The 57671-nt window shown below is 59.9% G+C and carries 50 protein-coding genes and 2 tRNA genes (1 of these 52 running past the window's edge); 14 read left to right on the forward strand and 38 right to left on the reverse strand.

All coding sequences use genetic code 11. From position 1 onward, the window contains the following. The 3 genes from NRB16_RS14235 to argF form a co-directional block, all read right to left on the reverse strand. Nucleotides 1-782 (reverse strand): transposase (locus NRB16_RS14235; protein ID WP_257106374.1); only part of this gene is annotated, 782 nt, incomplete at its 3' end. A gap of 247 nt (nt 783-1029) precedes the next feature. Next, nucleotides 1030-2106 (reverse strand): ABC transporter ATP-binding protein, encoded by a 1077-nt coding sequence (locus NRB16_RS14240; RefSeq protein WP_257106375.1) that lies wholly within the window; start codon nt 2104-2106, stop codon nt 1030-1032. Further along, nucleotides 2103-3020 carry an ornithine carbamoyltransferase gene (gene argF, locus NRB16_RS14245; RefSeq protein ID WP_045482417.1) on the reverse strand — a complete coding sequence of 306 codons (918 nt, stop codon included), beginning with the start codon at nt 3018-3020 and terminating at the stop codon, nt 2103-2105. The genes NRB16_RS14240 and argF overlap by 4 nt, the downstream gene beginning before the upstream one ends. 471 nt (nt 3021-3491) lie before the next feature. On the opposite strand from argF, the gene NRB16_RS14250 reads away from it, so the two are divergent. Beyond that, entirely contained in the window at nt 3492-3782 is a 291-nt protein-coding gene (locus NRB16_RS14250; protein ID WP_045482415.1) for a hypothetical protein, read from the forward strand. Between the two features lie 187 nt (nt 3783-3969). Then, nucleotides 3970-4296: a Grx4 family monothiol glutaredoxin gene (grxD, locus tag NRB16_RS14255; RefSeq protein ID WP_253116886.1), complete on the forward strand. Its 327-nt coding sequence runs from the start codon at nt 3970-3972 to the stop codon at nt 4294-4296. A gap of 84 nt (nt 4297-4380) precedes the next feature. On the opposite strand, the gene bfr is transcribed toward grxD, so the two are convergent. The 4 genes from bfr to pyrC form a co-directional block, all read right to left on the reverse strand. Beyond that, on the reverse strand, nt 4381-4854 hold the full coding sequence (gene bfr / locus NRB16_RS14260) for a bacterioferritin (protein WP_045482408.1): 474 nt from the start codon (nt 4852-4854) through the stop codon (nt 4381-4383). Between the two features lie 201 nt (nt 4855-5055). Then, entirely contained in the window at nt 5056-5274 is a 219-nt protein-coding gene (locus NRB16_RS14265) for a bacterioferritin-associated ferredoxin (protein WP_045482405.1), read from the reverse strand. Between the two features lie 178 nt (nt 5275-5452). Beyond that, the gene (rnt, locus tag NRB16_RS14270; protein WP_045482402.1) at nt 5453-6127 is read right to left on the reverse strand and encodes a ribonuclease T; all 675 of its coding nucleotides are present in this window, start codon (nt 6125-6127) and stop codon (nt 5453-5455) included. Next, complete coding sequence (pyrC, locus tag NRB16_RS14275; protein WP_045482399.1) at nt 6124-7170, reverse strand: dihydroorotase; 1047 nt, start codon at nt 7168-7170, stop codon at nt 6124-6126. The genes rnt and pyrC overlap by 4 nt, the downstream gene beginning before the upstream one ends. A 144-nt stretch (nt 7171-7314) precedes the next feature. Between pyrC and NRB16_RS14280 the strand changes: the two genes are divergently transcribed. Both NRB16_RS14280 and NRB16_RS14285 read left to right on the forward strand, forming a co-directional pair. Next, the gene (locus tag NRB16_RS14280; RefSeq protein WP_045482396.1) at nt 7315-8271 is read left to right on the forward strand and encodes an OmpA family protein; all 957 of its coding nucleotides are present in this window, start codon (nt 7315-7317) and stop codon (nt 8269-8271) included. Nucleotides 8272-8569: 298 nt separating this feature from the next. Continuing rightward, nucleotides 8570-9787: an argininosuccinate synthase gene (locus NRB16_RS14285; protein ID WP_045482393.1), complete on the forward strand. Its 1218-nt coding sequence runs from the start codon at nt 8570-8572 to the stop codon at nt 9785-9787. 41 nt (nt 9788-9828) lie between these two features. On the opposite strand, the gene NRB16_RS14290 is transcribed toward NRB16_RS14285, so the two are convergent. The 3 genes from NRB16_RS14290 to NRB16_RS14300 form a co-directional block, all read right to left on the reverse strand. Continuing rightward, entirely contained in the window at nt 9829-10107 is a 279-nt protein-coding gene (locus NRB16_RS14290; RefSeq protein WP_052483339.1) for a hypothetical protein, read from the reverse strand. Between the two features lie 292 nt (nt 10108-10399). Then, nucleotides 10400-10642 (reverse strand): hypothetical protein, encoded by a 243-nt coding sequence (locus NRB16_RS14295; protein ID WP_045482390.1) that lies wholly within the window; start codon nt 10640-10642, stop codon nt 10400-10402. Nucleotides 10643-10686: 44 nt separating this feature from the next. Then, nucleotides 10687-11187: a hypothetical protein gene (locus tag NRB16_RS14300; RefSeq protein ID WP_257106376.1), complete on the reverse strand. Its 501-nt coding sequence runs from the start codon at nt 11185-11187 to the stop codon at nt 10687-10689. 1070 nt (nt 11188-12257) lie between these two features. Here NRB16_RS14300 and NRB16_RS14305 point away from each other — a divergent pair. Beyond that, nucleotides 12258-12884 carry a response regulator transcription factor gene (locus NRB16_RS14305; protein ID WP_045482383.1) on the forward strand — a complete coding sequence of 209 codons (627 nt, stop codon included), beginning with the start codon at nt 12258-12260 and terminating at the stop codon, nt 12882-12884. A gap of 59 nt (nt 12885-12943) precedes the next feature. On the opposite strand, the gene NRB16_RS14310 is transcribed toward NRB16_RS14305, so the two are convergent. The 4 genes from NRB16_RS14310 to metG form a co-directional block, all read right to left on the reverse strand. Continuing rightward, the gene (locus tag NRB16_RS14310; protein ID WP_045482380.1) at nt 12944-13132 is read right to left on the reverse strand and encodes a PA3496 family putative envelope integrity protein; all 189 of its coding nucleotides are present in this window, start codon (nt 13130-13132) and stop codon (nt 12944-12946) included. A 161-nt stretch (nt 13133-13293) separates the two neighbouring features. Next, the gene (gene nth / locus NRB16_RS14315) at nt 13294-13932 is read right to left on the reverse strand and encodes an endonuclease III (RefSeq protein WP_045482377.1); all 639 of its coding nucleotides are present in this window, start codon (nt 13930-13932) and stop codon (nt 13294-13296) included. Nucleotides 13933-13964: 32 nt separating this feature from the next. Then, entirely contained in the window at nt 13965-14954 is a 990-nt protein-coding gene (gene rsxB / locus NRB16_RS14320; RefSeq protein WP_257106377.1) for an electron transport complex subunit RsxB, read from the reverse strand. 227 nt (nt 14955-15181) lie between these two features. Beyond that, the gene (gene metG, locus NRB16_RS14325) at nt 15182-17224 is read right to left on the reverse strand and encodes a methionine--tRNA ligase (protein ID WP_253116876.1); all 2043 of its coding nucleotides are present in this window, start codon (nt 17222-17224) and stop codon (nt 15182-15184) included. 155 nt (nt 17225-17379) lie between these two features. On the opposite strand from metG, the gene apbC reads away from it, so the two are divergent. Beyond that, on the forward strand, nt 17380-18474 hold the full coding sequence (apbC, locus tag NRB16_RS14330; RefSeq protein WP_045482369.1) for an iron-sulfur cluster carrier protein ApbC: 1095 nt from the start codon (nt 17380-17382) through the stop codon (nt 18472-18474). A 185-nt stretch (nt 18475-18659) separates the two neighbouring features. Here the strand turns inward: apbC and NRB16_RS14335 are convergent, their stop codons facing one another. Continuing rightward, nucleotides 18660-18869, reverse strand: coding sequence for a cold-shock protein (locus NRB16_RS14335; protein WP_045482367.1), 210 nt, complete (start codon nt 18867-18869; stop codon nt 18660-18662). 320 nt (nt 18870-19189) lie between these two features. Here NRB16_RS14335 and dcd point away from each other — a divergent pair, with 320 nt between their 5' ends. Together dcd and NRB16_RS14345 are read left to right on the forward strand one after the other, a co-directional pair. Further along, nucleotides 19190-19756: a dCTP deaminase gene (dcd, locus tag NRB16_RS14340; RefSeq protein WP_003184751.1), complete on the forward strand. Its 567-nt coding sequence runs from the start codon at nt 19190-19192 to the stop codon at nt 19754-19756. A 132-nt stretch (nt 19757-19888) separates the two neighbouring features. Next, nucleotides 19889-20101, forward strand: a complete 213-nt coding sequence (locus tag NRB16_RS14345) for a hypothetical protein (protein WP_045482365.1) — start codon at nt 19889-19891, stop codon at nt 20099-20101. A 4-nt stretch (nt 20102-20105) separates the two neighbouring features. Here the strand turns inward: NRB16_RS14345 and pdeM are convergent, their stop codons facing one another. The 3 genes from pdeM to NRB16_RS14360 form a co-directional block, all read right to left on the reverse strand. Next, nucleotides 20106-20765: a ligase-associated DNA damage response endonuclease PdeM gene (gene pdeM, locus NRB16_RS14350; protein WP_257106378.1), complete on the reverse strand. Its 660-nt coding sequence runs from the start codon at nt 20763-20765 to the stop codon at nt 20106-20108. Further along, entirely contained in the window at nt 20762-23236 is a 2475-nt protein-coding gene (locus NRB16_RS14355; RefSeq protein ID WP_257106379.1) for a ligase-associated DNA damage response DEXH box helicase, read from the reverse strand. The genes pdeM and NRB16_RS14355 overlap by 4 nt, the downstream gene beginning before the upstream one ends. A gap of 382 nt (nt 23237-23618) precedes the next feature. After that, nucleotides 23619-25685: an AsmA family protein gene (locus NRB16_RS14360; protein ID WP_045486894.1), complete on the reverse strand. Its 2067-nt coding sequence runs from the start codon at nt 25683-25685 to the stop codon at nt 23619-23621. A 160-nt stretch (nt 25686-25845) separates the two neighbouring features. On the opposite strand from NRB16_RS14360, the gene NRB16_RS14365 reads away from it, so the two are divergent. Beyond that, the gene (locus NRB16_RS14365; RefSeq protein WP_045486891.1) at nt 25846-26472 is read left to right on the forward strand and encodes a TetR family transcriptional regulator; all 627 of its coding nucleotides are present in this window, start codon (nt 25846-25848) and stop codon (nt 26470-26472) included. Between the two features lie 50 nt (nt 26473-26522). Beyond that, nucleotides 26523-27665, forward strand: coding sequence for an AGE family epimerase/isomerase (locus tag NRB16_RS14370; RefSeq protein WP_257106380.1), 1143 nt, complete (start codon nt 26523-26525; stop codon nt 27663-27665). Between the two features lie 110 nt (nt 27666-27775). Here NRB16_RS14370 and NRB16_RS14375 read toward each other — a convergent pair whose 3' ends face one another. The 7 genes from NRB16_RS14375 to NRB16_RS14405 all read right to left on the reverse strand — a co-directional run bounded on the left by NRB16_RS14375 (nt 27776) and on the right by NRB16_RS14405 (nt 35845). After that, on the reverse strand, nt 27776-28540 hold the full coding sequence (locus NRB16_RS14375; protein ID WP_257106381.1) for an SDR family oxidoreductase: 765 nt from the start codon (nt 28538-28540) through the stop codon (nt 27776-27778). 760 nt (nt 28541-29300) lie between these two features. Further along, nucleotides 29301-30017: an ABC transporter ATP-binding protein gene (locus tag NRB16_RS14380; RefSeq protein ID WP_045486883.1), complete on the reverse strand. Its 717-nt coding sequence runs from the start codon at nt 30015-30017 to the stop codon at nt 29301-29303. Continuing rightward, entirely contained in the window at nt 30014-30889 is an 876-nt protein-coding gene (locus NRB16_RS14385) for an ABC transporter ATP-binding protein (RefSeq protein WP_045486881.1), read from the reverse strand. The genes NRB16_RS14380 and NRB16_RS14385 overlap by 4 nt, the downstream gene beginning before the upstream one ends. Next, nucleotides 30886-32184 carry a high-affinity branched-chain amino acid ABC transporter permease LivM gene (gene livM, locus NRB16_RS14390; protein WP_045486879.1) on the reverse strand — a complete coding sequence of 433 codons (1299 nt, stop codon included), beginning with the start codon at nt 32182-32184 and terminating at the stop codon, nt 30886-30888. Before livM ends, NRB16_RS14385 begins: the two co-directional genes overlap by 4 nt. 2 nt (nt 32185-32186) lie before the next feature. Next, complete coding sequence (locus tag NRB16_RS14395) at nt 32187-33101, reverse strand: branched-chain amino acid ABC transporter permease (protein WP_045486877.1); 915 nt, start codon at nt 33099-33101, stop codon at nt 32187-32189. A 128-nt stretch (nt 33102-33229) separates the two neighbouring features. Further along, on the reverse strand, nt 33230-34366 hold the full coding sequence (locus tag NRB16_RS14400; protein WP_253140330.1) for an ABC transporter substrate-binding protein: 1137 nt from the start codon (nt 34364-34366) through the stop codon (nt 33230-33232). 504 nt (nt 34367-34870) lie between these two features. Beyond that, complete coding sequence (locus NRB16_RS14405; protein ID WP_257106382.1) at nt 34871-35845, reverse strand: hypothetical protein; 975 nt, start codon at nt 35843-35845, stop codon at nt 34871-34873. A 363-nt stretch (nt 35846-36208) separates the two neighbouring features. On the opposite strand from NRB16_RS14405, the gene pncB reads away from it, so the two are divergent. Together pncB and nadE are read left to right on the forward strand one after the other, a co-directional pair. Next, entirely contained in the window at nt 36209-37420 is a 1212-nt protein-coding gene (gene pncB, locus NRB16_RS14410; RefSeq protein ID WP_045486870.1) for a nicotinate phosphoribosyltransferase, read from the forward strand. Between the two features lie 29 nt (nt 37421-37449). Continuing rightward, nucleotides 37450-38277: an ammonia-dependent NAD(+) synthetase gene (nadE, locus tag NRB16_RS14415; protein WP_045486867.1), complete on the forward strand. Its 828-nt coding sequence runs from the start codon at nt 37450-37452 to the stop codon at nt 38275-38277. Between the two features lie 51 nt (nt 38278-38328). On the opposite strand, the gene azu is transcribed toward nadE, so the two are convergent. The 12 genes from azu to rnr form a co-directional block, all read right to left on the reverse strand. Beyond that, on the reverse strand, nt 38329-38775 hold the full coding sequence (azu, locus tag NRB16_RS14420; RefSeq protein WP_045486865.1) for an azurin: 447 nt from the start codon (nt 38773-38775) through the stop codon (nt 38329-38331). 433 nt (nt 38776-39208) lie between these two features. After that, entirely contained in the window at nt 39209-40120 is a 912-nt protein-coding gene (locus NRB16_RS14425; protein WP_257106383.1) for a transglutaminase family protein, read from the reverse strand. After that, entirely contained in the window at nt 40120-42615 is a 2496-nt protein-coding gene (locus NRB16_RS14430; protein ID WP_045486859.1) for a circularly permuted type 2 ATP-grasp protein, read from the reverse strand. The genes NRB16_RS14425 and NRB16_RS14430 overlap by 1 nt, the downstream gene beginning before the upstream one ends. A 103-nt stretch (nt 42616-42718) precedes the next feature. Continuing rightward, nucleotides 42719-46009: a transglutaminase family protein gene (locus tag NRB16_RS14435; protein WP_257106384.1), complete on the reverse strand. Its 3291-nt coding sequence runs from the start codon at nt 46007-46009 to the stop codon at nt 42719-42721. A gap of 202 nt (nt 46010-46211) precedes the next feature. Further along, nucleotides 46212-48530, reverse strand: a complete 2319-nt coding sequence (locus tag NRB16_RS14440) for a YgiQ family radical SAM protein (protein ID WP_045486853.1) — start codon at nt 48528-48530, stop codon at nt 46212-46214. A 204-nt stretch (nt 48531-48734) separates the two neighbouring features. Further along, nucleotides 48735-50129, reverse strand: a complete 1395-nt coding sequence (gene dnaB / locus NRB16_RS14445; RefSeq protein WP_045486851.1) for a replicative DNA helicase — start codon at nt 50127-50129, stop codon at nt 48735-48737. Between the two features lie 115 nt (nt 50130-50244). Further along, a complete protein-coding gene (gene rplI, locus NRB16_RS14450; RefSeq protein ID WP_045486850.1) occupies nt 50245-50691 on the reverse strand; it encodes a 50S ribosomal protein L9 in 447 nt (148 codons plus the stop codon). A gap of 19 nt (nt 50692-50710) precedes the next feature. After that, entirely contained in the window at nt 50711-51607 is an 897-nt protein-coding gene (locus tag NRB16_RS14455; RefSeq protein ID WP_045486849.1) for a hypothetical protein, read from the reverse strand. A gap of 38 nt (nt 51608-51645) precedes the next feature. Beyond that, nucleotides 51646-51876: a 30S ribosomal protein S18 gene (rpsR, locus tag NRB16_RS14460; RefSeq protein ID WP_003249563.1), complete on the reverse strand. Its 231-nt coding sequence runs from the start codon at nt 51874-51876 to the stop codon at nt 51646-51648. Between the two features lie 28 nt (nt 51877-51904). Further along, nucleotides 51905-52330: a 30S ribosomal protein S6 gene (rpsF, locus tag NRB16_RS14465; protein ID WP_045486846.1), complete on the reverse strand. Its 426-nt coding sequence runs from the start codon at nt 52328-52330 to the stop codon at nt 51905-51907. 292 nt (nt 52331-52622) lie between these two features. Then, complete coding sequence (rlmB, locus tag NRB16_RS14470; RefSeq protein WP_257106385.1) at nt 52623-53369, reverse strand: 23S rRNA (guanosine(2251)-2'-O)-methyltransferase RlmB; 747 nt, start codon at nt 53367-53369, stop codon at nt 52623-52625. Next, nucleotides 53366-55954 carry a ribonuclease R gene (gene rnr / locus NRB16_RS14475; protein ID WP_257106386.1) on the reverse strand — a complete coding sequence of 863 codons (2589 nt, stop codon included), beginning with the start codon at nt 55952-55954 and terminating at the stop codon, nt 53366-53368. The genes rlmB and rnr overlap by 4 nt, the downstream gene beginning before the upstream one ends. Nucleotides 55955-56182: 228 nt before the next feature. Here rnr and NRB16_RS14480 point away from each other — a divergent pair. Both NRB16_RS14480 and NRB16_RS14485 read left to right on the forward strand, forming a co-directional pair. Beyond that, a tRNA-Leu gene (locus tag NRB16_RS14480) sits at nt 56183-56269 on the forward strand. Between the two features lie 65 nt (nt 56270-56334). Further along, nucleotides 56335-56421: transfer RNA gene (locus NRB16_RS14485), tRNA-Leu, on the forward strand. A 159-nt stretch (nt 56422-56580) separates the two neighbouring features. On the opposite strand, the gene NRB16_RS14490 is transcribed toward NRB16_RS14485, so the two are convergent. Beyond that, nucleotides 56581-57671, reverse strand: the 3' portion of a protein-coding gene (locus tag NRB16_RS14490) for a methyl-accepting chemotaxis protein (protein WP_257106387.1). 844 nt of this gene lie beyond the right edge of the window; 1091 of the gene's 1935 nt are visible here — the last part of the coding sequence; its start codon lies beyond the right edge, outside the window; it ends in the stop codon at nt 56581-56583.

Consider the following 57671-nt stretch of genomic DNA (forward strand, 5'->3'; position numbering starts at 1 on the left):
GACTTGGCCATCCTGGTTTTCGCGAGTTTCAGTGAGTTCACATCGCCCACCACAATGACGCCACAACGCGCTACCAGCGCGTTGCTGAACTTATGCAGGCAATCCTTGCGGCGGTTCGCAATTTTGGCGTGAATCGCCCGCACACGGGCCTTCTTGCCGGCGCGCTGGGCCGTGCCCAGGGCGCTCTCCAGATCCCGGTAGAACCTGCCGCTTTCAAGGCGATGACCGTCGCTGCAGGTGGCCGTGGTTTTCAGTCCGAGGTCGATACCCACCGCGTCCTGGCCTGGCGATAACTGGCGATCGACCTCGACCACGACGTTGAAATACCAGCGCCCACGGGTGTCCTCGTTGAAGCTACCGGACCTGAATTTAAAGCCCGCCAGGCCGTAGCTGTCCCAGACCTTGAAGTGCTGTTTGTTGAAGACGACCTGGCCGTTTTTCCAGACAGCAGCGCCGGCCTTGAGGGGCACCCAGCCCAGGCTGCGCCGAGCGCCGCCCGAGCAGCGCCAGCGGAGCTGGTGCTTTTTGAACTGCTTGCGCCGTGTGACATATTCGTCGGCAACAGCCTGCACCGATTGGCTGTGCAGCCCCAGGTCTTTGCTGGCCCCGTTGGTGTACTTGTGAATGTCGAACGCTGACAGAAAACGACCGCGCTCACGAATCGAGCGACGGCTCAACTCGTTTACGTAGTTCCACACAAAATTCACAGCACGAGAAGCTTCACGCAGCTGCGCTGCATGCTTGTCCCGCACTCGAACCTTGAGGGTTTTGGTCGCTTTCATTTCAGTCATGAAACACAGGATAGGGCGGTTTTATGGATCTTAACCCCTATGACCGCTTCGCGGTGGCGCTTTCCCCCACCTGAAGGAAGGGGCTTTTCGCGCCAGCTTGGTAAGCGCTGCTGCTTGTGTGAGAGCGAGCTTGCTCGCGAAAGGGCCGGTAAAACCAGCACATTAGCGGTGGGTTTCACGCCGCCTTCGCGACCAGGGTCGCTCTTTCAGCCGGGATCCTTCGCGGCTGAAGCCGCTCCTACGGGGTGATGGCGTGGGTGGCGACGGAGCCAGCAGCCGGGAACGCCACCAGGTGGTCGGCGGCCACACGAATGCCCACCTCAGCGCCCGTGTTGTAGTCGATGTGGCTGGGAAACAGCGCTTCGAGCTGGGTGCCGGTGGCCAGTTGCAGGCTATAGAGGGTCGAGGCTCCCTGGAAGGTGCGGCCAGTGACCTTTGCTTTCAGCGCACCATCAGGCGCATGGACGATATCGTCGGGGCGTAGCAGAACCTCTACCGCGCTGCCCGAGACGCCGGGATAGGCACGGTTGCCGCGTAGAATGCCCAGTTCGGTACTGATCGACTCATGATCGAGCAATTGGCCGCGAATGAAGTAGCCCTGGCCAATGAAACTTGCCACATAAGGCGTGCTGGGTTCGTGGTAGAGGTTGTACGGAGTGTCCCACTGCTCCAGACGGCCTTCCTTGAAAACGCCGATATGATCGCTTACGGCGAAGGCTTCTTCCTGGTCGTGGGTGACCAGAATCGCACTGGTGCCGCGTGTCTTGAGGATATCGCGCACTTCGTGGCTCAGGCGCCGACGCAGCTCTACATCCAGGTTGGAAAACGGCTCATCGAGCAGCAGCAACTGAGGCTCGGGGGCCAGGGCGCGGGCCAGCGCCACGCGTTGTTGCTGGCCGCCGGACAGCTCGTGAGGGTAGCGCTTGCCGAGTGAGCCGAGGTTGACCAGTTCGAGCAGTTCGTCGATGACCTGATTCAGCCGCGGGTGCTTGTTGATGCCGAAGCCGATGTTTTGCGCAACGGTCAGGTGCGGAAACAGGGCGTAGTCCTGAAACACCATGCCGATCCGGCGTTTCTCTGGTGCGAGGGTAAAGCCGGGTCGGGAAATCACATCACCGCCCAGGCTGATTTCGCCGGCATGGACCGGCTCGAAGCCGGCTATCGCACGCAATGTGGTGGTCTTGCCGCAACCCGAAGAGCCCAGCAGGCAACCGATATCGCCAACGTTCAGGTGCAGGTCCAGGTCCTGCACCACACGTTGATTCTGATAGCCGCAGGCCAGATTGCGCAGGTTCAGCAGCAGTGGCTGGCTCATGGCTTGAACGACGGTGCGACCAGAAACTCCAGCAAGGCCTTCTGCGCGTGCAGGCGGTTCTCTGCCTGGTCCCAGGCCACGGCGCGGGGGTCGTCGAGCACGTCGGCGCTGATTTCCTCGCCACGGTGCGCCGGCAGGCAATGCATGAACAGCACGTCCGGGGCCGCCAGGTCGAGCAGCTCACGGGTGACCTGATAAGGTGCAAACAGTGCCAGACGGCGTGCGGTTTCCTCTTCTTGACCCATCGAGGTCCAGACATCGGTGCTTACCAGATGCGCACCGGCCACGGCTTCTTTCGGATCGCGCAGCACCTGGACGCGGTCACCGGCCAGTGCCAGGAAGTCCGGGTTTGGCTCGTATCCCGACGGGCAGGCGACGCGCAGCTGGAAGTCGAACTGGATGGCCGCTTCTATATAGCTGTTGCACATGTTGTTGCCGTCGCCGATCCAGGCCACGGTCTTGCCCTTGATCGAGCCGCGGTGTTCCAGATAGGTCTGCATGTCGGCGAGCAACTGGCACGGGTGCAGATCATCGGACAGACCATTGATCACCGGCACGCGGGAGTTGGCGGCAAACTCGGTCAGGTTGCTGTGGGCGTAAGTGCGGATCATGACCGCGTCGAGCATGCGCGACATGACCTTGGCGCTGTCAGAAATAGGCTCGCCGCGGCCCAGTTGGGTGTCGCGATGAGACAGAAAGATGGCCTGGCCACCCAGCTGGATCATGCCGGCCTCGAAGGAAAGACGGGTACGTGTCGAGGATTTCTCGAAAATCATCCCCAGCACCCGGTTCTTCAAGGGTTCGAAAAGCACGCCGCGATTTCGCAGGTCTTTGAGCTCTACGCCACGACGGATCAAGCCCAGCAGTTCGTCTGGGGTGTAATCCATCATCGAGAGAAAGTGCCTGGCGTTCATTATTGACTACCTTTTTTGCAACAGACCGTAGCTGTCCAAACCGGTTTTTTATCGGGAAAACGGACGAGATCTACAGCGAAAGCCGCATTGAGCGACGAAATAGGGAAGGCGCGATGGTATAAAAAAATGTCGCAGCATCGCAACGGCGCCGTTGATTTATAAGGGTTTGAGTGTATTTTGGCTTGATCTGTGGCCCGTCGGGGTCATGGGAAGGCGTTGACCGAGGGAGAAATCAGTTCCGTCCATTTTGTTGGGGGGCAAAGAGATCAGTTGTACACCGGGCTCTTGGTGTTTTGCAATATCCGCAACAAAAGCAGGCGCTTGCCTGTCGCAACCGGAGTCGCCAAAAACGTAGGTGGCTATATGTCATCACCGTGAATGCGATGTGCTTCACGCGGTGCTAAGATGGCTCGTATCTTTAGTGTCGGCCCTGAGTTATAAAAGCAGACAGATTACACGAGGGTTTTTCGGATGAACTCAAAGGAACGTCAACTAACGGAGCTTCTGGGCCTGACTGCCCGGACCCTGACGCATCTGACAGCCTCCATGACGTCCATGTCTTTTGAACTGCTGCGCAGTGAAGACGAGGTCACCCGGGCGGCGGGGCGGCGCATGATCGACCGCATGGCGACCATCAGTTCCGGCCTGGACGAGCACTGGCGCCTGATCGGCGACCTGACCGGTGTACCTGTCGCCCAGGAGCAGATCGAGACCGTTGCAGAAATCCAGATGCAACGCAAGGTCACGCCGATCGGCAATTGAGTCGACTCGCCAGTGAAGCACGGCAGCCGGGCAGGCAAGGATTGCGTTACACCGCACTGCACCCGCTTGTTCAAAATATTTTGCTGAACGCACAGCAGCGCCTCAAGACCGAGCGCTGTCTTCGGCTTTCCGTTACAATGTGCCACCGTGCCGACAACTGAGTCGGAAAGTTCAGCCGAGGTGCTTCATGGATATCATTGAAACGATCAAAGAGCAGATTGCCAACAACACAATCCTGCTTTACATGAAAGGCGCTCCGAACGCGCCACAATGTGGCTTTTCGGCCAAAGCGTCCCAGGCAGTCATGCAGTGTGGTGAGAAGTTCGCCTACGTCGACATCCTGCAGAATCCTGAAATCCGCGCCAACCTGCCCAAGTACGCCAACTGGCCGACCTTCCCGCAACTGTGGGTCGACGGTGAACTGGTCGGCGGCAGCGACATCGTCATCGAGATGTTCGAAAAGGGCGAGCTGCAGACCCTGATCAAGCAGGCCGCAGAGAAAGCCAAGGGCTGATCGTCCTCGCTGAATGCGCCAAAAAAAGCCCCGCTCTGTCATACAGGCGGGGCTTTTTGCTGGCAGGCAGAACAGCCTGAGGGCTTATTCTTCGCCCATCTGCGATTGCAGGTAGTTCTCGATACCGATCTTGTCGATCAGGCCCAGCTGGGTTTCCAGCCAGTCGATGTGCTCTTCTTCCGACTCCAGAATGTCTTCGAGCAGTTCACGGCTGCCGTAGTCACCGACGGTTTCGAAATGAGCGATGGCGGCTTTCAGATCGGCCAGGCCTTTTTTCTCGATCTTCAGGTCGCACTCAAGCATTTCCTTGGTGTGCTCGCCAATCAGGATTTTGCCCAGGTCTTGCAGGTTCGGGATGCCTTCGAGAAACAAAATACGCTTGATGATCTTGTCAGCGTGTTTCATCTCGTCGATCGATTCGCGGTACTCGTGTTTGCCGAGTTTATTCAGGCCCCAATCTTCGTACATACGGGCGTGCAGGAAGTATTGGTTGATGGCGACCAGCTCGTTACCGAGGATCTTGTTGAGGTGCTGAATGACTGTAATGTCGCCTTTCATGTTTGGTTTCCTGCCGCAGGCTAATGTCTATAGGCGGCGAGTTTGATCCGCACTCAGTGTGCTGTCAAACCTAAGTTATTGAATAATAAGTGAATTTAAATCTGAATAAGAATGTTTGAGTTCTGCATTTTGCCGTTAAGTAATTGAATTACAGGCATAAAAAAACCGGACGCTGGGTCCGGTTTGATAAAAAGGCGTTAATTACGCGGCAGAAAATTCTGCGGGGTAGGCCAGTGCAGCCTGGCTGCTCTGGATTTCGGTCAGCGTTTCGCGGACCACTTGCTTGGCAAGGCATGCACACTTGCCACATTGAGTTCCAACGCCGAGAGTCTCACGGACATCGCGGTAGCTGCAGCAGCCTTCGAAGATCGCATCGCGGATTTTGCCGTCGGTGACGCCAAGGCAAAGACAAACGTACATAAGCTCGAACCATCGCTGTGTGATGCTGGTTGCGAGGCAGATTAATCGTAATGAGAATGCTTGTCAAAATTGTTTTGGCTTTTAACAAGATGCCCCGATAAGTGGTTCGGGGTTGTCACAGGCGGGTCATACAATGGGGGTAATGCGCCGTCAGTGACGGCGCATTGGCTGCGACTTTTCAGTCGTCGTAGTCGTGCCAGCCGCCCATATCTTTCCAGCGGTTCACAATGCCGCAGAACAGGTCGGCGGTCTTTTCCGTGTCGTAGCGTGCCGAGTGGGCTTCACGGCCATCGAAGTCGATGCCGGCCGCCTGGCAAGCCTTGGCCAGTACCGTTTGACCGTAAGCCAGGCCAGCCAGCGTCGCGGTGTCGAAGCTGGAAAACGGATGAAACGGATTGCGCTTCATGTCCAGGCGCGCCACGGCGGCGTTCAAAAAGCCCAGGTCAAAGCTGGCGTTGTGGCCGACCAGCACCGCACGTTTGCAGCCATTGGCCTTGAGCGCTTTGCGCACCCCACGAAAGATGTCGGTCAGGGCGGTTTCTTCACTGACGGCCATGCGCAGCGGGTGGTCCAGCTTGATCCCGGTGAACTCCAAGGCCGCGGCTTCGATGTTGGCGCCCTCGAAAGGCTCGACCCGGAAGAAATAGGTGTGCTCAGGGAACACGAAGCCTTTTTCGTCCATACCGATGGTGGTCGCGGCGATTTCCAGCAGGGCATCGGTGGCGGCGTTGAAACCGCCGGTTTCGACATCGACCACTACAGGCAGATAGCCACGGAAACGAGCGGCCATGGGGTGGCGCGAACCACCCCCCGTCGGAGCATCCAGATCGTCGTCGAAATGATCGTCACTCACGCATCGTTCTCCAGCAGGCGCCAGCGCAGTTTTTCACCGGCGCGCAGCGGGATGACAGCCAGCTCACCGAATGGCAGGCTGGTCGGGGCGGTCCATTCTTCACGGACCAGGGTAATCGTGTCCTGGTTGGCCGGCAGACCGTAAAACGCCGGGCCATGCAGGCTGGCAAAGCCTTCGAGCTTGTCCAGCGCATTGCGCTGCTCGAACGCCTCGGCATACATCTCGATGGCCGCATAGGCGGTGTAGCAGCCGGCGCAGCCACAGGCATTTTCCTTGGCGTGCTGGGCATGCGGCGCCGAGTCAGTGCCGAGGAAGAACTTGCCACTGCCACTGGTCGCGGCATCCAGCAACGCCACCTGATGGGTGTTGCGTTTAAGGATCGGCAAGCAATAGAAATGTGGACGAATTCCGCCGACCAGCATGTGGTTTCGGTTATACAGCAGGTGATGGGCGGTAATGGTCGCCGCGACGTTGGCCGGGGCGTCATTGACGAACTGCACCGCGTCGCCGGTGGTGATGTGCTCGAACACCACTTTAAGGGTCGGATAGCGCTCGACGACCTTACGCAGGTGTTCATCAATGAAGGTCTTCTCGCGATCGAACACGTCGATCTCGCTGCGCGTCACTTCACCGTGTACCAGCAGCAGCAGACCCACCTCAGCCATGGCCTCCAGGGCACCAGAGATCTTGTCCAGGCTGGTGACGCCGGAGTCGGAGTTGGTGGTTGCGCCGGCCGGGTACAGCTTGGCCGCGTGGACGAAGCCACTGGCTTTGGCGGCGCGGATATCGTCAGCGGTGGTGTGGTCGGTGAGGTACAGCACCATCAGCGGTTCGAAACGGCTGCCCTCGGGGCGCGCTGCGAGAATCCGCTGGCGGTAGGCATCGGCCTGCTGCGCATTGCGTACGGGCGGCACCAGGTTAGGCATGATGATCGCGCGGGCAAACGTGCGCGCGGCGTCAGCGACGGTATGAGGCAAAACAGCTCCGTCACGGAGGTGAATGTGCCAGTCGTCGGGACGCAATAGGGTCAGGCGGTCGGACATGGGGGATTCCAGGCGGTTCGAACTCGCGGGAATGCTACCGGAAAAGACAGTCTCAGGCACTCGCTATCAAGTTTTGTAGGAAGTTACCGATAGCCCTCAAGTAGGCATTTTCTGTTTTAGCGTCATTTTTAGGTGGAGCCTCCCGTGCGCCAATATCTAGCCTTGCTCAGCCTGTTCGCCAGTCTTCCCGCGATGGCGGTCAATTTCCAGACGCGCCTGGAAAGCATTGAATGGAAGGTTGAGGGCGATCAGTTCGAGTGTCGACTGAGCCAGCCGATCACCGACTTCGGTGCGGGTGAGTTCGTGCGCAAGGCCGGTGAGCAGGCGACCTTTCGTCTGAAAGCTTCCTACAACATGATGGGCACCGGGTCAGCCACACTGCTGGCCGCCGCTGCGCCATGGCAACCCGGTCGTGGTGATATCAACCTGGGCGCAGTGCGGGTCGGTAACGGCGAATTCCCGTTCAATTCTTCGCAGGCTCAGGCTGGCAGGCTGATCAACGGCTTGCTCGAAGGCCGCAGCCCGGTGATTCGTCACTATGCCCGAGATGGCGGCGGCAATATGGAAGTGCGCCTGTTGCCCGCAAGGTTTCGTGAAGCCTTTGGCGAGTATCAGGCGTGCACGGCCAAGCTGTTGCCGATGAACTTCGAACAGATCAAACAGACCGAGGTCGGCTTTCCGGGTGGCGGGATCGAGCTCGACGCCAAGGCCAAGGCGCGCCTGGACAACATGCTGGCCTACATGAAGGCCGACCCGACCGTGAACCACGTTGAACTGGACGGGCACTCCGACAACAGTGGCAATCGCCTGACCAACCGCGACCTGTCGCGGCGCCGGGCGCTGGCGGTGATGGACTACCTGAAGGCCAATGGTGTGCCGGAAGAACAGATCACCCTGCGTTTTCATGGCGAGCGTTATCCGCTGGCGGCCAACACCAACAACGCCAATCGCGCCCGTAACCGGCGGGTCAATGTGCAGCTGGAGCGGGTTGCCCCGACCGAACGCCCGGCACCTGCCACGCCTGCGGAAGCGGCGCCGGCTGCACCAGCGGCGTCTGCCGCGCCAACCGCCAAGACCCCGGCTGCTGCCAAAACGTCCTGATCGCAGCCCTTGCCCCGCACGAGCGGGTATACAGCCGTTGGGAGCGAGCTTGCTCGCGAAGAGGCCGGTAACGTCACAGCATCTGCTGCGAATATGCCGCCGTCTTTGCCAGCAAGCTGACTCCCACCGGTATGATCGAACAGTGTTGAGCCAAAGGGGCTTTCAGGCGGGCATCAGGCCGGACAGTTCTGGGTGCTACGTCTGTCGCCAGGCAATCACAAGCTGTCGCGCCACTGTAAATCTGCGGGTTTGAACGGTAGAATCAACGGTTTTCCGTACAACCCGGTGGAGTGATGGCATGGCGGACGTAAACAAGGTCGTACTGGCGTATTCCGGTGGCCTGGACACTTCGGTGATCCTGAAGTGGCTGCAAGATACTTACAACTGCGAAGTGGTGACCTTCACCGCTGACCTGGGCCAGGGCGAAGAGGTCGAGCCGGCTCGCGCCAAAGCGCAGGCCATGGGCGTTAAAGAGATCTACATCGACGACCTGCGCGAAGAGTTCGTGCGCGATTTCGTCTACCCGATGTTCCGTGCCAACACTGTCTACGAAGGCGAGTACCTGCTGGGTACTTCCATCGCTCGTCCACTGATCGCCAAGCGCCTGATCGAGATCGCCAACGAGACTGGCGCTGACGCCATCTCCCACGGCGCGACTGGCAAAGGCAACGACCAGGTACGTTTCGAGCTGGGTGCCTACGCACTCAAGCCAGGCGTCAAGGTGATTGCTCCATGGCGCGAGTGGGACCTGCTGTCGCGCGAGAAACTGATGGACTACGCCGAAAAGCACGCGATCCCGATCGAGCGTCACGGCAAGAAGAAGTCGCCGTACTCGATGGACGCCAACCTGCTGCACATTTCCTATGAAGGCGGCGTGCTGGAAGACACCTGGACCGAGCATGAAGAAGACATGTGGCGCTGGACCAAGTCGCCAGAGTCGGCCCCGGACACCCCGACCTACATCGAGCTGACCTACCGTGGCGGTGACATCGTTGCCATCGACGGCAAGGAGCTGACGCCAGCCCAGGTTCTGGCCGAACTGAACCGCATCGGCGGCGAGAACGGCATCGGTCGTCTGGACATCGTGGAAAACCGCTACGTGGGCATGAAGTCCCGCGGCTGCTATGAAACTCCGGGCGGCACCATCATGCTGCGTGCCCACCGTGCCATCGAGTCCATCACCCTGGACCGTGAAGTGGCGCACCTCAAAGACGAGCTGATGCCGAAGTACGCCAGCCTGATCTACACCGGCTACTGGTGGAGCCCTGAGCGTCTGATGCTGCAACAGATGATCGATGCTTCCCAGGTTCACGTGAATGGCGTCGTGCGCCTGAAGCTTTACAAGGGCAACGTGATCGTGACGGGTCGCAAGTCGGACGATTCGCTGTTCGACGCCAACATCGCCACCTTCGAAGAGGATGGCGGTGCTTACAACCAGGCTGACGCGGCGGGCTTTATCAAGCTCAATGCACTGCGTATGCGCATTGCAGCCAACAAGAACCGCAAGTTCTTCTGACCGGTCGTCTGCACCCCTGTCCGGGGCTGCAGACCCTGGTTTTAAGCTGTCTGCACGGCAACAGGGGTGCCCTTGGGTGCCCTTGCTGCGTTTTTGGAGGTCCTCTTCTGGCGCAGTAGCCGTGCGGATGACGGCTCGACCGGGCGGATAAAATCCTGCAGGCCCCGGAGGTCGAGCTGGTAACGCTTGAGCAATGACATCAGTTTTTTCTCGAACTCAAGTTCTCGTCCGAGCCGCTCGTCATGCGCCAGCATGTCGAGTTTTTCCTGTTGCAACTTCAGGGCATGTTCCAGTTCACGAAATTCTTTGAGTTTAGACATGATCGTTCCATCTCTATGAGGGGGGCGAAAACAGGTTCGGTGTCTATGGGTTGTGTGCGCATGAAGCCTCTCAAATAAGGGCGCCCGCAAAAGATTTTAATAATAATAGCGGGTTTTTAATAATCAACATCAGATGGCGTTTCAGCATGAATGAGCTGTGTTGCGCTTATCCGTTATGGCCACTGGTTTTTTTAAATGGCTTACCCTCGTGTATAGGGAATCTGACTCTGTTTGTTGAACTTTCCTACCTCCGCTGTCCCGTTTTTACTGCGTGTTAAAGTCTGGCTATTTTTCAGGTTTGGGTGTCTTCCTGATAAAAGCATTTGCAGGGGGCATACAATACCCTGGCATTGAAATTCAAGGTCAGGAAAAACATCACCACCAGGGTGGTGGGGAAAACAATCAGAAACCAGATATAAACCTGGCGGCTGTCAGTGTCCAGATAGGGCAATACCGTGGCCGCCGAGGCTTCTGACAGCGCGGCGAACAGTGCGATGACACTAATAGGGTTCATGATGCGATTAAAAAGGAACATTATTTGACTCCTGAACGGCAGGGCCGATTGTTGGCGATCGCGGGTCAAACCTGATGGTTGCTGAATTCAAAGCGATAGGCTTTACCGATGTCGAGAACCTCGCGCACGCTTAGCCCGAGGATTCTGGCGATTTCGGCTGTGCTGTAGCCCAGGCTTGAATAGTGCATGGCATGTCCGGCCGTTACATCATCAATGTCGCGAAGTGGCGTGTCTGGCCCATTACGCTGCGCCTGTATGGGGCGGCTGAAGTTGATCTTGATGTCATGTTGTTGTGCTAACTGACGAATATCCTTCCTGTTCATCTTAAGCGAATACTGCAAGGATGAAACACCGGCACCTTTGGCCGCCAGCAGCCTGAGCAGTTCCAGTTTTTCCGGCGCTGTGACGGTCAGATTTTCAGGCGTAACCGTTTCAACCGGTTCGGCTGTTTCTCCTTGGGGGATGATGGCGATAACCCCCCCTTGGGCCACGAAGTCCTCAACGGCAGCGGCCAGGTCCAGGGGTGACAGGGGGAGGCACAAAGCGGGTACGGGTTTGCTGTTCATGATCTATTCCTTTTGAACATGGTTATACACATGGCCATTCAAAAAGAGTCAGCAGGTCAAACTTACTGTTGCTGCGCGGCCATGCGGCGTGCGTCATTTATTCCCTACTGACAGGCACGTTGTCGGGTGGGCACGGTTTCATAACTTTCATTGAAGACGGTTGTGTTAGTTGTTTGTCTTAATGAACGGTTTATGTGCTGTAAGCAGGGGTGCTTTGTCAAAAAAGTAACGATTGACAATAGGAATTGCAAGTAAAAAAGTTGTACTCCAGAACTGTGCGCTTGAGGCTGTGGTATTGGTCTTACGAGCGCCCAGGCAGCGTCTGTTCGTGCTGTAGGTTATTTCCCCTTTAGCTGTTTAAGGGTGGATTCCGATAAGCACATGCTGTTAGCTCATCGTCGTTGGCGGTGCCGCCGGGGCGGGCTTTGAGGCGTTTGGTCTGTATGGAGTGACAAGAAATTCATAAAGAGTCGAGCGAAATTTTGTAAGGTATTTCTGAATATTGTGTAGTCGTGCTCCTGAAATAGATATGTGTATGAAAAAGGCATTCGGTTACGTGTAGTTTTAAACGAGGCGCTGGCAAATGGCCCGGCGCTGGTGTTGCCTGGCCATGGATGGCACGGTGCAGTTAGTGGCTAATTGGTGGCTGTTGGCAACGGTCCGGATTTTACGCAGCATGGCCGAATGCCGCAGTTTTCGTACAAAACCTGAAACCAGCAAAGTAATCGCGTGAAGGTGTGTAAACACATGCGGTTTGCAAGCGTGTCTTGTTTGATTCACGTGTCTCGACAGGAAAAGTTAAGGCTCGCAAGCCGATGATGGGCGGCCCTTCAACATGGTTTTTTATGGGGCATGGAGAGGTTGGTCAGTGCATCGGATTGCGAAGGAGAAGGCTTGTGATAGAAGTTAAAATCCAGCTGCTTATGGCAAGATTTGTAGGAAAGTTCTCTTCTAAGGGTGGGAATGGTCTTTGGGTGTTGGTCTTATGGGGCGTGCGCCATGCAAACTACTAAACGACTAGGCTATTGTGCTGGCTCCGAAAATTCGAATAGCAAAAATTGGACTGCACCATGAATAAAGTGCTGATCGTGGATGATCATCCTGTCATTCGCCTGGCTGTACGGATGCTGATGGAGCGCCATGGTTACGAGGTTGTCGCCGAAACCGACAACGGAGTAGATGCCTTGCAACTGGCGCGTGAGCACCTGCCGGATATCGTGATCCTCGACATCGGCATTCCCAAGCTCGACGGTCTTGAGGTGATTGCCCGGTTGTCGGCCATGGCGCTGCCGTTCAAGGTGCTGATCCTGACCTCACAATCGCCGGGGCATTTTTCAATGCGTTGCATGCAGGCCGGTGCGGCGGGCTATGTCTGCAAACAGCAGGACCTCACTGAATTGCTTAGCGCGATCAAGGCCGTATTGTCTGGCTATAGCTACTTCCCCAACCAGGCTCTGCACACGGTGCGCTCCAGCATGGGCAATGCCAGTGAGGCGGATATGGTGGATCGCTTGTCCGGGCGGGAAATGATGGTGTTGCAGCAGTTGGCCCGGGGCAAGACCAACAAGGAAATCGCCGACAGCATGTTTCTCAGCAACAAGACAGTCAGCACCTACAAAACGCGCCTGCTGCTCAAGCTCAATGCGCATTCGCTGGTCGATCTCATCGAGCTGGCGCAGCGTAACGGGTTGGCGTGATCCGGTTGGCAACAATACTCAGCCTCTCATCAGAGAGGCTTGGGATACGGCAGTTCCGGTCAGAGATCGAAGTCGTAGTCGGCCAGTTCCCGTTTCAGGCGCCGCTCTTCGAGCAAGTTGTCGATTGTGCGGCGTTTGCTCAGATTGGTCTTTGCGGGTTCGGCAGTCCGGGTTTCGGCATCATCTGATTCGTTGGCGAATTCGTCTTCTACTACGTCTACATCCAGTTGCTCTTTGCCGGTGCTCATGCAAGTTGACTCCAGGCTTGGCGATCAGGCACCTCTAAAAACTGCCTGCGGGCTGGGCGTTTACGTTTTTAGAGCCACCCTGTTGGCGCCTCTTATATCGCCATTCCGTGCCTTGGTAAAAAAGATTTTTTCAATCGCCTGGCGGTAGTTGAAGCTATTACTCAATCGTCGGAGGTTTTTTCCTTGAAATCGCACAGGTCTTCGATCCGGCAACTGCCGCAGCGTGGCTTGCGGGCGACACAGACATACCGGCCATGCAGGATCAGCCAGTGGTGCGCATCCATCAGGTAATTTTTCGGGACGAACTTAAGTAGCTGTTTCTCAACATCGACCACGTTCTTGCCGGGCGCCAGCCCGGTACGGTTACTGACCCGGAAAATGTGCGTGTCCACCGCCATGGCGATCTGCCGAAACGCGGTATTGAGCACCACATTCGCGGTCTTGCGTCCCACTCCCGGAAGCGCTTCGAGGGCTTCGCGGGTCTGTGGCACTTCACCGTTGTGCTGCTCGACCAGCAGGCGGCAGGTCTCGATGACATTTTTCGCCTTGCTGTTATACAAGCCGATGGTCTTGATGTACTCCGACAGCCCTTCCACGCCCAGCGCGTAGATCGCCTGCGGTGTGTTGGCTACCGGGTACAGACGCGCGGTGGCTTTGTTGACGCTGACATCGGTCGCCTGCGCGGAGAGAATCACGGCAATCAGCAGCTCGAAAGGGGTGGTGTAGGCCAGTTCGGTTTTCGGGTCAGGATTGTCTTCGTGGAGCCTGCGGAAGATCTCCTGGCGTTTGGCGGCGTTCATGGTCGGTTTCCTGATCGGGCTTCTATGAGCCCTTATGGCTGTTCTGCGGCCTGGACGGCCTGTTCGGCATTGTGTAATTGAACACTGAGCCTGGCCAGCTGTGATGCCGGCTCATTGTTTGCCTGGGCCTTGCTCAAGGCTGCACGGGCCATGGCCAGCTGGATCTTGGCACGCTTGAGGTCGCCGGCGGGCTTGCTGGCCGGCTGCACGGCGGCGGGAGAGGGCGCGGGGGCTTGCTCAAGCGCTGCTACGGCCTGCTCGGCTGCCTGGACTTCATGCTGCATCTGCAGCAAGCGCATGGCCTGCTCACGGATCGGCGGATGACCAAAGGCTTTGAGAGACCTGTTCAATTGGGCCCGGCTCAAGTTCAGGGTGATCCTGGCCTGCTTCAGGGCCTGGTCGTTCTGGGGCTGATTGTTGCGCGGCGTCGGTATTTGCCTTTCGACTGCCCTGCCAGGCGCTGGCTGAGGCTTGTGGCTGCGTGCCTGACGTTGTTCTTGCTCGCGGCGCAAGCGTGCCGTGCGTTGTTCATAGCGCTGACGGGCGTGATTACGCTTGCGGTCGCGGGCCTGCAATTGTGCAGCGTCATGCGCGAGATCTCCGACGATGGGCACTACATTGGCCGATGGCAGCGGCAGCAGGTCAATGCAATCGACCGGGCAAGGCGCTACGCACAGATCGCAGCCGGTGCATTCGTCAACCAGCACGGTGTGCATCATTTTCGCTGCACCCACGATAGCGTCCACCGGGCAGGCCTGGATGCACTTGGTGCAACCGATGCATTCGGCTTCACGGATAAAGGCCACCTGGGCCGGTGCCGCACCACGTTCAGTGTCCAGAGGCAAGGCCGGGATGCGCAGCAGTTGTGCCAGGCTGGCAATGGTTTCAGTGCCGCCGGGTGGGCACTTGTTGATGGCTTCGCCGCTGGCAATACCTTGTGCATAAGGCAGGCAGCCGGGATGGCCACACTTGCCGCACTGGGTCTGGGGCAGCAAGGCATCAATGCGTTGAATCAGGCTCATGTTGCGGTTACTCGTTGAACAGGGCACCAGGCAGGCAAAAGGGCACCTCTAAAAACTACCTGCGTTGTCATCGCTGCGTTAAAAAGACAGGCACGCAATGCTCATTTACAACCCGTAAATTGCGCTTGCTTGCCTGTTTTTGCCTTGCTCTGACTGCTTTGCCTACGTTTTTAAAGGCACCCTGACGCCCGATAGCTGCATGCGCAGTTATCGGGCTTTGCCGAGTGTCACTTGATGCGCTGACCTGGCTTGGCGCCGCTGTCCGGGCTGAGCAGGTAGATCTCTTCACCGCCAGGACCGGCTGCCATCACCATGCCTTCGGAAACGCCAAAGCGCATTTTGCGCGGCTTGAGGTTGGCGATCATCATGGTCAGGCGACCTTCAAGCTTGCTCGGGTCCGGGTAGGCGCTCTTGATTCCGGAGAACACGTTACGCTGCTGATCACCGATATCCAGAGTCAGGCGCAGCAGCTTGTCGGCACCCTCGACGTGCTCGGCCTTGACGATCAGCGCCACCCGCAGGTCCACGGCAGCAAAGGCGTCGAACTCGATCTCGGGCGACAGCGGGTCCTTGGTCAGTTCGCCGTTGCCTTGCGGGGCCGCAGGCTCGGTGCTGGCCGCCAGGTCTTCTTTCGATGCGCTGACCATTGCCTCGACCCTGGCCGGGTCGATACGGGTCATCAGCGCGTTGAACGGATTGAGTTGATGGTTGGCCAGCAGGGTCTGGTGGTCGTTCCAGGTCAGCGGTGCCACATTGAGGAACTGCTCGGCATCGGCGGCCAGTTTCGGCAGCACCGGCTTGAGGAAGATGATCAACTGACGGAACAGGTTGATGCCCAGTGCGCAAATGGCCTGCACCTCGTCCTGCTTGCCTTCCTGCTTGGCCAGCGACCAAGGTGCCTTGTCAGCAATAAAGGCGTTGGCGCGGTCGGCCAGGGCCATGGTCTCGCGCATGGCGCGGGAGAAGTCGCGGGCCTCATAGGCCTCGGCGATGCTCGGCGCGGCAGCCTGGAACGCAGCGGTCAGTTCTGGCGCGATGTTGCTGTCGACCAGTACGCCAGCGTTGCCCTTGTGAATGAACCCGGCGCAGCGGCTGGCGATGTTGACCACCTTGCCGATCAGGTCAGAGTTGACCTTTTGCACGAAGTCTTCGAGGTTCAGGTCCAGGTCGTCGACCCCGCGGCCCAGTTTGGCTGCGTAGTAGTAGCGCAGGTATTCCGGCGACAGGTGGTCCAGATAGGTGCGGGCCTTGATGAAGGTGCCACGCGACTTGGACATCTTCTGGCCGTTGACGGTCAGGTAGCCGTGCACGTTGATGCCGGTTGGCTTGCGCAGGCCGGCGCCTTCGAGCATGGCCGGCCAGAACAGCGCGTGGAAGTTGACGATGTCCTTGCCGATGAAGTGATACAGCTCGGTGGTCGAGTCCTTGTTCCAGTACGCGTCGAAGTCCAGCTCCGGGCGGCGTGCGCAGAGGTTCTTGAAGCTGGCCATGTAACCGATGGGCGCATCCAGCCAGACATAGAAGTACTTGCCCGGCTCGTCAGGGATTTCGAAGCCGAAGTACGGTGCGTCACGGGAGATGTCCCATTGCTGCAGGCCGCTGTCGAGCCATTCGGCCAGTTTGTTGGCTACTGCGTCTTGCAGGGTGCCGCTGCGGGTCCAGGCCTGGAGCATGTCCTGGAAGGCCGGCAGGTCAAAGAAGAAGTGCTTGGAGTCCTTGAGCACCGGCGTGGCACCGGAAATCGCCGATTTCGGGTCTTTCAGCTCGGTCGGCTCGTAGGTCGCGCCGCATTTTTCGCAGTTGTCGCCGTATTGGTCTTCAGCGCTGCATTTCGGACAGGTGCCCTTGATGAAGCGGTCGGCGAGGAACATCTTCTTGTCGGGGTCGAAATATTGGGTCACCGAACGGGTGGCAATATGACCAGCATCGCGCAGGCGGGTGTAGATCAGGCTCGACAGCTCACGGTTCTCTTCGCAGTGCGTGGAGTGGAAATTGTCGAAGTCGACCAGAAAATCGGCGAAATCGGTGCTGTGTTCAGCCTTGACGTTGTCGATCAGCTGTTCCGGGGTGATGCCTTCCTTTTCCGCGCGCAGCATGATGGCCGAGCCGTGAGCGTCGTCCGCGCAGACGTAGGTGCAGTGGTTGCCGCGGTGCTTCTGGAAACGCACCCACATGTCGGTCTGGATGTACTCAAGCATGTGGCCAAGGTGGATGGAACCATTGGCATAGGGCAGGGCGCTGGTTACGAGAATCTTGCGGGGCTCGGACATGGGGCTCGGCTACTTAAGTCATACACGGATCGGCCACTATAAAGGCCCGCGGTTTTTTTTTCATCCTGCGATGTTGCGGCGAAAACATGGCACCGCCCGTCATAACGGGTAGGATAGCCGCCTGTTTTACTCAAGTTTCTATTCGGAGCCAGTCCATGAGCGCAGTGAGCCGCGCAGCGGTGGAGACTATTCTTCGCCAGTACACCGACCCTTATCTCAACCAGGACCCGGTCAGCGCCGGTTGCGTGCGGGCCATCGACATCGACGGCGGCCGGGTCAGCGTGCAGTTGGAGCTGGGCTATGCCGCCGGGCTGTTCAGCAAGGGCTGGGCGCAGATTCTGCAAACCGCTATCGAAGGCCTGGACGGAGTGAGTTCGGCCAGCGTCAGCGTCACCACAAACATTCAGCCACACAAGGCCCAGAGCCAAGTGCCTGGCCTGGCCAACGTGAAAAACATCATCGCTGTGGCCTCTGGCAAAGGCGGGGTCGGCAAATCGACCACCGCCGCCAATCTGGCCCTGGCACTGGCCCGTGAAGGCGCGCGGGTCGGCATTCTCGATGCGGATATCTACGGCCCCAGCCAGGGCATCATGTTTGGCATCCCTGAAGGCACCCGGCCGAAGGTCAAGGACCAGAAGTGGTTCGTGCCCATTGAGGCGCATGGCGTTGAAGTGATGTCGATGGCGTTTCTCACGGACGACAACACACCGATGGTCTGGCGCGGGCCGATGGTCTCCGGCGCTTTGCTGCAACTGGTGACCCAGACCGCCTGGAACGACCTGGATTATCTGGTCATCGACATGCCGCCGGGTACCGGTGATATCCAGCTGACCCTGGCGCAGAAGGTGCCGGTGGCCGGCTCGGTGATCGTCACCACCCCGCAGGATCTGGCGCTTCTGGATGCGAAGAAGGGCGTGGAGATGTTTCGCAAGGTCAACATCCCGGTGTTGGGCGTGGTCGAGAACATGGCTGTGCATATCTGCTCGAACTGCGGGCATGCCGAGCATCTGTTCGGTGAGGGTGGCGGCGAGAAACTGGCCAGTCATTACAACGTCGATCTGCTGGCCTCATTGCCACTGTCGATGCTGATCCGCGAACAGGCCGATGGCGGCAAACCCACTGCCATCGCTGAGCCTGAGAGCCAGATTGCGATGATTTATCAGGAGCTGGCCCGCCAGGTGGGCGCGCGGATTGTGCTGCAGGAAGCGGCCAGCCCGGCGATGCCAACGATCTCGGTCAGCGACGACTGATCACATCCTTGCAACCGATGGCGGCCGTAGGAGCTGCTTTAGCAGCGAAGGGAATTCGCGGCTGAAGCGGATCGCCGCCCGGCCGCTCCTACGGGGTTCCGCGTGGCGGCAAGCACCACGGTAAATTCCGGGCATAAAAAAACCCCGCTTTGTGGGCGGGGTTTTTTGAAGCGAGTCAGCGCAAATTAAGCGATTTGCACTTCTTCAGCCTGCATGCCTTTCTGGCCGCGGGTAGCGACGAAAGTAACTTGCTGGCCTTCTTTCAGGGTTTTGAAGCCATCGATCTGGATAGCTTTGAAGTGTACGAACAGGTCGTCACCGGATTGTGGAGTGATGAAGCCGAAGCCTTTCTCATCGTTGAACCACTTAACGGTACCGGTTTGGCGATTGGACATGATACATCTCCTTGGACAAAGTTAACTGCGACTCAGGAAACACCCTGGCCGAGACTGAGTGCAAAGAGCTGGAAATTCATGGTGATGGTGATATTCAACATCGTGTAGAGATTCTCAGTGACACAAGCAACACAGTGGCGCCACCTTAACCCTTTTTCCTGCAAACGCCAATGGGCATCTGAGGATTATTTGTATTGCCAAACAATGGCTGCCCGCCGTGGCCCTGCACAGGGTCCGGCAGCCTTTTGGCCTTTGTACGAGACGGCGTGGACCGGTAAGATGCCCGCATATTTTTCACCTTGCTATTTCAGGACACCGCCATGAGCATCAAATCGGACAAGTGGATTCGCCGCATGGCGCAAGAGCACGGCATGATCGAGCCTTTCGTCGAGCGCCAGATGCGCGGTGAGGGCGCCGACCGGCTGATCTCCTTCGGTGTGTCAAGCTATGGTTACGATGTGCGTTGCGCCGATGAATTCAAGGTGTTCACCAACATCAACTCGGCGACCGTTGATCCGAAAAACTTCGATGAGAAGAGCTTCGTCGACGTCAAGAGCGACGTCTGCATCATTCCTCCAAACTCCTTCGCCCTGGCCCGCACCGTCGAGTACTTCCGCATTCCGCGCAATGTGCTGACCATTTGCCTGGGCAAGAGCACCTACGCACGCTGCGGCATCATCGTCAACGTCACCCCGCTCGAGCCCGAGTGGGAAGGCCACGTGACCCTGGAGTTCTCCAACACCACCACGCTGCCGGCCAAGATCTACGCTAACGAAGGCGTGGCGCAGATGCTGTTTCTGGAGTCCGATGAAGAGTGCGAAGTGTCGTACAAGGACCGTGGCGGCAAGTATCAAGGCCAGCGCGGCGTGACCCTGCCACGTACCTGAGTGGCCGCTGACTGCTTGTCCAGGGCAAGGTTTCATGATTGTTTCATGGAATTTAAAGCCTGTTTGGCACTCTACTGAGCAAGCTGTTTCTGCCCGCCTTTGAGGCGGGTGACCAGACGCTCAGGAGTGCCTATGAAGATTGACTCAAAACCCATTGGACAAGACGCTGCTCCGCTTAACGAAATCGGCCTGCTGGCCTGGTCGCTGTTGGCCGACGAGCATCTGAATATGGTGGGCGGCGGGATTCCAGGCCAGCCGACCCCCGACACGCCGCAGCCCGATCAGCCCCAGGAACCCGGTGTGCCAACCGTGCCGGATGAGCCGCCACCTGCGCCTGTGGCCTGACATTCTAGCGTTCCATCGCCCAGACCCCGCCGTCGCCTGCCACAAACAGGCGTCGGCGCGGTTGTGCCTGGACCCCATACCCGCCCGTGAATTCGCCGAAGGCTGGCAGCAGGCTGACCTGCTCGCCGAGCACAAAGCACGGCAGGCGCAAGCGCTGGCGCCCCCGGCCCTGCAAGGTAAACACCGGATGCACATGCCCGGCCAGCACGTGATGAGTCGGGTGCGGATCGGGCTCGTGCTGCAAGGCAAACGGGCCGAGCAGCAGCGGGGCGTCCACCACTTTGATACGCAGATAGCCGGGCGGGTCGCCGGCCCGGTTATCGTGGTTGCCGCGAATCAGACAGATATTCAGCGCTCCATGCCGCTGGCGCCACTCAGCCAAGGCCGCCAGGGTGGCCGGCGCGTGTGATTGTGGCGCGTGCAGCAAATCACCGAGAAAAATCAATTGTTCAGTCGGATAGTCGGCCAGCAGGCGGTCGATCCGCCGCAGGTTGGCGTCAGTCGTGCCATGCGGCACCGGCTGGCCCAGACGCCGGTAGGCAGCAGCCTTGCCGAAATGCGCGTCGGCGATCAGCAGGGTCTGCTGGCTTGGGTAATACAGCGCCTTGTCGGCCAGCAGCCACAGGGTTTCCCCGGCCAGTTGTACAGGCAAGTGGGCGCTCATGCGTCAGGCTCCGGGCCGGCGGCTTTTTCCAGGTCACGCACCATGCGCGCAATGCGATCGGCGAGTTTCTCGCTGCTCAGGCTCTCGCGCAGGCGTTCGACCAGCAGCGGAAAGGCCAGCGGCGAGGCGCGCTTGAGGGCATGCAGGTCCATGGGCAGGCGCGCCATTTTCTGCAACGTGTCCTGCAGGCGCTGATAATCCAGCTCCAGGCTCAGCACTTCGTCATGGGCCTGGAGCAGCAGACGATTATCGGCGTCGTACTGCTTGAACACCTCGAAAAACAGGCCGCTGGAGGCCTGCAATTGGCGGGTGCTTTTCGGTGCGCCGGGGTAGCCGGAAAACACCAGCCCGCCAATCCGGGCGATTTCCCGGAAGCGTCGCTGCGCCAGTTCACTGGCATTGAGGCTGGCGAGGATGTGCTGGTCCAGGTCGGCATCGCTGAACAAATCGCCCTGATGCAGCAATGCGTTCCAGTCCAGCTCGCTGGCGCTGAGCAGTTCCAGGCCGTAATCATTGACCGCCATCGAGAAGCTCAGCGGCCTTTGTTGGCTTAATCGCCAGGCCAGCAAACTGGCCAGCCCCAGATGCACATGGCGGCCGGCGAACGGGTAGATGAACAGGTGCCAGCCTTCGCGGGACTTCAGGGTTTCAACCAATAGCCGGTCACTCTGCGGCAATGCCGACCACTGGCGCTGGACTTCCAGCAGCGGCCTGACCGCCTGCATCGGCGGGCTGTCGTATACGCCATGCGCTGCTGCATCAAACTGCGCGACCACTGCGGCGGCCAGTTCACTGGACAGCGGCATGCGCCCGCCATTCCAGCGCGGTACGGCGGCCTTCTTGCCGGTCGCACGCTTGACGTAGGCGGTCATGTCCTCGACCCGTACCAGCTCCAGCAAGCGGCCACCGAACAGAAAATTATCGCCAGGGCGCAGACGGGCGATAAAGCCTTCCTCCACTGTGCCCAGCGAGCCGCTGCCTTTCTTCCAGTACTTCACGTTGATGCTGGCATCGCTGACGATGGTACCAATACTCATCCGGTGCCGACGTGCCAGGCGCGCATCCGGCACCCGCCATACGCCGTGCTCGTCCGGTTCGACCCGGCGGTAATCCGGGTAAGCGGTGAGCGAATGGCCGCCGCTGCGCACAAAGGCCAGCGCCCACTGCCAGTGGGTTTGGTCCAGATTCCGGTAAGCCCAGGCGCCGCGCACTTCCTGATACAGCTCGTCAGGCAGGAAGCCGCCGCCCAGCGCCATGCTGACCAGATGCTGCACCAGCACATCCAGCGGCTGGTGCGGGCTGTGTCGGGGTTCGATCATGCGTGCGGCCACAGCGACCTGAGCAGCCGCGGCTTCGACCAGTTCCAGGCTATGGGTCGGTACTAACGTCACTCGCGAGCGGCGGCCCGGCGCGTGGCCGGAGCGTCCGGCACGCTGCATCAGGCGGGCAATGCCCTTGGCCGAGCCGATTTGCAGCACCCGCTCGACCGGCAGAAAATCCACCCCCAGGTCGAGGCTGGAGGTACAGACCACGGCCTTGAGCTGACCGTCCTTGAGGGCGCGCTCGACCCAGTCACGCACCTCCCGGGCCAGCGAGCCGTGGTGCAGGGCGATCAAGCCGGCCCAGTCCGGGCGCGCCTGCAACAGTGCCTGATACCACAGCTCCGATTGCGAGCGGGTATTGGTGAACAGCAGGCAACTGCTGCTGGCATCCACCTCGGCCACCACTTGCTTGAGCATCGACAAACCCATGTGCCCGGACCACGGAAAACGCTCGATAGTGGGCGGCAACAGGGTGTCGACCTGCAGATCCTTGACGACCTTGCCCTGCACGCTGACACCGGTATCGCCGAGCAGCACCTGCCGCGCATGCTCCTGATTGCCCAGGGTTGCGGAAATGCCCCACACCACCAGGTGCGGATTCCAGCGCCGTAGGCGGGCCAGGGCCAGTTGCAGTTGGACGCCGCGTTTATTGCCGATCAGCTCGTGCCATTCATCGACCACCACCATCTGTAGATGGCCCATGGCGACCTCGGCGTCGGCGCGGGCCAGCAGCAGGGTCAGGCTTTCCGGGGTGGTGACCAGTGCCGAGGGCAGGCGTCGGCTTTGCCTGGCTCGTTCACCGCTCGTGGTGTCGCCGGTGCGCAGGCCCACCGACCAGCCAATCTCCATCGCGGCCAGCGGCGCGCTGAGCGCGCGCTGGGTATCGGCGGCCAGCGCGCGCATCGGGGTGATCCACACCACGGTGAGTGGTGCGCTTTTGTCCTTGCCCTTGGGCGGTGTTTTGGTCTTGCCGACAAAACGATTGAGCGCCGCCAGCCACACCGCGTAGGTCTTGCCGGAGCCGGTGCTGGCATGCAGCAGCCCGGACTCGCCGCGTTTCACGGCGGCCCAGACCTGCTTCTGAAAAGGGAAGGGCGTCCAGCCCAGCCGCTGAAACCAGGACCGGGCGATATCGGCAGATCTGCTCATGAACTACGGCGCATTCCTGAAAGGCTCAGGATAGGGACCGCAGCCGTGATGTGTTGGTGCCGTGGGATCAATGCTGATCAGTTAAGGCCAACACGGTCCGGTGGGAGTTGGCCTCGCCGACGAAGGGTGCGGTACATCCACAGCAAATGTGCTGGTCTTACTGGCCCTGTCGCGGGCAGAGCCCCCTCTCATCAAACAAATTACAAATCGCTGATTTACAAGGCCCTCCCGTAGGAGCAGCTTTAGCTGCGAAGCCTTTCGCAGCTAAAGCTGCTCCTACGGGGTTGCGTGTTGGCTGCGCGACAGCGCGGCGCCGAGGCGGCGGGCGATCTCCCATAGAGATTTTTGAGGCTTAATCGAACAGTATTGGGCTTACCCCTGATTATCGGGTCGCCTTGGGTAACTTGCCGGCCCTGATCTGTTCCAGCATCGGGGTGCATTGGTCCGGGGTGCTGTCGCCGGTGGCAACCAGCGCCAGCAGGCTCGCGGCAGGGCCGGCGGCGACACCCAGCGCCAGCATGCCGGCGCCGCGCAGCAACAACGGGCCGGTCTGTACACCGGCATTGGGTTTGGCAAAGGTGCCGTTGACGTACAACGGTGAGCGCAGGGAAAACACCCGCAAGCCTTTCGACTCAGGATTGATCTTCAGGTCCAGTTGCTCGCTCTTGAGATTGGCGGTGCCATTGATGTAAATGATCGCGTTCTCGGTATCGAACACAAACAATCGGCTGCTGGCCAGGCCGTCCTTGATCCCGAAGTCGCTGACCGCGCAATTGATCTTCACCTCCTTGTCACCGAACAACTCTCCAACCAGATAATTGCCAACATTGAGCCCGGCGATTTCCATCAGCCCGCGACTGATCGCGCCATCGTTGATCAACATGCGCAGTTGGCCATTGGCGGTCCCCAACAAGGTCGCGACCGAGTTGCCCTGGCCGCTGATATCAGCGTCACCATTGAGCTCACCGAAGCTGGTTTTCATCGGTTCGAACGTGGGGAACAACTGCTTGAGCTTAAAGCCCCGGGCCGACAGTTTGGCGCGCCCCTGCAGCGGCTGGACGCGACCGTTAAGGCGAATATCGGCATCAAGCTTGCCGCCGGCCACGCCAAAGCGCAGCGGTTGCAGGCTCAACTGACCATCATCGAGCAGCACATGGGTGTACAGATCGCTCAGCGGTAGTTCCGGCGCCTGGACGATGCGCTTGCCGGTGAACTCCACATCGGCATCCATGGCGCGCCAGCGGTCGGTGGCAAATGTCTCGACCGGCAACACTTTACCCGACGGCTGCTTGCTCTCGCCGCCGCGCTTTTTCTGCTCGGTATTGGAATCGGCACCGATCAGCGGCGCCAGATCGGTGAACAGCAACTGGTTGGACACCAGCTTACCGGTCAGTTTCGGCCGTGGCTGGCTGGCGACAAAGCCCAGGTCACCGTGGATGTCACTGTTACCGATCTTGCCGTTGAAGTCTTCATAACGGAAGTTCGCACCTTGCGGGTCCTTGAGCCGGGCAATCAATCGACCGTCGGTGGCGTATGCCCCTGAATCGGGCAGGGTCACGCCGGTCAGCGGGTACAGGTTGCTCAGGCTCGCGCCGGAGAGTTTCAGGCGCAGGTCCAGGGCGCCGAAGTTCTGCGGATCGGTCAGGGTGCCGGCGACCACGATATGGGTATCGGCAATTTTTACATCGGCCTGCACCGGAAATGGCTGGCTGGCATCCTTGAGGGCCAGCAACCCGCCAACCTTGCCATTGCCGCCAACCGGCAGGCCACGGTATTGACCCTTGGTGGCGATGGCAAAGGCATAGTCCTGGGGCCTGGCGCCCTTCTCGGCCACCTTCTGTGCTTCTTTGCCGCCGACAATGTCACTGAACGGAATCGGTTTACCCAATGGGGTGATGACCAGTTCCATCCGGGTTTTAAGGGTCTGGTCATCAATGCTTACCAGGCCTTTGTCGAAGCGGATCGAGCCAATGTCGAGCTCCCACGCCGAAGGCTCTGCGTCTGGATCGGACTTGGGCAGGTCGAACACCCAGTTGGCGCGGCCGTCGGCCAGCCGTTCGAGCTTTGCGTCGGGTTGATTCAGTTCGATGCGGGGAATCACCACCCGCTGGCTCAATAACGGCAACGGCGAGAGGCTGAACGTCACTTGTTTGAGCGTGACCATCTGCGCCTGACGCGACCAGTCAGGGTTGCCCAGGGTCAGGTCCTGCGCGACAAACTGCGGCCAGGGCACCCAGCCACGCCAGCCGTTTTCATCGCCTTCGCGCTGCCAGCGCACGCTCAGATCCCCGTTGATGGCAAACGGACGATGCAAGGCTGCGCTGACTTTGTCGTTGATAAAAGGTTTGAGGCGGTTCCAGTCAAAGGTGGCGATCACAACGATCAGAATGGCCAGCAGGGCGACCAGGGTGACGCCTGTCCAGGCGAAAATCTTGCGGCTGCGTGTCATTGCGACTCTCCAGAACCCGCGCGCCAATCAGGCGCGCTACACACGACATACCACTTTGACTGGTAAAAGCCAGCATGGTTTGACTCGATCACTCATCAACCTGCTATCGGTCGCTCTCGTGTTAGAGTGCAGCGCAGTTTATCCCCGGAACGCCCCACCCATGTCACCCCGCGCCGAACAGAAACAACAGACCCGCCGCGCCCTGCTCGACGCCGCACATCAGTTGATGGAAAGCGGCTGCGGCTTCGGCAGTCTGAGCCTGCGGGAGGTGGCGCGTACTGCCGGGATCGTGCCGACCGGTTTCTATCGGCATTTCGACGACATGGACCAGTTGGGTCTGGCGTTGGTCGCGGAAGTCGGCCATACCTTTCGGGAAACCATCCGCCTGGTCCGCCATAACGAAATGGTGATGGGCGGCCTGATCGAAGCCTCGGTACGGATTTTTCTCGACGGTGTGGCGGCCAACCGGCAGCAGTTTCTGTTCCTGGCACGCGAACAGTACGGCGGCTCATTGCAGGTTCGTCAGGCGCTGGCGGCATTGCGCGAAGGTATCGTCGCCGACCTGGCCACAGACCTGGGGAAAATGCCCAAGTGGCAGCATTTGAACAGCAACTCGCTGGGCATCATTGCCGATCTGGTGGTCAAGAGTGTGTTCGCCATGTTGCCAGAGCTGATCGACCCGCCAGCTGCCCCGCTGGCGGCCCACCTGACCCCGCAGGCCAAGATCACCGAACAACTGCGTTTCATATTTATGGGCGCGCGCCATTGGCGCGGCCTGCACGGTTAGCAGTACGCCTGTTAACATGCGCGCATCCGATCCTGCCGTGATGCCCGCTCATGCCCCACGCCTCCAGCACCGCTCCACAGCCTGAACTGAGTCAGGTGTTTGCCGCCTTGCAAACGCATTTTCTCCAGATTGTCGTGCCCATATGGCTGGGCCCAGGCTGGAACCCGGCATTGGCACTGCCCTTTGAGGCCGTCGACCCCGCGCACCAGCCACTGCCTGCGCAGCGCTACCGGGCCATGGCCTGCGCCCGCCAGTTGTTTGTGTTCGCAAGCCTGATCGGCAACTCGCAAGTGCCGCAAGCCGAGCAGCGTGCCCATGCGTTGTTCCGCTCGTTGCAGCGGCACTTTCACGATGCCGAGCATGGCGGCTGGTTCTACAGCATCGACCCGCAAGGCGCCCCGCTGGATCGGCGCAAGGATCTGTATACCCACGCGTTCATCATTTTTGCCTGCGCGCACTACTGGGCCAAAACCCGAGAGCCATTGGCCGAGTCGGCACTGGATGCCGCCTTGAGCGTGGTACGCGAGCATTTTGCCGATGGCCAGGGGCTTTATGAAGCGAGCCTTGGCGAAGACTGGTCCGATCTGGGCAGCGGCGCGTTGCAAAACCCGCTGATGCACCTGGCCGAAGCCTTTCTGGCGACGTTACAAGTGCGCGCCGACCCCGACACCGTCGAGGCACTGGAAGGGCTGGTGGATCACATGCATGAGCACTTCATTGATCCGGCGAGCGGGGTGCTGCTGGAGAAGCCGCTCGGCGCTGTGGATAACTGGTATGAGCCGGGGCACCAGTTCGAGTGGTTCTTTCTTCTGCAATCAACCCCGCAGTTGCATGGCAGCCCGTTGTACAAGGCGCTGCACACAGCGTTCGCCTTGGCTCAGGCGCAAGGTGTGGATGCCCGCAGCGGCGCGGTCAGTGCAATGCTCAAACCCGATGGCCGTGTCGTGGACGGCACCCAGCGTATCTGGGCCCAGGCCGAGTACCTGCGTGCCCTGGCGTTACGCGACGGCGCAAAGTCATTGCTGCCTGCGCAGGCCATGGCGCTGCAGACCCGGTTCATTTATCCACAGGGCTGGCATGAGTGCCTGGACAGCGAGGGCAAGATCAGCCGCAGCGACATGCCCTCCACCACCCCGTACCACCTGGCAACCTGCTACCTGGGGCTGGAAAACCACCTCAATAACAACACCTGAGCCGGTAGGAGCGGCCGGGCGGCGGTCCGCTTCAGCCGCGAAGGCTTCAGCATCAATTCGCTGCTGAAATTCGCTGCTAAAGCAGCTCCTACGGGGTCAGCGAACAGGTTTTAGCCGCGGTTGCGATCGATGGCAAAGCCTGCCCAGGTCTGGCTGACCGGCATCAGCTCCAGGCTATTGATGTTGACGTGGGCCGGGGTTTTCATGATCCAGAAGATGGTCTCGGCAATGTCTTGCGGCTGGATCGGCTCGGCGCCGGCATAGGTGGCGTCGTACTTGGACTGGTCACCGGCAAAACGCACCAGCGAGAACTCGCTTTCGCACAGGCCCGGCTCAAGGTTGGTGACCCGCACGCCAGTGCCGACCAGGTCGTTGCGCAAGTTCAGCGAGAACTGACCGACAAAGGCCTTGGAGCCGCCGTATACGTTACCGCCCGGATACGGGTAGTTACCGGCCACCGACCCCAGGTTGACAATGCTCGCACCACGACCATGGGCGATCAGGCGGGGCAACAGCAGGCGCGTGGTATAGACCAGGCCCTTGATGTTGGTGTCGATCATGGTGTCCCAGTCGTCCAGATCGCACTTCGGTGCCGGTTCAAGGCCCAAGGCCAGGCCTGCGTTGTTGATAAGTCCGCGAATCGTGGCGAATTCTTCCGGCAGTTCGGCGATGGCCTTCTCCATGGCCTTGCGGTCACGCACGTCCAGCTCAAGGGTCAGCACCCGGGTCTTGGCCGACAACTCGGCCTGCAGCGCATCCAGACGCTCCTTGCGCCGACCGGTAAGTACCAGCGACCAGCCGGCCTCGGCAAAGCGGCGGGCACAGGCTTCGCCAAACCCGGACGTCGCTCCGGTAATGAATACGGTGGAAGTCATTTCATTCTCCTGACATGGCGCTGAACCGCGCAGCCTGTTGATAAGTGCGTCAACTGCAAACAGCCGCGCACACAAGACCGGCAGAATGCCCGTGCGATCGGCCGAGGATCAAGCCCGGTGGATAAAACAGCCAATACCACATGGAACTGTACAAAAAACGATCAACAGCCTGTAAGCCATGCAGTTCGTGGCCTGTAGCTGGTTTTACTCACCTTATCCACAGTCAGGCCCACAATTTCCGTGAGCAATTCTGAAACCGGCAAAGCCTTGCGTGACGCGGGCTGCAGGGCCTCAGGAAAAGTTTTTTGCTTGACTTGCGCTGCCTGGTTGTAACGAGCCGTTCATGGATGTTTAGCGAAAATACGTCGCAGCCCTTTGGGTACTTGGCATTGCCGAGTCTTTCCAAGGCTTTCCCACAGAGTTATCCACAGGATGACAAGCACCTGATACTGTATCAATAACCAGCGCTCAAACGATTGACAAACGCTCTGATACGCTTGAAAAAAACCGCTGATCATTTTTTAACCATAGCGCTATAAGCCTTGTATATAAAGGCCTACAGATAAATGCCACCAAGTTATCAACAGTCAGTTCCACAGTAATCCTGAACAAGTCAAAAGCGTGACAAAACAGGCCGTTACAGCGGCTTTATGTCGCGCTCCAGCGCTGCGCCAAAAAGGTTTTCCACAATTGGAAAAAATGACGCCCCGGACGATAACCGGCCGGGGCGTGGATAACTGCTGTTGAAAACTTGACGCGATCAATGCCCGCCCAGATAAGCGTTGCGCACCTCCTCGTTGCAGAGCAGCTCCTGGCCAGTGCCGGACAGGCGAATCTCGCCGTTGACCATCACGTAGGCGCGGTCAGACAGTTTCAGGGCGTGGTTGGCGTTCTGCTCGACCAGAAAGATGGTCATGCCGGTAGAGGCCAGCTCGCGCAGGATCGAAAAGATCTGTTTGACGATGATCGGTGCCAGGCCAAGGCTCGGCTCATCAAGCAGCAGCAGTTTGGGCCGGCTCATCAGCGCCCGGGCAATGGCCAGCATCTGCTGCTCGCCACCCGACATGGTCATCGCCCGCTGGTTGCGTCGCTCCTTGAGCCGGGGAAACAACTCGAACATACGCTGCATGTCTTCGCCGCAGTGCTTGTCACCAATCGGAATGGTGCCCATCAGCAGATTCTCTTCCACCGACATGTCGGGGAACACCCGGCGGCCCTCCGGTGACTGGGCAATACCGTTGGAAGCGATGTAGTGCGAGGACTTCTGGGTGATGTCGGTGCCCTGGTAGAGAATCTGCCCGCTGGCCGCCCGCGGCTGGCCGAAAATCGACATCAGCAGGGTCGACTTGCCGGCCCCGTTGGCACCGATCAGGCTAACCGTCTCGCCTTCATCGATGTGCAGCGACACCTTCTTGAGCGCCTGGATCGGCCCGTAGAACACGTCGATCTCTTTCAATTCGAGGATCGGTTGACTCATACCAGTTCCTCTTCCTCAGCGCCCAGATAGGCAGCAATCACTTTGGGGTCGTTACGAATGTCTTGTGGCTTGCCCGCCGCAATCACGTTGCCGTGGTCGAGCACCACGATGTCATCGGAAATGCTCATGACCATCCCCATATCGTGCTCGATCAGCACGATCGTCATGTCGTGTTCATCGCGCAGCTTGCGGATCATGCCGCTCAGGGCTTCGGTTTCCTGCGGGTTGAGGCCGGCAGCCGGCTCGTCGAGGCAAATCACCTGGGGCCGGGTACACATGGCCCGGGCGATTTCCAGACGCCGTTGCTGGCCGTAGGACAACTCACCGGCCAGGCGGTTGGCACAGTCCACCAGATCCACCACTTCGAGCCAGTAGAACGCGGTATTCAAAGCGTCCTCTTCGGCCTTGCGATAGCCACGGGTGTTGAGGATACCGCTGAGCAAGTTGCGGTTGACCCACATGTGCTGGGCCACCAACAGGTTCTCCACCACGGACATTTCCTTGAACAGGCGAATGTTCTGGAACGTCCTTGCCAGCCCTGCGCGGTTCACCAGGTGAGTACCGCCGAACATCTTGTAGTACAGCCGGCGGAAAAAGCTCGGTGGCGAGATAAAGTCGGTCGGCTGGAAAGACTCGCCCAGCAGCTTGATGACGTTGGTGGTTTTGCCACGGGTGTGCAGCTCGATGCGCCCGCCAGTGGCCTTGTAAAAGCCGGTCAGGCAGTTGAACACGGTGGTCTTGCCGGCGCCGTTGGGGCCGATCAGGGCGAAGATCGAATTGCGCCGCACTTGCAGGCTGACGTCACTCAACGCCTTGATACCGCCAAAGTGCATCATCAGGTGCTCGACCGAAAGTACGATTTCCTGGCTCATTGCGCCGCTCCTCCCTGCACCAGAACACCCTTGCGAGGCTTGACGCCGGTGCGGCTGATACGGATCAGGCCGCGTGGCCGCCAGATCATCATCAATACCATCAGGATGCCGAACAGCAGCACCCGATATTCAGCGAAGCTACGCAGCAGTTCAGGGGCAACCGTCAGAACGAACGCCGCGATCACCACGCCGACCGTCGAGCCCATGCCACCCAGTACCACGATGGCGAGGATCAGTGCCGACTCGAAAAAGGTGAACGAGGTCGGGTTGACGAAGCCTTGATAGCTGGCGAAAAACACCCCGGCAAGACCGGCAGTGGAGGCACCGATGGTGAATGCCGAGAGTTTGACCAGCACATGGTTCAGGCCCATGGCACGACAGGCGATCTCGTCCTCACGCAGCGCTTCCCAGGCACGCCCGATAGGCATACGGGTCAGGCGATGCTTGATGAACAGCACCGCCAGCACCACGATGAACAGCACCGCATAGATGAACAGGAATTTCAGGTCAGGGTTGTATTCGAAGCCAAAGTACTCGTGGATCGGCACCCCGCCCTCTCTCGCCCTGCGCCCGAACTCCAGACCGAAGAAGGTCGGCGACGGCACCGGCACACCATTGGGACCACCGGTGAACGACAGCCAGTTGTTGAGCACCAGGCGAATGATTTCGCCAAAACCCAGGGTCACGATGGCCAGATAATCACCGTGCATGCGCAACACCGGAAAGCCCAGGATACAGCCCGCCAGTGCCGCAGCAATGGCCGCCAAGGGCAAGGCCGACCAGAACCCCAGGCCCAGATACTGGTAACCCAGCGCCAGACCGTAGGCGCCGATGGCGTAAAACGCCACGTACCCCAGATCGAGCAGGCCAGCCAGACCGACCACGATGTTCAGCCCCAGGCCGAGCAACACGTAGATCAGGCCAAGAATGACCACGGTCAGCAGGTACTTGTTGGCAAATACCGGAAAGATCACGGCAATGACGATCAGGGCCGGGATAATCCAGTACAGGCTCGACTTGTGATCAGGCTTGAGCACATGCACCCCTGCGCCACCGGACTCCATGCCCTGGGCCAGCCGCTGGCCACGCGCCGTTTGCAGGAACAGGCTGAGCAGCAGGCGCCCGACCATTACCACGGCGACAAACATCGCCACCTTGGCAGGCTCAAGATTGAAGCTGTAGCCATCCAGGACCACGCCGACGATAGGACCGAACACGATCAGCGCGAGCAGGCCGGCCAGCACCGCGTCGATCAGGCTTTTCTTGTAATCGATTGGTTTAGTAGGAGCTGACATGCTTACACCTTAGCCACGAGTGGGCGGCCCAGCAGGCCCTGCGGACGGAAGATCAGGATCAGCACCAGCAGGCTGAAGCTGAACACGTCTTTGTAGTCAGAGTTGATCATCCCGGAGAACTGCGCCTCAGCCACGCCAAGAATCAGCCCGCCGAGCATCGCCCCCGGCAGTGAGCCGATGCCGCCCAGCACGGCAGCAGTGAATGCCTTGATGCCGATCACGAAGCCGGCGTAGAAGTCGAAGGTGCCGTAGTTCATGGTGATCAGCACACCGGCCAGCGCCGCCATGGCCGCACCGATGATGAACACATAGGAAATCACCCGATCAGTGTTGATGCCCAGAATCGAGGCCATCTTGCGGTCCTGCTGGGTGGCGCGGCACATCCGGCCCAGCTTGGTGCACTGGATGATGTAAGTCAGGATCGCCATGCCGGCAAAGGCGGCGATCAGGATAAAGATCTTGGTGTAGGTGATCTGCACGAAGCCGCTGCCGATCTCGAAACGCCAGGCGCCTTCGAGCAGGGTCGGTACGCCTTGCTGACGGGCACCCTGGCTGATCTGAGCGTAGTTCTGCAGAATCAGCGAAATACCGATGGCACTGATCAGCGGTGCCAGACGGGTCGAGTTACGCAGTGGCTTGTAGGCCACCCGCTCGATCACAAAGCCGTAGACCCCGGTGACCACAATGGTAAACACCAGGGTGCCGAGAATCAGTAAGGGAAAGGACTCAAGCCCAAAAAAGGCCAGCACCGCCAGACCGATGGCGGTCAGGTAGGCAGAGATCATGTACACATCGCCGTGGGCGAAGTTGATCATGCCGATAATGCCGTAGACCATCGTATAACCGATGGCGATCAGGCCGTAGACCGACCCGAGGGTCAGGCCGTTGACCATTTGTTGCAGGAAAATACCGTCCATCACGCACGCTCACACACTTGAAAGCCGCTCAGGGTCCTGCCCGCCGCGCCTCTAAAGGCGCAGCGAACAGGTGCAAAGGGAACAATCCAGGTCACCCCCGCAGGGTGCGAGGGTGTGGCGGGCCTGGATTACTTCTGCTGGTCCAGTTGCTTGTATTTACCGTTGGCGTCCCACTGGTAAACGACATAGTCGGAGGTTTTCAGGTCACCCTTGGTGTCCCACTCCTTCTTGCCCATCACCGTCTGCACCGGATTGGCCTTGAGCCACTCGGCGGCCTTGTCGCCCTTGTTGGCCTTGGCACCGTTGAAGCCGGCAGCCAGTGCCTGCACTGACGCATAGGCATACAGGGTGTAGCCTTCAGGCTCGTACCCGGACTTGCGGAACTCGTCGACCACTGCCTTGCTGTCAGGCAGCAGACGCGGGTCGGCGCCGAAAGTCATGTACACGCCATCGACGTTTTTCGCACCGCCCGCAGTGGTGACCAGCTCGTCAGTAACGATACCGTCATCGGACATGAACTTGACGTCCTTCAGGCCCTGCTCACGCAACTGGCGGACCAGCGGGCCGGCTTCGGGGTGCAGCCCACCGAAATAGACCACTTCAGCGCCAGTGGAGCGGATCTTGGTGACCAGCGCACTGAAGTCTTTTTCGCCACGGGTAAGACCTTCGTACAACACGTCTTTTACACCGCGCTTGGCCAACTGCGCACGGGTCGCATCGGCAAGGCCCTGACCATAGGTGTCTTTGTCATGGATAACCGCGACCTTCTTGGCCTTGAGCACGTCGACAATATAGTCGCCGGCGACGATACCCTGCTGGTCGTCACGGCCACACATACGGAACATTTCTTTCAGGCCACGCTCGGTCACCGTCGGGTTGGTGGAGCCAGGGGTGATGGCGATTACGCCAGCATCGCTGTAGACCTCAGAGGCCGGAATGGTAGAAGACGAGCAAAAGTGCCCGACCACCCCCACGACCTTGTCCTGATCGACCAGGCGGTTGGCCACGGCCACGGCCTGCTTGGGTTCGCAGGCGTCATCTCCGGCCACCAGGACAATCTTCTCGCCATTGATGCCGCCTGCTTTGTTGATCGCATCGGCGGCCGCCTGGGCGCCCTTCATGTACTGCTCACCAAACGATGCATTAGCCCCTGTCATGGGCCCCGCAACGCCGATCTTCACGTCAGCCTGGGCAAAAGACGACACGCCCAATGCAGTTGCCACTGCGATTGCCAGAAAGCCTTTACGGTAGAACGTCTGCGACATGAGTGGTGCTCCTGAGGTTTTTTTAATTAGCACTGCAACTACGCCATAGGCTTGAGCAAGCCTCGTGCCATCATTTTTTTATTTTTCAAAAACTCACGATCCAGGGGACGTACGGTTGCTGATAATCCAGCAAACCAAGAGGTGCAACCCTCTGGATCAACGGGTTGCAACCACGCAACAAAAAAGCGCAACCAGAACGACAAAAAGCAGCAACCCCGCCCTCACACGAAGAGCAACCCAACTGTAACCGGCGCTGTCACCGAACTGCACACCGGCGGTGCGCGAACGCTACGGGACGCACCATTTTGAGATTAGTGGATTGTTAGCGTAACGCGGCAAAACCTTTCGACGGGTGTCGTCAGGCCGCCAGCCGCACGGGCAAAATCCAGCGGCTATTGATAAACCCTTGATCGACGGCGGGCAAACGAGGTTTGTGCCGAATGTCATTCCATTCGGGCATGAAGTTGCCTTAATGCTATGGAATCGCCCAGCAAGGCCTTCGCATTACGGCTCATCCCAGAAAACGGCATCTCTCAGACTGTCCAGACCACGCCCGGTCTGGAAAGAAAAAGGGCGCTCCAGGGTAGCCACTTCGCGGGTGCACTGCTGATGCATTCTTGAATAACGCAACACGGGATTGGCAATGTCCGATACATCAATGGATGTCAGAGTGAAGCTGATGTTCTCTACGCCATACATAGGAACAGCCCAGGCTCCCCAAGAGCGCTGTGGGGGCTCGAGTTGAAAATGTACCTGCAGCCGACCCTCGTTCAACAACCTGCGCAGGTCAGCATCCTCGATACTCAGTAAAACAGGCACTTTCATCAGCTGTTCGGGCATTGAAGGCCGCAAGGAGCGAACTTCACCGTACACGTTGGGTTTGCGCGCACCGGAAAACGCTGCACCCTCGATCCGCTCGATACTGGAGTAGGAGACCGACGTCGGACGCTGAAGCCTTAAAGTGACGGCGCATACTGCCCGCTCGCCTGTATCACCAGGCCGATAAGGTTTCAGGCTTTGCGGGTCCAGTAAGTTGACCGAAAAATAACCCAAGGTATTGAACGTCACCAAGCTCTTCATGCCCGCCATTGACAGCTTGCTGGCGACCTCCTCGATAGCGGTCTTGTCAGTCGTCAGGGACATACGAAAGTTGGCGTGCCGACGCGACTCGATCAGGCCGATGAGATAGCTCTTTATCGCCTCTTGCTGTTGAGCATCAAGAGCCCCTTGAACCATCTTGATATGCACAACACTCTGATCATCCCTGTCTCGCCTGATCTTCAGCGCGCCCGGCGCAATACCCATTTTCTCGAACTGATTGGCCAGTTGTGATTCATGAGAGCGGGCGGACGCCGGGGGTAATACACGACCGTCGTGCGTGACCGGACCTGAAAAATTCAGGCTTATCCAGCGCTCTTGGCCTTTGCAACCGACCAGCATCAGCATGGGCAAGAGGATCAGACTTGTGAGCAGTTTCATCGGACTTCCTTTTCCTGATTGATCAACGCACAGATCCGGGACAGCCGAAACGAGCCATCAGACCAGACGCAGGCGCGTTTTATACGCGCCGCAGCCAAGGCCTTGAAAGCGAATCAGAAAAAATGGATGCATCCTATTTAAATAGGTAAAAAAGCCTACGGTGTTGATCGTCATTTCTGCATTGCCGAGCTGAGTGCATCGCTGACACACCTTTGAACAAAGCGCCCCACCAAATGCCGTTCGCTGGCATCATGATCGCCTCGACACACTCGCGACTCGAGTTGCCACATTCGCTGCCCGGTGATGTCGGATTGTTTTTCGCCTGGACCGCATCCTTTGAGCGGTCATGCTGGAGCTATCCCGATGAGCGAGAGCGCTTTCTCCGAGAGCATCGTGCAAAACCTGATCGACACCGATTTCTACAAGCTCACCATGATGCAGGCGGTGTTGCATAACTATCCCAATGTGGATGTGGAGTGGGAGTTCCGCTGCCGCAATGGCGAGGATCTGCGCCCGTACCTGCCTGAAATCGAACGGCAGATCGAGCGGCTGTGCAATCTGTCGCTCGGCAAGGAGCAACTGGGCTTTCTGGAGCGCATCAGTTTTCTGAAACCGGACTTTCTGCGCTTTCTGGGCCTGTTTCGCTTTAACACCCGCTATGTAGACGCCAGCATCGAAGACGGTGAATTGCGCATTCGGCTGCACGGCCCCTGGCTGCACGTGATCCTGTTCGAGGTGCCACTGCTGGCCATCGTCAGCGAGGTGCGCAACCGCCACAAGCATCCAGACATCCTGCTCGCTCAGGCCAGCGATCATCTGTACGCCAAGTTCGACTGGCTCAAGGCCAATGCCAGTGCCGAAGAACTGGCCGAGTTCAAGGTCGCTGACTTCGGTACCCGGCGACGCTTCTCCTATGCCGTGCAGGAAACGGTGGTCCAGGCCCTCAAGGATGATTTTCCCGGCCAGTTCGTCGGCACCAGTAATGTGCACCTGGCTCAACAAAAAGACATCAAGCCGCTGGGCACCATGGCTCATGAGTGGATCATGGCCCACCAACAACTCGGCCCGCGACTGATCGACAGCCAGAGCGCCGCCCTGGATTGCTGGGTGCGTGAGTACCGCGGCCTGCTGGGCATCGCCCTGACCGACTGCATCACCACCGATGCCTTCCTGAACGATTTCGATCTGTACTTCGCCAAACTGTTTGACGGTTTGCGTCACGACTCGGGTGATCCGGTACAGTGGGGCGAAAAATGCATAGCCCATTACCGCAAGCTGGGCATCGACCCGATGAGCAAGACGCTGGTGTTCTCAGACGGCCTGAGCCTGCCCAAGGCCTTGCAGATTTTCCGTGCCCTGCGTGGGCGCATCAACGTCAGCTTCGGCATTGGCACCAATTTGACCGCCGATATCCCCGGCGTCGCGCCGATGAACATGGTGCTGAAGATGACAGCCTGTGCCGGCCAGCCGGTGGCGAAGATTTCCGATGAGCCGGGCAAGGCCCAATGCAAGGATCCCAACTTCGTTGCCTACCTGCGCCACGTGTTCAAGGTGCCGACCATTGCCGGCGAGTGAGCCTTTCGATTTTCAACAAGGAGAGCCCCATGCAAGCCCTGCAACGCCAGATTGCCGAACAACTCAAGGTTCAGCCGCCGTTCGCCGATGAGGCAGCGCTGCAAGCCGACCTGACCCGCCGGGTCGAATTCATCAAGCAATGCCTGCGCAATGCGCGGCTCAAGACCCTGGTACTGGGCATCAGCGGCGGCGTCGACTCACTGACCGCCGGCCTGATGGCCCAGCGCGCGGTGCGCGAGCTGCGTGAAAGCACTGGCGACAACGGCTACCGCTTCGTTGCGGTGCGTCTGCCTTACCACGTGCAACAGGATGAACACGAAGCCACCGCCGCCGTGGACTTCATCAACCCGGACGAGCGTCACACCGTGAACATCGCACCAAGCGTCCAGGCGCTGGTCGCCGAGGTTCGGGCCTTCGATGCGCAGCACGCCGGTGCGGTGGACTTCGTGGTGGGCAACACCAAGGCACGCACCCGTATGGTGGCGCAATACACCATTGCTGGCGCATACCAGGGGTTGGTGATCGGCACCGACCACGCCGCCGAAGCGGTGATGGGCTTCTTCACCAAATTCGGTGACGGCGCTTGCGACCTTGCGCCTTTGAGCGGCCTGGTGAAAAACCAGGTACGGGCGATTGCCCGCAGCTTCGGTGCACCGGAGTATCTGGTGGAAAAAGTACCGACCGCCGACCTGGAAGACCTGGCACCGGGCAAGCCGGACGAAGCCTCGCATGGCGTGACTTATGTCGAGATCGATGCCTTCCTGCATGGCCAGCAGGTCAGTGAAGAGGCGTTCCGGATCATCAGCGAAACCTACGCCAAGACCGCTCACAAACGCGAACTGCCTTACGCGCCGTAACAGGCTGAACCAGCGAACTCATCCGCAACAGGGATGAGCTCGCCGGGCGGGTCACTTGAGGATCAAGTCGCCCTGCATCATCGCCACATGGCCGGGGAACGAGCAGAAGAACTTGTATTTTTCTGCGGCATCGAGCTTGGTCGCATCGAAGGTCAGCGATGTGGTTTCGCCGCCGCCGATCAGTTTGGTGTGGGCGATGATCCGCGCATCGCCCTCTTTGAGGTAATCCTTGTCGACCCCGGCGCCCATGCCGTCGGTGGCGATGCCCTGCACATCCGCCGCCTTGCTCAGCACCAGGTTATGGCCCATGACGTTCTTGGGCAGAGTGCCGACGTGCTTGAGTTCGACCGTGAACGTCTTGCAGCTCTTGTCGACGTCAATGGACTTGCTGGTGAACTGCATCATGTCGTTGGAATCGACAGTGGCCTTGCATTCGGCCGCCAGCAGTTGGCCGCTGGCCAGCGTCAGCAAAGACACGGCGAGAAGTTTGCGAATCATGGAAATCTCCTGAAAGGGTACTCGGTCTTGCTCCAAGACTGCCTGATAGACGGGCCGGTTCCAATGACCTGCGTCAACGTGCCTACCGCCGGGCACTATCGGTGCCATACAGACAATCAAACAGCCAGACGGCGGCCAGCCTACTAAGCTTGCGGCATCAAGTCATGGAGCCATCATCATGTCGGTAAGCGAACTGTTAAGCCGTGTTTTCGCCGCCTATGCCTGCGCTGCCAGCGCGCATTGTCCATACGACTCTCTCGACCAGCCATAGGTGCTGCGCTTTCGCGGTGAAGGACGAGGTAATGCCGGTCAGTTAAGGTCGGCGCAATCTCTGTGGGAACGAGCTCGCTCGCGAAGAGGCCGGTAAAGTCACAGCATCTGCTGCGAATGCGCCGCTGTCTTCGCCAGCAACCGGAGCGCCGTTCGGCCTCGCCTACGCATTGCGCATCTGCGCTTCCTCCAGCGGCATCACGGTCACTCGCACTTCAGGGTCATGGCTGCCGCCGCCGAGGATGACGCCACGCAGCGGCGACACATCGGAGAAGTCCCGGCCCCAGGCCAGAGTGATGTGTTCCAGCGCTGGCTGGATATTGTTGGTCGGGTCGAAATCGACCCAGCCTGACGCCGGGCAATACACCGAGACCCAGGCGTGGGAGGCGTCAGCGCCGATCAGGCGTGGCTGGCCAGGGGGTGGCTGGGTCAGCAGGTAGCCGCTGACGTAACGCGCCGCCAGGCCGCGTGAGCGCAGGCAGGCGAGCATCATATGAGCAAAGTCCTGACACACCCCGCGACGCCGCTCGAGCACCTCCAGCAGCGGCGTCCCCACTTGCGTGGCTTCGGCGTCGAAGGTGAATTCACGAAAGATCTTTTCCATCAGCGCCTGGGCCCCCTGCAGCACCGGCCGGCCGGGCGGGAAGCAATCGGCGGAAAATTCGGCAAAGGCCCGTTTGAGATGCACATAAGGCGACTCGAAACGGAAGCGGCAGGCATCCAGGCTGCCGGCATCCATCGGCCGGGCGCTGTAGCTCAATGCCGCGCAGGCCAGCTCCCATTCGCTGGACAGGCGAAAGTCCAGCTCCGGACGCGCCAGCACCTCGACCTGCAAGCGGGCGTTGATCTGTAGTTCATCGTGCGGGCGCTCGAACGCCAGCCGGGTGACCGGGTTACCGAACACATCCAGCTCGTCGCGACGCATGGTGGGTATCGGGCTGATGTCCAGATGCTGTTCAGTGCAGTGCTGCCAGCGATTGCTGCGCGGCCAGAGATGCGCCAGCTGCTGCGCCAATGACACCGCACTGTCATAGCGGTAATGGGTATCGTGGAAAATCTGGTAACGGGCACTCATCAGACGGACACCGTGCGCTGGCTGATATCATCGACATGGGCAAAATGGCGCAATGCCAGGCGATCGGACACCAGCCCGCTGGCATCGCCGACGCTTTGCAACAGCTCAGCCAGGGCGTCGAGTGCAGCCTGCACGCCGCTGTCGCCGAACAGCGGATTTTCCAGGTTGCCGAGGTCGACACTGGCCAGGCGCCTGGCCAGGTTCGCCAGGCTGTGATCACGCGGCGCGTCGAAGGCTTCGTTAAGCCGGCGCAGCGAGCGCGACACCTGTTTGAGCTGGAACAGCACGGCATGCGGGTTTTGCTCATCGAGCAGCAGCAGGTCAAGGACCGGAATCAACTGCGGCACCGCCATGTAACGCGAGCGGTAGGTGATGCTGCTGTTGCCCAGTTCCAGCAGCCATTCCAGCGCGGCCTGATCCTTGACCGCTGCGCCACGCAGGTAGCCTGCCAGCGCAGTGCTGAGAAACCGCAAGCGCTCGATGCGCCGGCCGATCATCAGAAAGCTCCAGCCTTCATCACGGGTCATGTCGTCCAGGGCAAAGCCGGACAAGGCCGCCAGCGACATGACCAGACGGTTGAGAAAGTCCAGCAACTCGCCAAAGTCCGGCTCGGCGGTTTCCAGACTCTGAGCCTCTTGTTGCAGTTCGACCAGCGCCTGCCAGTTCTCCCTCGACAGCTTGCCGCGCACCTGCGAGGCCGCCCACTGCAAGCGCTGCAGGTTGGCGCGCAGGCTGAACACCCACTCCTTGCCTGCCAGCGCACTGAACAGTCGCTGCGGCAGGGTCTCGCCCTCCTCGGCATCGGGCAGCAAACCCAGACGCTCGGCCAGCTCCACCGCCGCTTGCAAGGCCAGGGGGTCGTCACCGTCGACATAGCGGGTCAGCATGATCCGCAACAACCGCGCGCTGTCGTCGCAGCGCTCACTGTAGCGACCGAACCAATAGAGGTTTTCCACCACCCGCGAAGGCAGGTAAGGATCGCGGCGGATCAGGTCATGCACACCGATCACCCGACGCCCCTTCCAGGGTTCGCTGGCCGGCGTACGCTCACCCAGCACCCAAGTGTCCTTGCTGGCCCCGCCGCGCTGCATCGAGACCGCATCGGCATTGGCCAGTGCTGCCACCCGGGTCAGCCCGCCCGGCAGCACCCGATAGCCCATCGTATCCGCCACGGCGTAAAGCCGCATGCCGATGGCCCGCGCCTGCAGGCTCTGCCCATCGTCCTGCAATACCGGCGCCTGGGATAACTGCGCCAGTTCCTGGGCCACGTAGGCATAGGGCCGGGCCTGGATGCGCTGCGCCAGCGTATCACGCTGAGCCTCATCCAGATCGCGGCCAAGAATCGGGATAAAGCGCTGCGAAGGAAACGCCGGCTTGAACAGCAGCTCGGGCATCTTTTCCAGGGCCTGGGCCAGCACCGGTGGCTCGCCGCACCACCAGGTGGCAATCGACGGCAGGATCAATGGCTCGCCCAACAACCGCTCACTGATTTTCGGCAGAAAACCCAGTAACCCGGGCGACTCCAGCACCCCGCTGCCCAGCGCATTGGCCACCAGTACCTGGCCCTGACGCACCGCCTCCAGCAACCCCGGCACCCCCAGCGCAGAGTCGGTGCGCAGTTCCAGCGGGTCGCAGAAGTCGTCATCGAGACGGCGCATGATGGCATGCACCCGGCGTAGCCCACTTAGGGTCTTCAGGTAGACACGCGCATCACGCACGGTCAGGTCGCCGCCTTCGACCAGCGGATAACCCAGATGGCGGGCCAGGTACAGGTGTTCGAAATAGCTTTCGTTGAAGCGCCCCGGCGTCAGCACCACCACCAGCGGCGCCTCATCGCCAGCCGGCGCCTGACGGGCCAGGGTCTGTTGCAACGTGTCGAAAAAGCCGGTCAGGTGCCGGACCTTCATGTCACGGTAGCTATCGGGCAACGCCCGGCCAACGATCTGGCGGTTCTCCAGAGCATAACCGGCCCCCGACGGTGCCTGGGTACGGTCGGCGGTCACCCACCAGCGGCCGTCGGGCGTGCGTGCCAGATCCACCGCATACATGTGCAGATAGGTGCTGTCTGGCGTCAACACACCCTGGCAAGGCCAGAGGAAGTTGTTATGGCCAAATACCAGCTCGGCAGGCAGCAGACCTTCGGCGATCAGGCGCTGCGGGCCGTACAGGTCGGCCAGCACCGCGTTGAGCAGGCGTGCGCGCTGGGCGATGCCGGCTTCGATATGGCGCCACTCGTCGGCGTCGATCACATGCGGCAGCAAGTCCAGCTCCCAAGGCCGGTCAGCGCCCTTGGGGTCGGCATAGACGTTGTAGGTGACGCCGTTTTCCTGGATCTGCCGGCTCAGCAATGCCTGGCGCTGCATCAACTGCGCCGGGCTGCTGCGTTGCAGTTGCTCGTGCAAACGGCGCCAGTGACTGCGCAACTGCCGCTGTTCATCGAGCATCTCGTGGTAGGTTCCCGATGAAAACGGGTAGCGATCGAGCAGATCAGGCATGCAGGTCTCGGCAGGCGACTATGAGGACTTCAGGTTAACTCACACGCGTTTCATTTGCGGTGTCGCCAGGCAGCCGGCGGTAAAGCCAGGCTGCCGTTCATGCTCAACTGCGGCGAACGGGTTGATGACGACGCATATCCAGCGTCATCGGCAGCTCGTCGCTAATGTTGAGCGGCGCCACACTGATCTTGCCCGGTGTATGACCGATTCGCTGAAAACGCGCCAGGCGTCGACTCTGCGCTTCATTGCCATTGACTGGCAAGGTCTCGAAGTTGCGGCCGCCCGGATGCGCGACATGATACTCGCAGCCACCCAACGAGCGCTGCATCCAGGTATCGACCAGATCGAACACCAGCGGCGCGTGCACACCAATGGTCGGTTGCAGGCAACTGGCCGGCTGCCAGGCGCGATAGCGCACCCCGGCGACAAACTCCCCGGCCTGCCCGGTCGGTTGCAGCGGCACCGGTATACCGTTGCAGGTCAGCACGTAGCGCTGCGGCGCCAGCCCCTTGAGGTGCACCTGAACGCGCTCCAGTGACGAATCCACATAGCGCACAGCGCCGGAACCTGAGCCTTCCTCCCCCAGTACATGCCAGGGTTCCAGCGCCTGATGCAGTTGCAGCTCGATGCCATTGACCGCGTAGTCGCCCAGCTTGGGAAAGCGAAACTCCAGGTGTGCGGCGAACCACTCGCTCTTGAGCGGGTAACCGGCCTGGTTGAGTTCGGTGATCACATCCGCGAAATCCTGCTCGATGAAGTACGGCAGCATGAACCGGTCATGCAGCTCTGTACCCCAACGCGCCAAGCGTTGCGGCGCGTAGGGTTCACGCCAGAAACGCGCCACCAGCGCGCGCAGCAACAACTGCTGGGCCAGACTCATGCGGGCATGCGGCGGCATCTCGAAGCCGCGCAGTTCCAGCAGCCCCAGGCGACCGCTGCTGCTGTCCGGCGAATAGAGCTTGTCGATGCAGAACTCCGCCCGATGAGTATTGCCCGTCACATCGATAAGCAGGTTACGCAGCAAGCGATCGACCAGCCACGGCGCGACGTCTTCACCCGGTGCCGGGAACTGGGCAAAGGCGATCTCCAGCTCGTACAGCGAGTCATTGCGCGCTTCGTCGATGCGCGGCGCCTGGGAGGTCGGGCCGATGAACAGCCCCGAGAACAGGTAAGACAGCGAGGGGTGGTTGTGCCAGTAGCTGATCAGGCTGCGCAGCAAGTCAGGACGGCGCAGAAATGGCGAGTCAGCCGGGGTCGCGCCGCCCAGCACGAAGTGATTGCCCCCCCCGGTGCCGACATGCCGGCCGTCAATCATGAACTTCTCGGTGGTCAGCCGCGTCAGGCGTGCTTGCTCGTAGAGAAAGCCGGTACGCTCGACCAGCTCGCTCCAGCTCGCCGAAGGCTGAACATTGACCTCGATGACCCCTGGATCGGGGGTGATCCTGAAGTTCGCCAGCCGCGGGTCGACGGGCGGCTCGTAGCCTTCCAGCAACACCGGGCATTTGAGCTCTTCGGCGGTGGCCTCGATCACCGCCACCAACGCCAGATACTCTTCGAGCTTCTGCAGCGGCGGCATGAACAGATACAGGCGCCCGTTGCGGGCCTCGGCGCACAGCGCGGTACGGGTCAGCCAGTCGGCCGACTCATCAATGAGCGGCGCATGCTCATTCTCCTGGCTGCCAGACAGCGCAGGCTCATCGGCAAGTTCAGCCAGCTCGGCAAACGGCTGGTTCGGGTCTTCAGGATGGATAAACGGGTACTCGGCCGCGCTCACCCAGGGCTGCGAAGCCAGCGGCAAACGGTAGCCCAGCGCCGAGTCACCCGGCACCAGACGGCAATGCTGGCCGCGCAGATACCAGCGCCCGCTCTGCCAATGCTTGCCGTCCGCGGTGCGGGCCAGTGGCAACACTTGGCCGACCACCTTGTCCAGCCCCTGAGTGAATACCTTGCGCAGCCGGGCGCGCTCCAGCTCATCGTCCAGCCGTGAGTCTTCAGCGCTGACATTGACCGGCAACTGCCCTTCGCGCCAGAGGTAGTAAAGGTTGTCTTCATAAGCCGCAAACACGAAGCGCGGGGCTACGCCCAAGCGCTCGGCGACACTGGCCAGAAACCGCCCGGCCAGCTCGCTGTCGGCGCCATGGTCGCGGTTTTCATCAGCGATCAGCGCCGGGTTGCGCCACACCGGCTGGCCGTCCTTGCGCCAGAAGCAGTTCAGCGACCAACGCGGCAATTGCTCGCCGGGGTACCACTTGCCCTGCCCGAAATGCACCAGTGACTGCGGCGCGTAATGCTCACGCAGGCGCTGGAACAGTTCAGCCGACAGACGCCGCTTGTTCGGCCCCAGGGCTGCCGTGCTCCACTCCTGACCATCACGGTCGTCAATCGACACGAAGGTCGGCTCGCCGCCCATGGTCAGGCGCACATCACCTTCTTGCAGGTCGTGATCGATCTGTTCGCCAAGGGCCAGAATTTCGGCCCATTGCTCGTCGCTGTAGGGCTGGGTGACCCGCGGCGCTTCCCAGATCCGCTGCACTGACATGCTGTGGCTGAACTCGCTTTCGCACGGCTCCAGAACCCCGCTGATTGGTGCCGCCGAGGAAGGCTCGGGGCTGCACGCCAGTGGAATATGCCCTTCGCCCGCCAGCAAGCCCGAGGTCGCATCCAGGCCGACCCAGCCCGCGCCTGGCAGGTACACCTCGCACCAGGCGTGCAGATCGGTGAAATCGACCTCGGTGCCCGACGGCCCGTCGAGGGCCTGGACGTCAGCCTTGAGCTGGATCAGGTAGCCCGAAACGAAACGCGCTGCCAGGCCTAAATGACGCAGCAGTTGTACCAGCAGCCAGGCCGAGTCGCGGCACGAGCCCGAGGCATTCTCCAGGGTTTGTTCAGGGGTCTGTACACCAGGCTCCATACGGATCAGGTAGCTGATGTCAGCGTGCACGCGCTGGTTGAGCGCCACCAGAAAGTCGATGCTTGCCAACGGCTCACGGCTGATGCCGTCAAGATAGGCGGCAAACTTCGGCGTCAGCGGCAGCTTTTCCAGAAACGAGCTCAGCTCGCGCTGCTCATCAGCGCTGTAGGCGAACGGGATCTTCTCGGCATATGGCTCAAGAAAGAAGTCGAACGGGTTGAACACCACCATTTCCGCGACCAGATCGACCTCGATACGCAGTTCGCGGGTCTTCTCGGGAAACACCAGACGGGCCAGGTAATTGCCCTGCGGGTCCTGTTGCCAGTTGATGAAGTGCTCTTGCGGTTGCACCTTCAGGGAGTACGAGAGGATCCGCGTGCGGCTGTGCGCCGCCGGGCGCAGGCGAACCACCTGCGGGCCCAGAGCAATAGGGCGCTCGTAACGGTAATGGGTAACATGGTGCAAGGCGATGTGAATCGACACGGCGAGCCTCCTGCGAGCCTGGACAGTCCCTGGGCCGCGCAAGACTTATGCCATCGTCGGCATGCACGACGCCCGAGGCGTGGGTGATGGCTAGTCAGTCAAGCAGAGCACCAGGATTACGCCACACCATGCTCTGAATAGGGGTGGATGCACAAGAACGGAGCCGAAATAAAAACGCCAACCCGAAGGTTGGCGTGTTCATTTAGCGCGGCAGCACGGGCTGACGGGCCGGCTTCTTGCCGCCCTTCTTGTTGGCCTGGGCGCGCTCGCGCGCGGCTTCCTTGTGGCGGGCTTCGGCGGCGGCCTTGGCCTGCTCGCGCTTGTCCCACGGCTTGCTGCCATCGCTGCCACGCGGTGGCAGGCCGGTGTGCTGGGTCAGGATCTTGCCACCACCGTTCCCGGTCGCGCTGCCCTTGCCAACCTTGTGGCTGCCCGATGGCGTGGAGTTCTTGCGCCGGGCACTCTGGTAGCTGTCGGTGGCCGGCTGATGCAGCGGAATCAGTTGATCCTTGCCCGGCCCGATCAGGTCGCTACGCCCCATGCGCTCCAGCGCCTCGCGCAGCATCGGCCAGCCTTTGGGGTCGTGATAGCGCAGGAACGCCTTGTGCAGACGGCGCTGCTCATCGCTCTTGACGATGTTCACCCCTTCACTCTTATAGGTGACCTTGCGCAGCGGGTTCTTGCCCGAGTGGTACATCGCGGTAGCCGAGGCCATCGGCGACGGGTAGAACGCCTGTACCTGGTCGGCGCGGAAGCCGTTGCGCTTGAGCCACAGCGCCAGATTCATCATATCTTCGTCGGTGGTGCCGGGGTGGGCCGCGATGAAGTACGGAATCAGGTACTGCTCCTTGCCCGCTTCTTTCGAGAACTTCTCGAACATGCGCTTGAAGCGGTCGTAGCTGCCGATGCCCGGCTTCATCATCTGGTTGAGCGGACCTTCCTCGGTATGCTCCGGGGCAATCTTCAGGTAACCGCCGACGTGGTGGGTTACCAGCTCCTTCACATACTCCGGCGACTCCACGGCCAGGTCGTAACGCAGGCCCGAGGCAATCAGAATCTTCTTCACCCCCGGCAACGCGCGAGCACTGCGGTACAGCTGGATCAGCGCAGAGTGATCGGTATTGAGGTTCGGGCAGATGCCCGGGAACACGCACGATGGCTTGCGGCACGCGGATTCGATTTCCGGGCTCTTGCAGGCAATGCGGTACATGTTGGCGGTCGGCCCGCCGAGGTCGGAAATCACCCCGGTAAAGCCTGGCACCTTATCGCGGATCTCTTCGATTTCGCGGATGATCGACTCGTGGGAGCGGTTCTGGATGATCCGCCCCTCGTGCTCGGTGATCGAGCAGAAGGTGCAGCCACCGAAGCAGCCACGCATGATGTTCACCGAGAAACGGATCATCTCGTAGGCAGGAATCTTCTCCTTGCCGTACGCCGGGTGCGGTACTCGCGCATAAGGCATGCCGAACACGTAGTCCATTTCTTCGGTGGTCATCGGAATCGGTGGCGGGTTCAGCCAGATATCCGTGTCGCCATGCTTCTGCACCAGCGCCCGCGCGTTGCCGGGGTTGGTTTCCAGGTGCAGCACGCGGTTGGCGTGGGCGTAGAGCACCGGGTCGTTGCGCACTTTCTCGAAGGACGGCAGACGGATCACGGTCTTGTCGCGGGTCATGCGCGGGCTTTCGAGGATCTGCACGACCTTGGCTTCGTTGGGGTCCTCGACCTCGCCCTTGGCCTGCTCGATGGCGCAGGCCTGGGTGTCCTGAGTGTTCACATAGGGGTTGATGATCTTGTCGACCTTGCCCGGCCGGTCAATGCGGGTCGAGTCGACTTCATACCAGCCTTTGGGGGTATCACGGCGCACGAACACAGTGCCGCGAATATCGGTGATGTCTTCGATCTTCTCACCCCACGACAGGCGCTGGGCCACCTCGACCACGGCGCGCTCGGCGTTGCCGTACAGCAGGATATCGGCGCAGGCATCGACCAGGATCGAATGCCGCACTTTGTCCTGCCAGTAGTCATAGTGGGCAATGCGGCGCAGCGAAGCCTCAATGCCGCCGAGGATGATCGGCACATGCTTGTAGGCTTCCTTGCAGCGCTGGCTATACACCAGGCTGGCGCGGTCCGGACGCTTGCCGGCCATGCCGCCGGGCGTATAGGCGTCATCGGAACGGATTTTCTTGTCCGCCGTATAGCGGTTGATCATCGAGTCCATGTTGCCCGCTGCAACGCCGAAAAACAGATTCGGCTCGCCAAGCTTCATGAAGTCGTCCTTGGACTGCCAGTCAGGCTGGGCAATGATCCCGACGCGGAAGCCCTGAGACTCCAGCAGCCGGCCAATGATCGCCATGCCGAAGGAGGGATGATCGACATAAGCATCACCGGTAACGATGATGATGTCGCAGGAATCCCAGCCCAGTTGATCCATCTCTTCCCGGCTCATCGGCAGGAAAGGCGCTGGTCCGAAACATTCGGCCCAGTACTTGGGATAGTCAAATAACGGCTTGGCTGCTTGCATGGCGGTGCCCAGTCTCGGAGTGCAGGAAAATCGCGGGCGCGGAATATAGCACAAATTTTGACCACATCCGACGGTAATGGTCGGATTTGTCAGCTTGTTTGGGGTTGCTGCGCACCCGGCAAAGCTTCGCGTTTTTATATGACAGCCGGGCCGGTGTGGAACACCAGGCCGACAAGCTGTCACCAGGACAAAGTGCCGGCAGGATCAATCATCGTCGAACTGATAACTGCCCGGCGCGAGGTTTTCGAAGCGGGTGTATTTACCGATGAACGCCAGCCGTGACGTGCCGATCGGGCCGTTACGCTGTTTGCCGATGATGATTTCCGCAACCCCCTTGAACTCAGTCTCCGGGTGGTAGACCTCATCGCGGTAGACGAACATGATCACGTCGGCGTCCTGCTCGATCGCTCCGGATTCACGAAGGTCGGAGTTGATCGGGCGTTTGTTCGGCCGTTGCTCCAGAGAGCGGTTGAGCTGCGACAGGGCGATGACCGGGCAGTTGAATTCCTTGGCCAGTGCCTTGAGGGAGCGGGAAATCTCGGAGATTTCGTTGGTCCGGTTCTCGCCGCCGGCACCTGGAATTTTCATCAACTGCAGGTAGTCGATCATGATCATGCCAATATCGCCATGCTCGCGGGCGACGCGCCGGGTTCGGGCGCGCATTTCCGACGGGCTGATGCCTGCGGTATCGTCGATGAACAGCTTGCGGTCGTTGAGCAGGTTGACTGCCGAGGTCAGGCGCGGCCAGTCATCATCGTCCAGTTGCCCGGAGCGAATCTTGGTCTGGTCGATACGCCCCAGCGATGACAGCATCCGCATCATCAGCGATTCGCCTGGCATCTCCAGCGAGTAGACCAGCACGGCCTTTTCGCTGCGCAGCACGGCGTTTTCGACCAGGTTCATGGCAAAGGTGGTCTTACCCATCGATGGACGACCGGCAACGATGATCAGGTCGGCCGGCTGCAGCCCGCTGGTTTTGTCATCCAGATCGGTATAGCCAGTGGACAAGCCGGTGATCGCATTGTTGCTGTTGAACAGCGTGTCGATGCGGTCGATGGCGCGGGTCAGCAGGTCATTGACGCCGACCGGGCCGCCAGTCTTGGGACGCGCCTCGGCGATCTGGAAGATCTGCCGCTCGGCCTCGTCGAGAATTTCCTCGGCAGTGCGGCCTTCAGGGTTGAACGCGCTGTCGGCGATATCGTTGCTGATACCGATCAGTTGCCGCAGGGTCGCACGCTGGCGGACGATCTGCGCATAGGCCTTGATATTGGCCACCGACGGGGTGTTCTTGGCCAGCTCGCTGAGGTACCCAAGGCCGCCGACCTGAGAGGTCTGGCCTTCCTTGTCGAGTTGCTCTGACAGGGTCACGACGTCGATCGGCAGGTTCTGATCGGCCAGCCGGGCAATGGCCCGGAAGATCAGGCGGTGGTCATGTCGATAGAAATCGCCATCGGATACTTGATCGAGCACGCGCTCCCAGGCGTTGTTGTCCAGCATCAGACCACCCAGCACAGCCTGTTCGGCCTCGATGGAATGCGGCGGCACCTTGAGGGCAGCGGTTTGCAGATCGTATTGCTCGGGGGCGGAAATGTCGTTCATGGCCACTGGAATTAGTAGTTACTCATTTCAGAAAGACAAAGGGCACGACCTGTAAACAGGATCGTGCCCGATGTTAATCCTCTGGCGGGCCAGCCGCCAGAGCATCACGTACTGCTTACGCAGCCACCACGACAACGCGAACGGTCGCATCAACGTCGCTGTGCAGGTGCACGGCAACGTCGTACTCGCCGACGTTACGGATGGTGCCGTTCGGCAGACGAACTTCGCTCTTGGCAACTTCAACGCCGGAGGCGGTCAGTGCGTCAGCGATGTCGTGGGTGCCGATCGAACCGAACAGCTTGCCTTCGTCGCCAGCGGTGGCAGTGATGGTCACTTCCAGCTCGGCCAGTTGGGCAGCGCGGCTTTCAGCCGAAGCTTTCTTGTCTGCAGCCAGTTGCTCCAGCTCAGCACGACGCTCTTCGAACGCAGCCAGGTTGGCTGGGGTCGCAGGGGTGGCTTTGCCGTAAGGCAGCAGGTAGTTACGACCGTAGCCGGCCTTAACGTTTACTTTGTCGCCCAGGTTGCCCAGGTTGGCGACTTTTTCCAGAAGGATCAGTTGCATGTGGAAATCCTCTAAACTTTTAACCTTCACCGTTCGCAGGACCGTTACCGGCGTCTTTCGACCCCCGGCGGCCGCGAAAATCAATCAGGCTGTCGACAATGGCCAGAACCACGAGCAACGGATAGATCAGTTGCATGAATAACAGCAGCGCGACATACATCCCCACCAGCCAGAATTTGCCAAGACGCTTTTCAGCGACCAGGCCATGAACCAGTGCCAGCCCTGCAAAGACCAGCGGCACGCTGCACAGAGGTGTCAGCATGGCCATGTGGGGACCGAAATTCGGCCCGACCAGCATGGCGACCACCAGTACCAGCATCGGTATTGGCGACAGTCTCACGGCACGAAATTCGCGCCCGAAACCGCCAGGGTTGTACAACAACGCTTGCCAGTAACGCCCCAGCATCAGGGTCAGCACACTGACGATCTGCAACAAAGCCGCTATCAGGCCATTGAGTACCGGTGCAATCAGGGATCCCAGACGGGCCCGCTCTTCTACGCTCATTTGCTCGTAGAGGCCGGCGAGCATTGTCGGCAGGTGTTTCTGAATCTCCTGCGACAACAGCTCGATGGGTTCGCGGAATACCGCTCCCAGGATCACTGCATACATCAGTCCCCACGCCACACTGGCGAGTAACACACGGGCCCAGGACTCGCTGGCACGCAAAACCATTGCCAGGCCGAGCGATCCGACCAACACCATGGCGGTGCGCGGTTCGCCGAAATACCACCAGGCCAAAGCCGGCAGCAGAGCCCAGGCCAGGATGCCGGCGGCATCGCTGAACCCGCGTCGCAGAAGCACCAGGCATCCTGCGGCAGCACTCAACCAGAACAGCAGCGGCAATGCCGCACATCCGACCACCACGAAGGTGGCCTGCATACGGCCGCGCATGATCAATTCAGCCAAGGCACGCATGCGATCTATCCCTTGTTACGCTTGTCGACGACCCGGTCTCAGCGGCCGTGGCTGTCGGTGTAAGGCAGCAAGGCCAGGAAGCGGGCGCGCTTGATAGCGGTGGCCAGCTGACGCTGATAGCGAGCTTTGGTACCGGTGATACGGCTTGGAACGATTTTGCCGGTTTCCGATACGTAGGCTTTCAGAGTGTTGAGATCTTTGAAATCGATCTCTTTCACGTCTTCAGCGGTGAAGCGGCAGAATTTACGACGACGGAAGAAACGTGCCATTTAATAGGCTCCTCAAAAGGTCCGTGGATTACTCGTCAGCGCTATCGCTAACGTCGCTGTTGTCGCTGTCGTCGCCATCGGCGCTGTCAGCGTGCTCAGGACGATCGCGACGCTCACGGCGCTCGCTGCGGTTTTCTTCAGCCTTGAGCATCTCGGACTGGCCGGTAACAGCTTCGTCACGACGGATGACCAGGTTACGGATCACGGCGTCGTTGTAACGGAAGTTGTCTTCCAGTTCGGCCAGAGCCTTGCCGGAGCATTCAACGTTCAGCATCACGTAGTGAGCCTTGTGAACGTTGTTGATGGCGTAGGCCAGTTGACGACGGCCCCAGTCTTCCAGGCGGTGGATCTTGCCGCCGTCTTCTTCGATCAGCTTGGTGTAACGCTCGACCATGCCGCCGACTTGTTCGCTCTGGTCCGGGTGAACCAGAAAGATGATTTCGTAATGACGCATGAATGCTCCTTACGGGTTGTAGCCTGCCGCTTGCGCGGTCAGACAAGGAGTGAATGACTCGTTCTGATCTTGCTCGTCACAGGCGCATGAACGCCTGCCATGACAGCAAGGGGCGCAATTGTAGAGAAGCGCCGGAGGTGGCGCAAGAACATTGGTGAATTATTGAGCAATGAGCAGCTGCAAGCTGCAAGCTAGAACAAAGGCAGATCGTGCCAAACGGTAATACTGTGTCCGCCCGGTTCTGCTTTTTCTTGTAGCTTGTCGCTTACAGCTTGTAGCTGGCGCGCAGCGCCTAGCGCTTGCTGCCGCGCTGGCGCAGGGCTTCGAACAGACACACACCGGTCGCAACCGAGACATTGAGGCTGCTGACGCTGCCGGCCATGGGCAGGCGCACCAGAAAATCGCAATGCTCGCGGGTCAGACGGCGCATGCCTTTGCCTTCGGCGCCCATGACAATGGCGATCGGCCCGGTAAGATCCTGCTGGTACAGCTCCTGCTCGGCTTCGCCCGCAGTGCCGACGATCCACACGTCGCGTTTTTGCAGTTTTTCCAGGCTACGCGCCAGGTTGGTTACCGCCACCAGCGGGATGACCTCAGCGGCACCACAGGCCACTTTACGCACCGTGGCATTGAGGGTTGCCGATTTGTCCTTGGGCACGATCACCGCCAGCGCACCGGCGGCATCGGCGGTGCGCAGGCAGGCACCGAGGTTGTGCGGATCGGTCACGCCGTCGAGCACCAGCAGCAATGGCGTGCCTTCATGACGCTCAAGCAACTCATCGAGCATCGCCTCGCCCCAGACCTGGCTGGGGCTGACTTCCGCGACCACACCCTGATGCACGCCTTCAACCCAGGCGTCCATCTCGCGACGCTCGGCCTGACCGATCTGCACGCGGTTCTGCGTGGCCAGTTCAACCAGGTTCTGCACCCGCGGCTCGCTGCGCCCTTCCGCCAGCCAGATCTGCTTGACCCGTTTGGGGTGATGACGCAACAACGCCTCTACGGCATGCACGCCGTAGACTTTTTCCAGCTCACTCATGACTTGCCCTTGGACTTGGACCGCGATGGCCCCTTGCGATGCTTGGTCGGCTTGCCAGCAGTCTCACCGCTGTGCGATGAGGACTTGCCTGAAGACTTGCCAGCACCCTTGGCTTCGGCCAGCAGCGCCTTTTTCATTTCCCGGCTCTTGCGCACCTCGGCGTTTTTGGCCACGGCATCGCTCGGATAGTAAGCATCAGCCACCGCACGCTTGGCTGAAGTGGTGCGTCGCTCCTTTTTTGCCGGCGCTGCGGGCGGCTCACTGAAAGGCGATTGGCTCTGCCCCTGATTTTGCCCCTGCAACTGACGCTTGCGCGGTGCAGCCGCAGTCGCTGAACCGGCCGGCACTTCGAAGTCGATCTTGCGTTCGTCCAGATTGACGCGCATGACCTTCACTTCAATGCTGTCGCCCAAGCGGTAGCTGCGCCCGCTGCGCTCACCAGCCAGGCGATGGTGCACAGGGTCGTAATGGTAGTAGTCGTCCGGCAAGGCAGTGACATGCACCATGCCTTCGACATAGATGTCCGTCAGCTCGACAAACAGGCCAAAGCCGGTCGCGGCGGTGATGACACCCGGGAACGTCTCACCCACACGGTCTTTCATGTACTCGCACTTGAGCCAGTTGACCACGTCGCGGGTGGCCTCGTCGGCACGGCGCTCGCTCATCGAGCACTGCTCGCCCAGTTGCTCAAGGCTTGTTTCGTCGTACGGATAGATCCGCGCCTTGGGAATGGTCGCCCCGCCAGCACGCCGCACATGGGGCGTCTCGCGCTTGGAACGGATCACACTGCGGATCGCACGGTGGGTCAGCAGGTCCGGATAGCGACGGATTGGCGAGGTGAAGTGCGTGTAGGCCTCGTAGTTCAGGCCGAAGTGGCCGTTATTGTCGGAGGTGTAGACTGCCTGGCTCAACGAACGCAACATCACGGTCTGGATCAGGTGATGGTCCGGGCGTTCACGCACGGTTTCCAGCAGCGCCTGGTAATCCTTCGGGGTTGGCCCCTCTTTGCCCTTGTGCAGCGAAAGCCCCAGCTCACCAAGAAAGGCACTGAGCTTTTCCAGACGCTCTGGCGGCGGGCCGTCATGCACCCGGTACAGGGCAGGAATCTCGTGCTTCTTGAGGAATTCGGCAGTGGCCACGTTGGCCGCCAGCATGCACTCCTCGATCAGCTTGTGCGCATCGTTGCGGGTGGTCGGGCGGATCTCGGCGATCTTGCGCTCGGCACCGAAGATGATGCGGGTTTCCTGGGTTTCGAAATCGATGGCACCACGCGCATGCCGTGCGCCCAGCAGCACCTTGTACAGTGCATACAGTTGCTTGAGGTCCGGCACCACTTCGTTGTATTGCTCACGCAGCTTGCGTGCTTCGGAAGTACGCGAGTGCTCAAGGATGGTGCTGACCTTGTTATAGGTCAGGCGCGCATGGGAGTGGATCACGGCTTCATAGAACACGTAATCGACCATCTCGCCGGTCTTGGAGAAATCCATCTCGCAGACCATGGCAAGGCGATCGACATGCGGATTCAGCGAGCACAGGCCATTGGACAGTTCTTCCGGCAGCATGGGCACGACGCGCTCGGGGAAATACACCGAGTTGCCACGCACCTGGGCCTCGGCATCCAGCGCCGAGTCAACTTTCACATAACTGGAAACGTCGGCAATCGCCACGTACAGCTTCCAGCCACCGGAGAACAGCCGCAGTTTGCCGGGGCGCGCTTCGCAGTACACCGCATCGTCGAAGTCGCGGGCATCTTCGCCGTCGATGGTCACGAACGGCAGATGGCGCAGGTCGATGCGGTTGGCCTTGTCGCGCTCTTCGACTTCGGGCTTGAGGCGCCCGGCCTCCTTGAGCACCCCTTGCGGCCAGACATGCGGAATATCGTAGCTGCGCAGCGCAACGTCGATTTCCATGCCCGGAGCCATGTAGTTGCCTACCACTTCGACCACGTCACCTTGAGGCTGGAAGCGCGGGGTCGGCCAGTGGGTAATCTTCACCGAGACGAACTGGCCCACCTTGGCGCCACCGTTACGTCCCTGGGTGATCAGCACTTCCTGCTGGACCTTGGGATTGTCAGGCACCACGAAACCAATGCCGCTTTCTTCGTAGTAGCGACCCACGATGGTTTCATGCCCACGGGAGATGACTTCGACAATCACCCCTTCGCGGCGACCACGACGATCAAAACCGGCCACACGCGCCAGGCCACGGTCGCCGTCGAACACCAGGCGCATCTGTGCCGGGCTCAGGAACAGGTCATCGGAACCATCGTCCGGAACCAGAAAGCCGAAGCCGTCACGGTGGCCCGACACGCGACCCAGGATCAGGTCCAGCTTGTCGACCGGCGCATAGGTGCCGCGACGGGTGTAAATCAGTTGACCATCGCGCTCCATGGCCCGCAAACGGCGGCGCAGGGCTTCGATCTGGTCTTCGGTGGTCAGACCGAATTCGTCGACCAGCTGCTCACGGGCAGCGGGCGAACCACGCTCAGCGAGGTGATGCAGGATCAGCTCGCGGCTGGGAATGGGGTTTTCGTATTTTTCCGCTTCACGGGCGGCCTCGGGATCGAGGGATTGCCAATCGGCCATTAGTATTCGTTCACCTTATCTGTAAGGGCGCAGTTTCGCATATACGGGATTGAAACGCTAAATGAAGGCGTCTAACCCCATCCAGTCACTTTTTTTCAAAAACCTTAAAAAAGAGCTTTACAGGCTTTCATGCCATCCCTATGATGCGCACCACAACGACGGCACAGCCTACGTTGAGTTGTGACAAGCTTTGATTTCAAACGAAATTAAAGCCAAATGCAACGAGTTGCCCAGGTGGTGAAATTGGTAGACACGCCAGCTTCAGGTGCTGGTGGCCTTACGGCCGTGGAAGTTCGAGTCTTCTCCTGGGCACCAATTCAAACATTCAAGATAATGTCTTGGATGTAGCTGAAAAAGCAAACGCTGCAAATGCAATATCCGCCCAGGTGGTGAAATTGGTAGACACGCCAGCTTCAGGTGCTGGTGACCTTACGGTCGTGGAAGTTCGAGTCTTCTCCTGGGCACCAATTCAAACAAAACCGAGCCACTGGCTCGGTTTTGTGCTTTCTGAGATCCGGTTTTTCATCACCCTAACCGACAATCAATTCCGCCCTAGCGCCACCTACGCAAATCCCCCGCCACACAAATCAGTGGCGACCGAAGCCGCCACCCGCATACCAGCCCCATCAAGCCCGGAACTGCCCCAGGCTCGCCTTGAGCTGCGCCGCCAGACCACTCAGCACTTTACCACTGGCAGTGGTTTCCGATACCGCCTGCGCTGCGCGCTCCGCCTGGGCATGGATCACCTCGACCCGACCACGCACCGCCTGCGCACCTTGCGCCTGATGCACAGCGGCCTGAGTTGCCAGACCAATGGCCGCATGCACCTGCTCGACCGACTCCTGCACCGACTGCTGCAACCTGGAACTGTCACGCAACACCGCCAACCCCTCTTTGGCCTGCCGGCCGGCCTGATCAATTGCCGCCACCGCCTCCTTGGCGCCGCGCTGCAACGCCACGATATGTTCCTGAATATCGCCTGTGGAGCTTTGAGTCTTGCTGGCCAGCGCCCGCACCTCGTCCGCCACCACAGCAAAACCACGTCCGGTTTCACCGGCCCGCGCCGCTTCAATCGCCGCGTTCAGGGCCAACAGATTGGTCTGCTCGGCAATCCCGTGAATCACCTCAAGCACCACTTCGATCTGCTGACTCTGCTGGGCCAGACGCTCAATCACCTGAGCACCGGTCTCGACCTGCCCGGCCAGCGCCTCGATCAGACCGCCCACCTGGTTGGCAGTGCGCGTGGTTTCATCGGTCGCCTGCTTGATTCCCACCACTTGCTGCAACGCACTCTGCATCACCTGGCTTTCGTTCTGCGCCTCATCGGCCATACGCTCCAGCGCCTGCAAGCTGGCGGCGACTTCATCACGCTGCCGCCCGGCTGCCGCATCAGCACCGGCATTGCGCTCGCTCATCACGCCGATTTCGACACCGGTACGCTGGGCCACCTCACCCGCCTCACGCACGATTGGCTGCAGCTTGTCGACAAACCGGTTGACCGCTGCTGACATATCGCCAATTTCGTCATCGCTGTCGAGCTTGACCCGCTTGGTCAAATCACCCTCACCCGCTGCCAGGTCATTCAGGGCCGCAATCAGCAAGCGCAGTTTGCTGACCACCCGCCGCCCAAGCACCACAGCCACCAACAGCAGCACACCCAACCCGACCAGCGCCAGGCTCAGACCAATCCTCCAGCGCAGTGATTCAGCTGCTTGCT

This window comes from Pseudomonas sp. LJDD11, from assembly GCF_024584215.1.
Lineage (GTDB): Bacteria > Pseudomonadota > Gammaproteobacteria > Pseudomonadales > Pseudomonadaceae > Aquipseudomonas.

Excerpts from the sequence above, each read along its gene's own strand:
- NRB16_RS14265 (WP_045482405.1), bottom strand. The coding sequence starts at position 5,274 with ATGTACGTTTGTCTTTGCCTTGGCGTCACCGACGGCAAAATCCGCGAT.
- NRB16_RS14355 (WP_257106379.1), bottom strand. The coding sequence starts at position 23,236 with ATGAGCAGATCTGCCGATATCGCCCGGTCCTGGTTTCAGCGGCTGGGC.
- NRB16_RS14335 (WP_045482367.1), bottom strand. The coding sequence starts at position 18,869 with ATGTCCAATCGCCAAACCGGTACCGTTAAGTGGTTCAACGATGAGAAA.
- dcd (WP_003184751.1), top strand. The coding sequence starts at position 19,190 with ATGAGCATCAAATCGGACAAGTGGATTCGCCGCATGGCGCAAGAGCAC.
- NRB16_RS14395 (WP_045486877.1), bottom strand. The coding sequence starts at position 33,101 with ATGGACGGTATTTTCCTGCAACAAATGGTCAACGGCCTGACCCTCGGG.
- NRB16_RS14305 (WP_045482383.1), top strand. The coding sequence starts at position 12,258 with ATGAATAAAGTGCTGATCGTGGATGATCATCCTGTCATTCGCCTGGCT.
- NRB16_RS14375 (WP_257106381.1), bottom strand. The coding sequence starts at position 28,540 with ATGACTTCCACCGTATTCATTACCGGAGCGACGTCCGGGTTTGGCGAA.
- NRB16_RS14360 (WP_045486894.1), bottom strand. The coding sequence starts at position 25,685 with ATGACACGCAGCCGCAAGATTTTCGCCTGGACAGGCGTCACCCTGGTC.
- pncB (WP_045486870.1), top strand. The coding sequence starts at position 36,209 with ATGAGCGAGAGCGCTTTCTCCGAGAGCATCGTGCAAAACCTGATCGAC.
- argF (WP_045482417.1), bottom strand. The coding sequence starts at position 3,020 with ATGAACGCCAGGCACTTTCTCTCGATGATGGATTACACCCCAGACGAA.
- NRB16_RS14345 (WP_045482365.1), top strand. The coding sequence starts at position 19,889 with ATGAAGATTGACTCAAAACCCATTGGACAAGACGCTGCTCCGCTTAAC.
- rnr (WP_257106386.1), bottom strand. The coding sequence starts at position 55,954 with ATGGCCGATTGGCAATCCCTCGATCCCGAGGCCGCCCGTGAAGCGGAA.
- NRB16_RS14290 (WP_052483339.1), bottom strand. The coding sequence starts at position 10,107 with ATGTCTAAACTCAAAGAATTTCGTGAACTGGAACATGCCCTGAAGTTG.
- livM (WP_045486879.1), bottom strand. The coding sequence starts at position 32,184 with ATGTCAGCTCCTACTAAACCAATCGATTACAAGAAAAGCCTGATCGAC.
- rsxB (WP_257106377.1), bottom strand. The coding sequence starts at position 14,954 with ATGAGCCTGATTCAACGCATTGATGCCTTGCTGCCCCAGACCCAGTGC.
- NRB16_RS14310 (WP_045482380.1), bottom strand. The coding sequence starts at position 13,132 with ATGAGCACCGGCAAAGAGCAACTGGATGTAGACGTAGTAGAAGACGAA.
- rpsR (WP_003249563.1), bottom strand. The coding sequence starts at position 51,876 with ATGGCACGTTTCTTCCGTCGTCGTAAATTCTGCCGCTTCACCGCTGAA.
- bfr (WP_045482408.1), bottom strand. The coding sequence starts at position 4,854 with ATGAAAGGCGACATTACAGTCATTCAGCACCTCAACAAGATCCTCGGT.
- dnaB (WP_045486851.1), bottom strand. The coding sequence starts at position 50,129 with ATGAACGACATTTCCGCCCCCGAGCAATACGATCTGCAAACCGCTGCC.
- NRB16_RS14380 (WP_045486883.1), bottom strand. The coding sequence starts at position 30,017 with ATGAGTCAACCGATCCTCGAATTGAAAGAGATCGACGTGTTCTACGGG.
- NRB16_RS14370 (WP_257106380.1), top strand. The coding sequence starts at position 26,523 with ATGCCCCACGCCTCCAGCACCGCTCCACAGCCTGAACTGAGTCAGGTG.
- NRB16_RS14430 (WP_045486859.1), bottom strand. The coding sequence starts at position 42,615 with ATGCCTGATCTGCTCGATCGCTACCCGTTTTCATCGGGAACCTACCAC.
- azu (WP_045486865.1), bottom strand. The coding sequence starts at position 38,775 with ATGATTCGCAAACTTCTCGCCGTGTCTTTGCTGACGCTGGCCAGCGGC.
- apbC (WP_045482369.1), top strand. The coding sequence starts at position 17,380 with ATGAGCGCAGTGAGCCGCGCAGCGGTGGAGACTATTCTTCGCCAGTAC.
- pdeM (WP_257106378.1), bottom strand. The coding sequence starts at position 20,765 with ATGAGCGCCCACTTGCCTGTACAACTGGCCGGGGAAACCCTGTGGCTG.
- NRB16_RS14440 (WP_045486853.1), bottom strand. The coding sequence starts at position 48,530 with ATGCAAGCAGCCAAGCCGTTATTTGACTATCCCAAGTACTGGGCCGAA.
- NRB16_RS14295 (WP_045482390.1), bottom strand. The coding sequence starts at position 10,642 with ATGTTCCTTTTTAATCGCATCATGAACCCTATTAGTGTCATCGCACTG.
- NRB16_RS14385 (WP_045486881.1), bottom strand. The coding sequence starts at position 30,889 with ATGAGCCAGGAAATCGTACTTTCGGTCGAGCACCTGATGATGCACTTT.
- NRB16_RS14400 (WP_253140330.1), bottom strand. The coding sequence starts at position 34,366 with ATGTCGCAGACGTTCTACCGTAAAGGCTTTCTGGCAATCGCAGTGGCA.
- NRB16_RS14365 (WP_045486891.1), top strand. The coding sequence starts at position 25,846 with ATGTCACCCCGCGCCGAACAGAAACAACAGACCCGCCGCGCCCTGCTC.
- NRB16_RS14455 (WP_045486849.1), bottom strand. The coding sequence starts at position 51,607 with ATGCGTGCCTTGGCTGAATTGATCATGCGCGGCCGTATGCAGGCCACC.
- nadE (WP_045486867.1), top strand. The coding sequence starts at position 37,450 with ATGCAAGCCCTGCAACGCCAGATTGCCGAACAACTCAAGGTTCAGCCG.
- pyrC (WP_045482399.1), bottom strand. The coding sequence starts at position 7,170 with ATGTCCGACCGCCTGACCCTATTGCGTCCCGACGACTGGCACATTCAC.
- NRB16_RS14240 (WP_257106375.1), bottom strand. The coding sequence starts at position 2,106 with ATGAGCCAGCCACTGCTGCTGAACCTGCGCAATCTGGCCTGCGGCTAT.
- metG (WP_253116876.1), bottom strand. The coding sequence starts at position 17,224 with ATGTCCGAGCCCCGCAAGATTCTCGTAACCAGCGCCCTGCCCTATGCC.
- rlmB (WP_257106385.1), bottom strand. The coding sequence starts at position 53,369 with ATGAGTGAGCTGGAAAAAGTCTACGGCGTGCATGCCGTAGAGGCGTTG.
- NRB16_RS14300 (WP_257106376.1), bottom strand. The coding sequence starts at position 11,187 with ATGAACAGCAAACCCGTACCCGCTTTGTGCCTCCCCCTGTCACCCCTG.
- NRB16_RS14285 (WP_045482393.1), top strand. The coding sequence starts at position 8,570 with ATGGCGGACGTAAACAAGGTCGTACTGGCGTATTCCGGTGGCCTGGAC.
- NRB16_RS14405 (WP_257106382.1), bottom strand. The coding sequence starts at position 35,845 with ATGAAACTGCTCACAAGTCTGATCCTCTTGCCCATGCTGATGCTGGTC.
- grxD (WP_253116886.1), top strand. The coding sequence starts at position 3,970 with ATGGATATCATTGAAACGATCAAAGAGCAGATTGCCAACAACACAATC.
- rpsF (WP_045486846.1), bottom strand. The coding sequence starts at position 52,330 with ATGCGTCATTACGAAATCATCTTTCTGGTTCACCCGGACCAGAGCGAA.
- NRB16_RS14425 (WP_257106383.1), bottom strand. The coding sequence starts at position 40,120 with ATGAGTGCCCGTTACCAGATTTTCCACGATACCCATTACCGCTATGAC.
- rplI (WP_045486850.1), bottom strand. The coding sequence starts at position 50,691 with ATGCAACTGATCCTTCTGGAAAAAGTCGCCAACCTGGGCAACCTGGGC.
- NRB16_RS14250 (WP_045482415.1), top strand. The coding sequence starts at position 3,492 with ATGAACTCAAAGGAACGTCAACTAACGGAGCTTCTGGGCCTGACTGCC.
- nth (WP_045482377.1), bottom strand. The coding sequence starts at position 13,932 with ATGAACGCCGCCAAACGCCAGGAGATCTTCCGCAGGCTCCACGAAGAC.